Genomic DNA, 55855 nt, shown 5'->3' on the forward strand with positions numbered 1-55855 from the left:
GGCGGCACTTCGGCGAACAGCGGCGCGTAGTCGATCTGCACCCGGTGCTGTTCGGCCAACGGCTGCAGCTTGCTGCGAATCGCCGCGCGCAGGACCTCCGGGTCCATGCCCGGCAGCGGGCGCAGATCGAACTCCAGCGAGCACTGGCCACAAATGCGGTTGGGGTTGTCGCCGCCATGGATGCAACCGAGGTTGAGGGTCGGCTGCGGCACGCTGAACTGCGGATTGTTGTACTCGGCCTGCCACTGGCCGCGCAGGCTACGCAGCACGCCCATGGCATCGTGCATCGCCTCCAGCGCGCTACGCCCCAGGGTCGGGTCCGACGAATGGCCACTCTGGCCGAGGATGTCGATGCGATCCATCATCACGCCCTTGTGCAGGCGCACCGGCTTCAGGCCCGTAGGCTCGCCGATCACCGCCGCACGGCCGATGGGCCGGCCAGCGTCGGCCAGGGCGCGGGCGCCGGCCATCGAGCTTTCCTCGTCGCAGGTGGCGAGGATCAGCAGCGGCTGCTTGAACGGCTGGTCGATCAGCCCGCGCACCGCTTCGATCACCAGCGGGAAGAAACCCTTCATGTCGCACACGCCGAGGCCGACCCAGCGGTCGTCCTGTTCGCTCAGGCGCAGCGGGTCGCTCTGCCACAAGGCGGCGTCGAACGGCACGGTGTCGCTGTGGCCGGCCAGCACCAGGCCACCGGGGCCACTGCCGTAGGTCGCCAGCAGGTTGGCCTTGCCCGGCGATACCTCCTGGATCTCGCAGGTGAAACCAAGGTCGCCGAGCCAGGCGGCGAGCAGCTCGATCACCGCGCGGTTGGACTGGTCCCAGTGCGGCTGCGTACAACTGACCGACGGCGTGGCGATCAGCGCAGCGAACTGGTCCTTGATGGATGGCAAAGGCATCGGCGTTCTCCGTAGTGGCAGGCCATCATAGGGCCATCGACGACCGCGATGGAACGGCGGCGCGTCAAGCCTGTAGACTTGCCGGTCCCGACAGCCGTTCCGTGCTGCGCCCGATATGCGTCCGCCCCCCATGCCGAAAGAAACCGAAATCAAGCTGCGCGCCAGCCGTGAAACCCTCGCCGCCCTGCGCGACCACCCGCTGCTGAAGAAGCGCAACAAGTCCGGCTGGCAGCGCCACGAACTGTTCAACCAGTATTTCGACACGCCGAACCGCGACCTTGCCGCCGCCCGCGTGGCCCTGCGCCTGCGTCGTGATGGCGAACAGGTCATCCAGACCCTCAAGAGCCGGGGCCAGAGCGTGGCCGGGTTGTCCGAGCGCAACGAGTGGGACTGGTACCTGAGCAAGGCCAAGCTGGACCTGAAGAAACTCAGCGACGATTGCTGGCCGGCCAGCCTCGCCGACCTGGACAAGAAGCTGCTGGCGCCGATCTTCACCACCGATTTCGTCCGCGAGAAGGCCGATATCGCCTGGGGCCGTGGCAAGGCCAAGGTGGTCATCGAGGCGGCCCTGGACCTGGGCAAGGTAGTCGCCGGCGAAGGCGAGGAAGAAATCTGCGAGCTGGAACTGGAACTGCGCGAAGGCGAACCCGCCGCCCTGCTCGAACTGGCCGCCGAACTGGCCGCCGACCTGCCGCTGATGCCTTGCGACATCAGCAAGGCCGAGCGCGGCTATCGCCTGTACGACGCTGGCAGCTACAGCCTCAACCTGCCGGCGCCGCAGCTCGATCCCGAACAACCGCTGGATGAGGCTTTCGCCGCCGTCGCCTGGCACCTGCTTGGCGGTAGCCAGCGCCTTGCCGAACAATACCGCTGGAACGGCCACTGGCGCCTGCTGGTGGACTGGTTGCAGCAACTGATCGACCTGCGCGCCCTGCTCGCCAGCCTCGGCCAGGCCGCGCCGCGCGCCACCACCCATGACCTGCGCGAAGCCCTCGACGCCCTGCTCGCCGACTGGCGCCCACGGCTGCAGGCCGGCCAGGACAACGACGAACTACGCCGCAACGCGCCGGCGCTGTTCGCCGCCGAGCTGCAAGGCAACCGCTGGGGCCTGTTCTCGCTGAACCTGTCGCGCTGGCTGCTGGCTCGCGCCTGGACCGTCGAGCGCAATGCCCGTGGCAATCGCCAGGGAGCCGCAGTGATCGGCAACTGGCTGCCGCACCTTCTCGGCGAAGAAGCCAAGTCGCTGCAACTGGATCGCTACAAACGCCAGCCGGAAGACCTCGCCGAGCAATTGCCACGCATCGAACGCCTGCTGGTCTGGCTGCGCCTAGCGCGTCAGGTGCTGGTCGAGATCGAAGAAACCGACCGCTGCTACGGCGAACTGATCAAGCTCAGCGAACTGGCCCAACAGCCAATCAACGAAGAAGCGCTGGAGCAGCGTGTCGCCCAGGCGCATGTGGTTCTGACGCTGAAAAGCTGGAAGCAACTGCTCAAGTGATCCATCGGGCGGCGGTGCGCTTGCAATGCGCCGCCGCTGTGTTTAAAAACACAAACCCAATCTCCTGTAGGAGCGGAGGGGACGTCGAGTCCTTGCCCGCGATAGTGCACACGCACCACCTCCTGCCCGGATAGTTTTCTCTGCCCGACAACGGCCCCACACCTTCGAGTGAGTTCCCCATGGCATTCAAAGTTTTCGTAGATGGTCAGGAAGGCACCACCGGCCTGCGCCTGCTGGATTACCTCGGCGCCCGCAGCGACATCGAACTGCTGCGCATCGCCGACGACAAGCGCAAGGACTCCGCCGAGCGCGCGCGTTTCCTCAACGCCGCCGACGTCGCCTTCCTCTGCCTGCCGGACGTAGCCTCGCGTGAAGCGGTGTCGCTGGTGACCAACCCGAACACCTGCATCATCGACGCCAGTACCGCGTTCCGTACCAGCAACGACTGGGCTTACGGCCTGCCCGAGCTGGCCGCAGGCCAACGCGATAAGATCCGCGCCAGCAAGCGCATCGCCGTCCCCGGCTGCCACGCCAGCGCCTTCGTCCTCGCCGTGCGCCCGCTGGTCGATGCCGGCGTGCTGCCCGCCGACTACCCGATTTCCGCGTTCTCCCTGACCGGTTACAGCGGCGGCGGCAAAAGCATGATCGCCGAGTACGAAGCCGGTGGTAACGACAAGCTGCTCAGCCCGCGCCCATACGCCCTCGGCCTGGAACACAAACACCTGCCGGAAATGCGTGTGCAGACCGGTATCGCCCAGGCCCCGGTGTTCAACCCGGTGGTCGGCCCGTTCCTGAAAGGTCTGGCGGTCACCGTACCGCTGCACGTCGACCGTTTGGCGCGCAAGGTCGATGCCGCGCAGATCGTCGAAATCTACCGCAAGCACTACGCGGGCGAGCAATTCGTGCGCGTAATGCCAGCCGGTGACGACAGCAACCTCGACGGTGGCTTCTTCGACGTGCAGGCCAACAACGACACCAACCGCGTCGACCTGTTCGTGTTCGGCAACGGCGAACGCCTCAACCTCGTCGCCCGCCTCGACAACCTCGGCAAAGGCGCCGCCGGTGCCGCCGTGCAGTGCATGAACGTGCACATCGGCGCAGCGGAAAACAGCGGGTTGAATGCCTGATCCGCAGCGCAATGAAAGAAGCCGGCGAGAGCCGGCTTTCTTTTGAGCGAAACGTTGAGGTTGACCGTTCCCACGTCAATGCGTCGAACCGTCCGCAAGGGACGTATGTAAGGACACTCTGCGTCCGACAGCTGGTTAACACGCGGCGCAGAGCGCCACTGGCTGCATTCCCACGCAGAGCGTGGGAACGATCAGGATTTAAAACTTATATTTCAATGTAGTCATTACGTTGCGAGGAGCGCCATGGATACCAAGGTAACCATTGGTTGCGACATAATAGTCTTTATTAAATAAGTTATTGATATTTGCGGATACTGATATGTTTTGGCTGATATCATACCGCCCCATGAGATTGAACAAGGCATAGCTTTCTTGTGCGTAGACTTTTAGGTTGTCGCCGGACTTGCTTTCCCAATTGACACCACCGCCAACTGTAAATTTATTTAGCGCACCAGGTAGTCGATAGGTAGTAAACGTTTTAAAACTATGCCGCGGAGTACGAGTTACAATTCTCTCATCATCTGAGTTCTTGGTCACGCTATATACATATCCACTGCTAAGGTTCCAGCCCTCTGCCAGCTCGCCATTGAAATCAACCTCGAAACCTTCGGTATCGGTACCATCCTCTAGAGAATAGGTCCGTGTGACGGTATCCCATACAGCCAGACTGTCTTGCTTTGTTTTGAATAGTGCCAAACTAGAGTTAAAACGGCCTTCATTGAAGCTGGCCTTTACACCGGCTTCGTAGCTCGTACCCTCCTCTGGAGGTAGAGCTTGATCATTTGCATCTCTTATAGAGTAATCTTGAGGATTAAATATTTTTGTGAAACTTGCATACAGGGTCCACGTATCATCCAAGTCATGAGTCACCCCCAAATAGGGCACAACAACACCACTTTCCCTACTGCTATTTTTCGATACTGCACCTGTCGCCGTCGTATGAGCATCACGATTGCGTTTCCACTCGGTCACACGGCTACCAAAAATCAAACGCGTGTCATCGGACAAATTGAATCGTGAACTTAAATAAGCACTATGCTGGTATTCGTGAACTTCAGTATATCCTGTTCTAACAACACTTGGCTTGGGGCTGGTTGCTACCCAATCCCGAAAGTCTGAAAAATAGTAAATCGGAGTGCCAGAGCTCTGAGCCTCTACCGGATTACGCGTATCAAGCGTCGACAGGGTAAGACCTCCGATTAACTCATGCTCCCGTCCAAACAGTGAGAAAGGGCCAGTCGCGTAAGTATCGAGACTGCGCTGCTCCGATGTACCAATATATCGATTTACCAGAAGCCTTCCGCCAGCTCCTGTATCTAGGTTGACCGTTCCAAGAAACGCAGCATTCAGGGCTTCATGTTGATATTTAGCATATGTCATCTCGCTTTTTAGGCTCCAGCCTGAGTCGAACGTATGCTCAACAGAGGCAAACACACTGCTAAAGGAGTGATCGTAGTAAGCCCAGTCAGGAGAGTCGTTATCAGAAGGGCTACCCGAGATTTTCCTCAGATTAATATCAGTGATTGGATATACACGCGTTTGAGAGTCAGTCAATCGCTTTATATGGTTTAAACCTAGGGTAAGTAATGTACTTTCAGTCAGATCAATCTCCGTCACCCCATAGATAGCAGTGCTTTCCTGCTCATAATTATCTGTCCATGCGTGCTGAGTTTTATAGTCTGCCGCTAACCGAGCGCGCACATTACCCAATTCGGTCAAAGGACCTGACACATCAATACCACTACCATAGCGATCCCATGTACCTGCCTCCACACTGATCGATGCTTGTGGCTCGTAAGTAGGCCGTTTACGAATCATGTTAATGGTTGCAGATGGACTGCCCATTCCGCTCATCATCCCTGTCGCGCCTCTCACGACCTCAATACGATCATAGGCAATATTGCTTTGTAGATAGTTAGCCATAGATGTTGAAACAGGAACACCATCAATTTGAAAATTATTGATAGTTGAGCCACGAGCCCAAATTTGAGGGGCGTCAGCGCCCATGGAGAAAGGCTTTACAATTACCCCTGTAGTGGCATCCAGAGCATCGATCAAATTATCGAGCTTCTGGTCTTCTATACGTTGTTGAGTAATGACAGTAATAGATTGGGGAGTTTCTTTGGGTGCCAGGTTAAGGCGCATCGAACTACTGGTTGATCCACTCGTATAGGAACCTGTGCCTTCTGTAATAGATCCCGGTGCCTTACCTGAAATGCTAAGTGCCGACAGTTCAAGCCCAGTGCTCGGAGGAAGCAACCGTAGCTCATAGCGATTATCCCCAGTCTTCACTGCCTCCAGCCCACTGCCTTCCAGCAGAATCGCCAACGCCTGCTCCACGCTGTAATCACCGTTCAGTGCTCGACTCTGCTGACCATTGGTCAAGGTCGCGTCGGCCGAGAGGAAGATTCCGGTTTGAGCGGCAAACTGATTGAGCTGCTGGGCCAGAGGCCCGGCTTCCAATTGAAAGCGTTCAGCGGCGCCAGCTAGCGGTGCGGTAAAGGCCAGAGCGATGGCCAAGCTCAAGGGGCGTAGAGGTTGTAGCGACAATGCAGGGCGATACGACATGGATGTTCCTGTTGGCTGATGTTTATCGTTGTCATCAGCTAATTCGGATGAGCCGGCGGATCAGGAACACCCCAACGAAAATAATTTTCAGATAGCACTCAGGAGCGTGGTTCCAGGCTTATCCACCACGGCAAGGTCCGTTCCACGCGCACCGGCAACACGCTTTCCAGCATGTTCAAGGTCTGGTCGAGGTCGTTCAGTGGGAAGGTGCCCATCACGTGCAGGCTGGCGATTTCCGGGGCAACGCCGATATGGCCGCGATGATGGCGGGCCAGTTCGGCGATGACCTCGGCCAAGGGTGTGTCATCAGCCTGGAGAATGCCGCGACTCCAGCTCTGGCGACCCGCCGTTGCCGGCAGTTCCGCTTGCAGGTTGCTGCGGTCGAAGCTGCGCTGGCGACCAGCGGGCACGATGGCGGCGACCGCCTGCTGATCACCCAGACGCACCGCGACTTTGCCGTCGAAGACGTTGAGCCGCGTACGCCCTTCTTCTTCCTGCACGCTGAAGCGTGTGCCCAACGCTTGCAGGCTACCCTCGTTGGTTTCGACGAAGAATGGCCGGGCATCGGCGGCGGTTTCGATCAGCACTTCGCCCTGCAACAGGCGCAAGGTGCGACGTTGCGTCTGGTAATCGACATTCAAGGCACTGTCGCTGTTGAGCCACAGGCGAGTGCCGTCGTCGAGCGTCAGGGCGCGCACTTCACCGACGCCGGTGCGCTGATCGGCACGCCAGGCCAGCACGTTCTGCCGCAGCGGTTGCCAGCCCAGGCGGGCGAGCAGCAGGCCACTGCCGAGCACTGCCAGGCCGAGCAGCACATTGCGCCGCGAGTGACGCACACGTCGCGCACCGGTCAGCGCCGCCTGGGCGGTATCGACGTCACCCTGCAACGGCGAGAAACGCGCACCGATACGTTCGACGTACTGCCAGGCACGGCGGTGGCTGTCGTGCTGTTCGTGCCACTGCTGCCAGCGCGCCTGCACCTGTGGATCGGTGTCACTCTGCAATTGCGCGTACCAGTGCGCGGCCTGCTTCAGCACCTGATGGTCGATGGCGTCAGACGAGGGCTTCATCCAGTTCCATTTCCAACAGCAGGCAGTGGTACATAGCCTGGGCCAGGTACTTGGTCACGCTGCGTTCGGAGACGCCGAGGCGCGTGGCGATCTCGCGGTAGGTGAGGCCGTGCAACTGCGCCAGCAAGAACGCCTCGGCCACCCGCTGCGGCAGGCGCGCGAGCATGCCATGCACCTGCTGCAAGGCTTCGAAGATCATCGCCCGATATTCCTCGGACGGTGCGTAGGCCTCCGGTCGGCTGGCCAGCACATCGAGCCAGGCCTGCTCGATCTCGCGACGGCGCCAAAAGTCGACGCAGACGTTACGCGACACGGTGTGCAAGTAGGCACGCACATGCCCTTCGCTGTCGAACTGCCGAGGCTTGGCCAGCAGGCGCAGGAACACGTCGTGGGCCAGGTCCGCCGCGTCGGCGGCGTTGCCCAGGCGCTTGTTCAGCCAGGCCTGAATCCAGCCGTGATGAGCACTGTAGTAACCCTGCACTTGCAGCGGATAGGCGTCGTCCGAGGTTGACATGGCAGCCAGTCGCATATGAGAAGGAGTCGCATCTTATGCGTAGCCGGTGCGCTGGGCAAATGTTCTGATGCTAGAGCTCGTCAGCCTCTGCTCACTGCCGCCCCGATCCACCCTACGAGCGGATAGCGCCGCGTAGGAGCGCGCCATGCGCGCGAAGCGGTGTTTACCGATGCCGCAAGGATTCGGTCGAGCGCGAATCGCAGGCATGGCCAGCTCCTACGGACGGGGTGGCTTATACCTCTGCGTAGGAGTGCGCCACGCGCGCGAAGAAGAAGTGTTTACCGATGCCGCGAGGATTCGGTCGAGCGCGGATCGCAGGCATGGCCAGCTCCTACGGACGGGGTGGCTTATACCTCTGCGTAGGAGCGCGCCACGCGCGCGAAGCGGTGCCCGTGAACGCGACCATGGAACATGCATGAGTTCAATCGCCAGGCTTTGTAACCCCACCGATACCCACCGCCACCGAACGGTTCACAGAACAGCCATGGCGCCTGGCCACAATCCATGCCTTGCGCACGCTGCGACACATCGAAGCTTCGCCTGGCCGCCCTGATCGGGCATCCTTGTGGCTCTGCACGCAAGAGCATCAGCGACTACTCTTGCCGATCACCGAATGCGTCCAAAGGAGTGTGCATGTCCGCCTTCGCTTCATCTTCAGCCCCGGATCGTTGGCTGGATCTCAGTGACATCCTGCGTGAACTGGTGGCCCAGGGGCGCGTCTCCCAGGACTCTGCCGAGCAGTGCCTGATGCTGCGGCGCGGCGCGGGTAATGCGCAGCAGCATCCACTGGAGTTCCTTGCCGAACAGCAAGTCGAAGACCTGATGCGCCCCGGCAAGAAGCACGACCTCGAAGGCCTCACCGTGTGGCTGGCCAACTTCGCCAACCAGCCTTATCTGCGCATCGACCCCTTGAAGATCGACGTGGCCTCGGTCACCCCGCTGATGTCCTATGCCTTCGCCCAGCGCCACAAGATTCTCGCCGTCGCGGTGGACAGCGAAGCGGTGACCATCGCCAGCGCCCAGCCCTTCGTGCACCGCTGGGAGAACGACCTGATCCACGTGCTCAAACGGCCGATCAAGCGCGTGGTGGTCAACCCTGCCGAGCTGCAGCGCTACACCACCGAGTTCTACCGCCTGGCCCGTTCGGTCAGCGGCGCCACGGCCGTGGATCAGAAGATCAGCGGCGTCGGCAACTTCGAGCAACTGCTCAACCTCGGCGCCCAGGACCAGGAGCCGGATGCCAACGACGCGCACATCGTCAACATCGTCGACTGGCTGTTCCAGTACGCCTATCAACAGCGCGCCAGTGACATCCACATCGAGCCGCGTCGCGAAGTCGGTACCGTACGCTTTCGCATCGACGGCGTGCTGCACAACGTCTACCAATTCCCGGCCCAAGTGACGATGGCGGTGGTAAGCCGCCTGAAAAGTCTGGGGCGGATGAACGTCGCCGAGAAGCGCAAACCCCAGGACGGCCGGGTCAAGACTCGCACGCCGGACGGCGGTGAAGTGGAACTGCGCCTATCGACCCTGCCCACCGCCTTCGGCGAAAAGATGGTGATGCGGATCTTCGACCCTGAGGTGCTGCTCAAGAGCCCCGACCAGCTCGGTTTCTCCCCCGACGATCTGCGCCGCTGGGAGAGCATGACCTGTCAGCCCAACGGCATCATCCTGGTGACCGGGCCAACCGGTTCGGGCAAGACCACCACGCTGTACACCACGCTCAAGCAACTGGCGACCGAAGAGGTCAACGTCTGCACCATCGAAGACCCTATCGAAATGATCGAAGGCGCCTTCAACCAGATGCAGGTGCAGCACAACATCGACCTGACCTTCGCCAGCGGCGTGCGCGCCCTGATGCGTCAGGACCCGGACATCATCATGGTCGGCGAGATTCGCGACCTGGAAACCGCCGAGATGGCGATCCAGGCGGCGCTGACCGGTCACTTGGTGCTCTCGACGCTGCACACCAACGACGCGCCTTCGGCGATCACTCGTCTGCTCGAACTCGGCGTGCCTTACTACCTGCTGCGCGCCACCTTGCTCGGCGTCATGGCCCAGCGTCTGGTGCGCACACTCTGTCCACACTGCAAGGCGCCGGTGGAGCTGAACGAACCCGACTGGCAAGCGCTGACCAAGCCCTGGAGCGCCCCGCTGCCGGCTGGCGCACACCGTGCGGTGGGTTGCCTGGAATGCCGCGAAACGGGTTTCCGCGGCCGCGCCGGGGTCTACGAAATCATGCTGTTGAATGACAACGTGAAGAACCTGATCACCGCCGACACCGATATCGTCAGCCTGCGCCGCGCCTCGTTCAAGGAAGGCATGCGCAGCCTGCGCCTGTCTGGCGCGCAGAAGATCGCCGCCGGGCAGACGACGCTGGAAGAAGTCCTGCGTGTCACGCCACAGAGTGAACAGAGCTGATGAGCGAACTGCTGCCGCATCTGTCGCTCTGGCACTGGCTCATCCTGGGTGTCGCTCTGCTGGTTCTGGAAGTGTTCGGTGCTGCCGGCTATGCCCTGTGGTCCGGCCTGGCAGCCTCCCTGACCGGCGTACTCGGCGTTCTGATGCCGGATCTGGCAGGTGCCTGGCAGATCATTCTGTTCTCCGCGCTGACGTTGTGCGCCACGCTATGCTGGCACCTCATCCAACGTAAACGAGGCAACGCCTCCACTGAGCCACCCAAGCTGGTCGGCCAGGCATTCGTGCTCTCCAGCGCCATTGTCGGCGGGCACGGCAGCATTCGCAGCGGAGGGCAGACCTGGTCGGTGCGCGGTCAAGACCTGCCAGTTGGCACACCGGTGCAGGTGGTGGCACAGAGGGAGAATCAGTTGTACGTCGAGGCGCTGGATAACGAACCGTTGGCGGCGGATTGAAAGCCCTTCCAGTTCGTAGGATGGCGCCCCGCGAAGCGATACCCATCGATGGCCCGACGCAGAGTTTGATGGGTATCGCTTCGCTCAACGCCATCCTACGAACCCTCAATCACTCCACGCCGCGCGTAGCGCTTCGGTCGCCTCGACGATTCGCGCTTCCGGCACGGCGGCAAAGCCGAGAACCAAGCCGGCGCGCTGGTCATCCGCTAGCGGCGAGCCGGGCAACCAGTAGTCGCTCAACCCATTGAGTTCGACGCCGACTTGCGCCGCACGCGCGATCAACTCGGCCTCACGCGTCAGGCTGTCGACCCGCACGCACAGGTGCAGACCGGCCTCCACATCAGGCAGCGGCGCGCAGCCACGAATATCCTGCGGCCAATTGGCCAAAAGCGCGTCTCGACGACTGCGAGCCGCTGCGCGCATGCGCCGGATATGACGCTGGAAGTGACCATCGGCGATGAACGACGCCATCACCGCCTGGGTGCCGATCTCCAGGTGGCGAGTATCCAGCGCACGGCGACGAGAGAAGGCCTCGGCCAGGGCTTTCGGCAATACCAGGTAGCCGAGGCGCAAGGCAGGAAAAGCGATCTTGCAGAAGGTGCCGACGTACAGCACCCGGCCATTGCGATCCAGCGCAGCGAGGGGCGCCAGGGGCGTGCCGTTGTAGCGGTATTCGCCATCGTAATCGTCCTCGATGATCCAGCCTTCGCGGCGCTCGGCCCAATCGAGCAACGCCAGGCGCCGCGCCAATGACAAGGTCACGCCGGTCGGGTACTGGTGCGACGGGGTGACATAAGCCATCCGGCAATCGGCGGATTCCAGCTCATCGGTGTCGAGCCCCTGCCCGTCCACAGCGATGCCAACCAGCTGCGCGCCCGCCACGGCAAAGGCATGGCCGGCCGCGCGATAGCCAGGGTTTTCCACCGCCACCTTGTCGCCGACCTCGACCAGCAGTTGCGCGCACAGACTGATGGCCTGCTGGGCGCCGCAGGTGACGATGATCTGCGCAGGATCGCAGTGCAGACCTCGGCCATTGCGCAAATAGGCAGCGATCAATTCACGCAATTGCCAGTCGCCGGCCGGGTCACCGTAGCCCAACCGCGCAGGCGACGGCTTGCGCCAGAAGCGTGCCGACAAACGCGCCCAGGTCTCGAACGGGAACAGGTCGAACGCTGGAACGCCAACCCGGAACGCCCGTGGCGCACCTTCGCGGGGGAGCGGCAAGTGGTGTGCCTGCAAGCGTTGCAGCGGCTGGGTCAACGGCACGTCGAGCGGCGTTGTGGCAGGTACTGGAGCGCTGGCTGTGACCGCCGCGACATAGGTGCCGGCGCCAACCCGCCCTTCCACGTAACCCTCGGCGTAGAGCTGGTCGAAAGCTCGCACGACGGTGTTGCGCCCAACTCCCAGCAACGTTGCCAAGTCGCGACTGGCTGGCAAGCGCACGCCAGCCGGTAAGCGGCCATCGAGAATGCGCTCGCGCAGCGCTTGGTAAAGCTGCCCGGCAAGGCCCTTGCCGGGATCGAGGCGGATGCCTGAAAGGTCGACCGGCAACGGAGGAGAAACGGCCATACATTGGCTCCATGAAAGTCGCAGCGAATGGATCTTACACCAGACCAATTAGCCGCCTAGCATGGAACCATTCAACGGAGAACCTGCGCCATGTACCGCCCCGCCGCCTTTCGCCAGGATGACCTGTCCACCTTGCACCAGCAGATCCGCACCAGCCGTCTGGCCAGTGTGATCAGTCAGGGCCGTGACGATCTATTGGCCAGCCACTTGCCATTGCTGCTGGTCGAAAGCGAGGGCGAGAAGGGCACGCTTTACGGCCACTTCGCACGCGCCAATCCACACTGGCGTGAACTGCTTGGTCAGCCGCAAACCCTGGTGGTCTTCAACGGTGTGGACGCCTACGTCAGCCCGACCTGGTATCCGTCCAAGGCCGAACACGGCAAGGCGGTGCCGACCTGGAACTACATCGCCGTGCATGCCCACGGCCAGGCCGTGATATTCGATGACGCCGAGCGCCTGCGCTGGCTGGTCGGCACGCTCAGCGCTCAGCACGAGAGCGGTCGAGCGAGGCCTTGGTCGATCGACGATGCGCCGAAGGATTACCTCGACGCCATGCTGCGCGCCATCGTCGGTTTCGCCCTGCCCATCGAACGCCTCGAAGGCCAATGGAAGCTCAGCCAGAACCGCAGCGACGCCGACCGTGAAGGTGTGCGCCGAGGCCTGGCCGATAGCGACGATGCCCGCGACCGCGAGACCGCCACCTACTTGCCCACCGAAACGGAGACCATCCGATGAGCCTCGAAATTCGCCCTGTCAGCGCAGATGATCACGCCGCCTGGCTACCACTGTGGAAGGGCTACCAGCGCTTCTACAAGACCGACATCCCGGAGGCGACCAGCGCCGAAACCTGGCAGCGCTTCCTCGACCCGAGCGAGCCGATCAACGCTGCGCTGGCCTGGCAGGATGGCCGTGCAGTCGGCCTGGTGCATTTCATCTTCCATCGCTCGACCTGGACCGTTGGCAACTACTGCTACCTGCAAGACCTGTACGTCGATGAGACCCTGCGCGGCGGCGGTATCGGCCGGCAGTTGATCGAATACGTCTACGCCCAGGCCCGCGCCGAAGGTGCCAGCCGCGTGCACTGGCTGACCCACGAAACCAACATCGACGCCATGCAGCTCTACAACCGCATCGCCGACCGCTCCGGCTTCGTCCAATACAGGAAGGTGTTCTGAGATGACCGACTCGCACACGCTCGACTGGCAGCCCGTTACTGCACCCGCCCACACGATCCTCGAAGGTCGCTACGTGAACCTGGAGCCGCTGGATGCCAAGCGCCATGGCGACGATCTGTGGCTGGTCTTGCAAGGCCCGGATTCCGATCCGCTGCTCTGGGACTATCTGCCCTACGGTCCTTTTGCCGAGCGCCCACCGTTCGATGCCTGGCTGGCAGCCAACCAGGCCAGCAGCGATCCACAATTCTACGCAGTGATCGACCGCCAGAAGCGCCGCACCGTCGGCCTGCTCAGCTTTCTGCGCATCACGCCGAAGGACGGCGTGATCGAGATCGGTCACATCGCTTTCAGCCGCACCATGCAGCGCTCACCGGCCTCCACCGAAGCGGTGTTCCTGCTCGCCGACTACGCCATGAGCACGCTGGGCTACCGTCGCCTGGAATGGAAATGCAACGCGCGCAATGCCCGCTCAATGCGTGCCGCCGAACGCTTGGGCTTTCGCTTCGAAGGGACCTTCCGCCAGCACATGGTGATCAAGGGCGAGAACCGCGACACCGCCTGGTTCTCCATCCTCGACAGCGAATGGCCGCGTTGTCGGGCGGCATTCCAACGCTGGCTGGCAGCGGAGAACTTCGATAAGCAAGGGCAGCAGGTTGGGCGGTTGGAAGACATGCGAGGCGCATAAGGAAAGCACCGCGAGAACGTTCCCACGTCGAGGCGTCGGCGAAAAGCTTCGCGGCTGAAGCCGCTCCTTACCTTTGGATTTCGGAATGGGCGCAAGAGCCCCCTCACCCTACGCGGGCCGCCTATCCCTCTCCCCAGAAGGGAGAGGGGACTGTCCGCGCGGATAGAAGCTCATTAGCTCCCAGCGAGGCATCCATCTGCCATCAAACCGACAAGCAATGCGAACAGCTCCCTCTCCTCTTGGGGAGAGGGCTGGGGTGAGGGGGAAGCAGGCCACACTGAAGCTAACCAAACGCCTCACACCACCAACTCAAACCCCGCCGTCCCCATCCGCTCGCCATTCACCATCACATGCAAGCCATGGTGCCCCGGATGGTGCCGGCGCGTACTCATGTCACGAATATGCTGACGCTTGCTCAGTGTCACACTCGCTCCCGCGTCCAACTCCAAGGTCTTGAACTTGAACACCTTGCTCGCCGCATGCCCGGCCTGCTTGCGGTAGTCGATGGCGTAATCGACGATTAGCCGCTGACACTCGGTTGCCGTGGAGGTGAGGGTGAAGCTGAAGGTCATGCTCTCACCCAGGCGGATCTCGGCAGGCATGACCACCAGCCCGCTCAACTCGACCTGCGCCTTGGCGCTCGCTCCCATCAAGGCCAGGGCACGCAGGTCGCCCTGCTTGATCAACGTGCGCAAACCATGGCGCGCGATCCACTTGGTACGCGCGTCATCCAGCGACCAGCCTTCGATCCGCTCCAACACACAGTGCGGATTGTCCTTGGCGATATCGTTGAGGTGATTGGCCACCGACTTGCGCACGTACAGGCTGTCGTCAGCCTTGAGTCGTTCGAGGATCGGCAGCACCGGTCGCGGATCAGCCATCAGCGTCGGCAAGCGAAACGACCAGGGCAGGCGTGGCCGGCAACCTTCGCTGGCCAGGCGCCGCACGTGATGGTTGTCGTCTTCCGCCCAAGTCTTCATCACCGTCAGCGTGCGCTCGAAGTCGCGCAGCAGAAAATGCCGGATAGCGAACTCCGACGAGCCGAAGGTGGTGAAATAGCGCAGTGCCGACATTGAAGACTCGAAGCGCTGCAAACCATGGCACGCCACGTAATGCGGCAAGGCCATGCTCACGAAGCCGCTGTTCAATCGCGGCGCCAGCGCATACAGGCACTCCAGCGCCGGCTCGAAATCCAGCCCCAGCGTAGCGTGCAGACTGTCACTGACCCGCGCCAGGCGCTGCATGATTGACAGCTCATCCAGGCCTTTTGTGGCCAGGGAGAAGAAACGCTCGCTGTCGAAACCGGGCTCCACCGCAACCATTTCCCGTGCGATATGGGCCATGCGTTCGCGGTCGAAAATCTCCTTCATCGCCTCACTCATGCTCGAATCCCGAACGGTCATGCCAGTCGCGTACTTCCAGACTGGCGATTCGCTCGCCTTGCAAGGTAAAGGCATAGCGGCGCGCTTGTGGGCTGCCGATAAAGGCGCCAGAAACGCTGACCGAGGCCAATACGCGCCCGGCCATGGCAGTCAGACCAACCACTTCGACCCGGCGCTGCGATCCGGCGACCCAGGCCGCGACAGCGTCGGTGCCGACATGGCTGAATCCGTCTTCGTGGATCACGCCATCACTGGCGAACAGCGCGGCCGCCGACAGGCCTTCACTGGCATTGGCAGCCGCCAGATAAGCGGCGATGGGCTGGGGCAAGGGCAGTGACATGCGAACCTCCTGTCGCGATGGATGCGCTCACCTTAAACGGACGCACTGACAACCCTATGTCAGTGACCATGATGCCGCGCCAACTCGCCAGCCTGGCGCACCAGCTCGTCACGCAATGGCTGCGGCTCCAGCACCCGCACCATGTTGCCGAACGACAACAGCCAGGTCGCCAGCGGTGCCCACTCGGTGGTCGACAGCACGAGCACATGACCATCGGCCTGAACCTGCTCTTCGACCAATCCTAACCACCACTCACGCAACGCCCGGTCCGCTGCCTGGCGGGTGAAATGCAGACGGGCATGCAGGGTCGCCGCCGGCATACAACGCATGAAATCGCCGGACTTGAAATCGCCGCGTGGCGCGGTGGTTTCGTCGAGCATGCGCACGTCGCGCATACGGTCGGTGCGGAAGTCACGGTAGTCGCCGCGCAGGCGGCACCAGCCGATCAGGTGCCAGCGCTCCATGTAATAGATCAGCCCTTGAGGCTCGACCTCGCGCTCGGTGGCTTCGTCACGGTTAACCCCCTGGTAGCCGAAGCACAGCACGCGCCGATGGCTGAGCGCTTGCTGCAGCAGGTCGAGAGATACCTGGGCGGGTACGGGTTTGGCAGCGCTCGAGAGGCTGCTCTCCAGCACATCGAGTCGCGCCTGCTGGGTCGCCGGCAGCACCGCGCGCACCTTGGCCAGCGCCGAGCGCATGCGCCCGCGTAGCGACTCATCGGTGAGCTGGCCCACCAGCATGCCGCCGGTGGCCAGGGCGCTGGCCTCCTGCTCGGTGAAACTCACCGGCGGCAGGCTGTAGCCCTTCATCAGGCTGTAGCCGAGGCCGGCCTCCACGGCGATCGGCACGCCGGCCTCGCCGAGGGCCGCCAGATCGCGGTAGATGGTGCGCACACTGAGGCCGAAATGTTCGGCCAGTTGCTCGGCCGTGACATGGCGGCGGGTATGCAAGTGCAGGATCAGCGCCAACAGGCGATCCGTTCGATTCATGGCAAGGCGCCGCAGAGAGAAAGGCGCTAGTCGGCCAAGATCGACGGCGCAGGTCAAGCGCTCTGCAACTGAACCTCTTCGACGCCGACCAGCAGTTCCGGACGCACTGCGCCGCCAAGGGCCGTGATCAGCGCCCATTGCTGGTCCAGCTCCTTGTTGATCGTTTCCAGGCGCACGATCATGCGCGATCCCGAGGTCCTGACGGTCGGGTCGGAACTGCGGATCAATTCGAAGGCGAACGACGTGATCGCGGCGGTGAGATGGGTCTGCGTCATGGCGGAACGCGTGAGCAATTCGGCGAGCAACTGATCGTTCGAAGACATTGGAATCCTTTCCCCAAGAGCGCCAATGGGTGCCGGCGCGAGAGCGACAACGAGGCTATCACATCGCCATCGCCGGCAGCGATGAGATTTTGTCGCATCCGATACAATGTCTCCATCAGCACAGCCTGCACGCCCCACAAATAGACGAAACTCCCCGGCTGTCGCGCTCTCTACCGGTCACCGCCCCGCTTGCAACTGCGAGAGAACGCCATGGCCAGCGAAGAAAACGGCAAGACCCCCAACCTCTCCGCCGACGAACAGCGCGACGTCGACGATAGCCAGCCGCCACGCGCGGCCGTGTTGCACGAGATCATCCGCCAGCAAGGCGACCAGGAGCTGGAGCGCAGCGTTGCCGCACTCTGGTGGTCGGCATTGGCCGCCGGCCTGACCATGGGCCTGTCGATGATGGCCATGGGGCTGCTCAGCTCGCGCCTGGCCGGTATCGAAGCGAGCAAGGTGATCAGCAGCCTGGGCTACTCGGCGGGCTTTCTCGCGGTGATCATCGCGCGCCAGCAACTGTTCACCGAAAACACCCTGACCGCCGTGCTGCCGGTGATGAGCAAACCGACCCTGGACAATTTCGGGCGGCTGCTGCGGCTGTGGGCCGTGGTGCTGGCGGGCAACCTGCTCGGCACCCTGTTCGTCGCCTACGTGATGCTGAACCTGCCGATCTTCGACACCCAGACCGACCTGGCCTTTCTCGAGATCGGCCGCAAGGTAATGGAGAACGACCGAGGGCAAATGCTGGCCAAGGGCATCATCTCCGGCTGGATGATCGCCACCATGGTGTGGATGATCCCGTCGATGGAGAACGCCAGGATCGCCATCATCGTGCTCATCACCTACCTGATGGCCCTCGGCGACTTCACCCACATCGTGGTCGGCTCGGTGGAAGTGTCCTACCTGGTGTTCGCCGGCGAAGCCGGCTGGACGCAGTTCCTCGTCCATTTCGCCGGCCCGACGCTGCTGGGCAACATCATCGGCGGCAGCCTGATCTTCGGCCTGCTCAGCCATGCCCAGGTGCGCAGCGAAAGCCCCCGGAGCGAGGGAAGAAAACAGCCCTAGGGTCTGTTGCCGTTTCGGCGCAAGCCGCGTTGTCGCGAGAAATAACCCCCGATTAGGCGCAGGACGCAGGTAATGGTCATTCCCTTACCAAGTCCTGCAACGACAGCGGGGGTTATTTCTCGCACAACCCGCAGGGCCGGGCCAGTTTTTATACGATGCAGCGTTACTCGATGGCTCATTTAGCCCACTAAACTTCGCATCTCGCGCCTCGCCTCGTATAAAAACTGGCTCCGGCGCGGTCGCGACGAAACGGCAACAGACCCTAGGCCGTGGCGTTGAGGGTCTGGCCGGAGGCGGAGGAGCCGCTTTCCGTCAAGGCATCCAGCAACGCGCTATAGGCTTGCGTCAACGCGGCGTTGATGCTGGCAACCTGGGCCTGGGCAGACTGGACCCGAGACTGCGCCGCCTGGTCGTCCGCCGACTTCGCGGCGTCGCGGGTGGCCTTCTCGAGCTCTTGCTGGGCGCGCTTGAGCTGCTCCTCGAGCTCCTTGATCATTTCCTTGGCCGTCTCCACCGCGTCGCTCGAATCGGACGATTCGCTACTGCTGGCTCCCGCTCCCGCTCCCATGCCCAGGACCTGGCGCTGGCTGCCGGCACTGGCCTGCGTCTCGGTCGTGGTCGCATCGCTTTGCGTCGTCGCATCGCTGTCTTGCGTCTGAGTCTGCGTTGAATAGTTGCCGGTGATGGCCAGGTTTGCGCTGATGCTAGTCACTGCGCACCCTCCCGAAGGTGACTGTGCAGAAGTTTTCGGCACCCAGGCGGGAAACTTGAGCCCGTTGGTCGAGTACGAGATGCCTGATCCCTGCACCTGGCAACGCCTCGACGTGCCGCTCGGTCAGCGCTGAAGTGCCGCGCTTTGCCCTGGCCACCAAGCCAGAGGCATAATCGCGGGCCTTGCGATCTTCTTGTTCCCGGCGCGGCTGCGCCAACGACCCATAGGCAAACCAGACAATGCGCATCCTGATCACCGGCGGTGCCGGCTTCATCGGCTCGGCCCTGATTCGACACCTGATCGGCCATACCGAACACAGCGTGCTCAACGTCGACAAGCTCACCTACGCCGGCAACCTGGAATCACTGGCCAGCGTCGCCGACGATCCGCGCTACCGTTTCCTCCAGGCCGATATCGCCGACCAGGACGTGATCGGCAAGGCCCTCGCCGAATTCCAGCCCGACGCGGTGATGCACCTGGCCGCCGAGTCCCACGTCGACCGTTCCATCGACGGCCCGGCCGACTTCATCCAGACCAACATCGTCGGCACCTACGCCCTGCTGGAAAGCGTACGCGCCTACTGGTCGAAGCGACCCGAGCCGCAGCGCCAAGCGTTCCGCTTCCACCATATTTCCACCGACGAGGTGTACGGCGACCTGCATGGCGCGGACGACCTGTTCCGCGAGGACACCCCCTACGCCCCCAGCTCGCCCTATTCGGCGAGCAAGGCGGCCTCCGACCACCTGGTCCGCGCCTGGCACCGCACCTATGGGCTGCCGGTGCTGGTCAGCAATTGCTCGAACAACTACGGCCCCTATCACTTCCCCGAGAAGCTGATCCCGCTGGTGATCCTCAACGCCCTCGAAGGCAAGCCGCTGCCGGTCTATGGCGACGGCTCCCAGGTGCGCGACTGGCTGTTCGTCGAGGACCACGCCCGCGCCCTGCTCGAAGTGGTGACCCGTGGCGTGGTCGGCGAGACCTACAATATCGGCGGTCACAACGAGCAGAAGAACATCGACGTGGTGCGCGCCATCTGCGCCCTGCTCGACGAACTGGCACCGAACACGCCCAGCGGCCTCGGCCGCTATGACGAACTGATCACCTTCGTCAGCGACCGCCCCGGGCATGATCGCCGCTATGCCATCGACGCCGGCAAGATCGAGCGCGACCTCGGTTGGAAGCCCGCGGAAACCTTCGCCAGCGGCCTGCGCAAGACCGTACGCTGGTACCTCGACAACCTCGACTGGTGCCGCCACGTGCAGGACGGCAGCTACCAGCGCGAACGCCTCGGCGCGATCAAGGAGCAACACGCATGAAAGGCATCGTTCTCGCCGGCGGTTCCGGCACACGCCTGCACCCCATCACCCTGGGCATCTCCAAGCAGTTGCTGCCGATCTACGACAAGCCGATGGTGTATTACCCGATCTCGGTGCTGATGCTCGCCGGCATCCGCGAGATCCTGATCATCTCCACGCCCCACGATCTGCCGCACTTCCAGAAAATGCTCGGTGACGGCAGCCAGTTCGGCGTGCATTTCGAGTACGCCGAGCAGCCCTCGCCAGACGGCCTGGCCCAGGCCTTCCTGATCGGCGAAGCGTTCATTGGCAACGACCCGGTGTGCCTGATCCTCGGCGACAACATCTTCCACGGCCAGCACTTCACCGAACAGTTGCAGCGCGCCGCCTCGCACCCGCACGGCGCCACCGTGTTCGGCTACTGGGTCAAGGACCCGCAGCGCTTCGGCGTGGTCGAGTTCGACGAGCATGGCCGAGCCGTTTCCATCGAAGAGAAGCCAGCCCAGCCGAAATCGCCCTACGCGGTCACCGGCCTGTACTTCTACGACAACGCGGTGATCGAGGTCGCCCGCTCGATCAAGCCTTCGCCACGCGGCGAACTGGAGATCACCGACGTCAACAACGTCTACCTGCAACGCGGCGCGCTGCGGGTGGAGAAGCTCGGTCGTGGTTTCGCCTGGCTCGACACCGGCACCCATGACAGCCTGCTCGAAGCCTCGCAATACGTGCAGACCATCGAACATCGCCAGGGCCTGAAGGTCGCCTGCCTGGAAGAGATCGCCTTCCAGCAGGGCTGGATCGACCGCGAACGCCTGCTGGCCCAGGCCAAGGCCTTCGGCAAGACCGGCTACGGCCAGTACCTGGCGCAACTGGCGGGAGAATCGGCATGAAGCTGACCGAGACCGCCATCCCCGGCGTGCTGATCCTCGAACCCAAGGTGTTCGGCGACGAGCGCGGTTTCTTCTACGAGAGTTTCAACGCGCGGGCCTTCGCCGACGCCACCGGCATCGCCGCGACCTTCGTCCAGGACAACCACTCGCGCTCCCAGCGCGGCGTGCTGCGCGGGCTGCACTACCAGGTGCGACAGGCCCAGGGCAAGCTGGTGCGGGTGGTCGCCGGCGAAGTGCTGGATATCGCCGTGGACATCCGCCGTGCCTCGCCGACCTTCGGCAACTGGGTCGGCGTGCGCCTGTCGGCCGAGAACAAGCGTCAGTTCTGGGTGCCGGAAGGTTTCGCCCACGGTTTCGTGGTGCTCAGCGAATCCGCCGAGTTCCTCTACAAGACCACCGACTACTATGCGCCCGAGCACGAGCGCTGCATTCGCTGGGACGACCCGAGCCTGGCCATCGACTGGGAGTTGGAACAGGCGCCGACGCTATCGACCAAGGACCAGGCCGGCCTGAGCCTGGCCGACGCGGAGCTGTTCCCATGAGCATCCTGCTGATCGGCCGCAACGGCCAGGTGGCCCGCGAACTGCAACTGTGCCTTCGCGACCAGCCGCTGGTGGTACTCGGCCAGCAGCAACTGGACCTCGGCGACGCCGCCGCCATCCGCCGCCAGGTGCGCGAGCTGCGCCCGCAACTGATCATCAACGCCGCCGCCTACACCGCCGTCGACCAGGCCGAGCAGGACGCCGACAACGCCTTCGCGATCAATGCCAGCGCGCCTGGCGTACTCGCTGAGGAAGCCGCTGGACTCGGCGCGCCGCTGATCCATTACTCCACCGACTATGTGTTCGACGGCAGCAAGACCGCCCCCTACGTCGAGACGGACGAAACCGCGCCGCTCAACGTCTATGGCCGCAGCAAGCTGGCGGGCGAGCAGGCGATCCGCGCGGTCGGCGGCGAGCACCTGATCCTGCGCACCAGTTGGGTCTATGCCAGCCACGGGCGCAATTTCCTGCTGACCATGCAGCGCCTGCTGCAGGAGCGCGAGGAGTTGAAGGTGGTCGACGACCAGATCGGCGCGCCGACCTGGGCCGGCACCATCGCCGCGACCACCCTGCGCCTGGTCGAGCATTGGCAGAACGGCAATGCCGGGCCATGGGGCGTCTATCACTTGAGCGGCCTGGGCGAAACCTCGTGGTTCGGTTTCGCCAGTGCCATCGGCGAACGCCTGCGCGCCGCCGGCAAGCCCTGTGCCCGGTTGCTGCCGATCCCGGCCAGCGCCTACCCGACGCCGGCGCAGCGCCCCGCCAACTCGCGCCTCGATTGCAGCCATTTGCAACAGGCGTGGCAGGTAACGCTGCCTGACTGGCAGGCGGCGCTGGATGAGTGCCTGGTGAGCCAACGATAGGCTGGGGCACGCCAGCGACTCAGCGCGGCCCCAGCGCAGCGGCATGATGGTTGTTTCAGGTTCCCCGGCGCTTTCGACCAGCCGCTCCATCGCGTGGCAAAGGCTCGTGCATAATTACCCCTCGTCCCGAATCGAGCGCCGCATGCCCCAGACCCTCACTCCCCGTCGCCCGCGCTGGCGCCATCTGGTGCTCCTGGCCCTGGTCCTGGCGCCGCTGCTGTGGCCCTTGCAGCACCTGGCCGAGCGGTATTACCGCGATGAGTTGGTCAAGCAGAACCGCCAGACCCTCGACCTCTACGTCGCCAACCTGCTCGGCACCCTGCGCCGCTTCGAAGTGCTGCCGGCGATCCTCGGCGCCCTGCCGGAGCTGCGCGGCGTGCTGCAGGCACCGCTCGACCCGGTCGCCACCGACACGGCCAACAGCCAGCTCCTGCATATCCGCGAGCAGACCGGCGCCGACGTGATCTACATGATGGACGCCACCGGCACCACCCGCGCCTCGTCCAATTATCGACAGGCCGACAGCTTCATCGGCCGCGACTTCACCTACCGTCCCTACTACCAGAACGCCATCGAGGGCCACCTCGGGCGCTTCTTCGGCCTCGGCACGACCTCGGGCAAACGGGGCTATTACTTCGCCGCCGGCATTCGCGACGGCGCGCTCAAGCTCGGCGTGCTGGTGCTCAAGGTCGACCTCGACTTCACCGAAACCCTGTGGGGCCAGACCCCGGAGCAACTGCTGGTCACCGACCGCAACGGCGTGGTCATCCTTACCTCGAACCCGGCCTGGCGTTTTCGCGCGACGCGCCCGCTGAGCGAGGACGAGCTCAAGGAAATCGCCGCCGACCAGCCCTACCCGACCGCCGAGCCCCGCCTGTTGCAACTCGACACCCGGCGCTGGCTGGTGCAAAGCCGCGAACTCGACGAGATCGGCTGGACGGTCAGCATCCTCGCGCCGCGCAGCCAGGTGCAGCGCCAGGTACAGACCGTGCTGATCATCGGTGGCGCCAGCCTGCTCGCCCTGCTCCTGCTGCTCGGCCTGCTGCTGCAACGTCGCCGTCACTACATCGAGCGGATCATCCTCGATGCCCGCGCCAAGCATCAGCTGGAACTGCGCGTGGCCGAGCGCACCCGTGACCTGGAAACGCTCAACAACCGCCTCAAGGACGAAGTCCTCGAACGCGAGCAGGCCCAGCAGAAACTGGTGCGCACCCAGGACGAACTGGTCCAGGCCGGCAAGCTCTCGGCCCTCGGCACCATGTCGGCGAGCATCAGCCACGAACTCAACCAGCCGCTGGCGGCGATTCGCAGCTACGCCGACAACGCCGGCGTGCTGCTCGATCACCAGCGCACCGACGACGCACGCAACAACCTGCGCCAGATCAGCGACCTGACCGGGCGCATGGCCTCGATCATCGCCCACCTGCGCGCCTTCGCCCGGCGCGATCGCCATGCGCCGGAGAGCGTGGCCCTGCAACCGGCCCTGGAGGATGCCCTGGCCCTGGTCGCCAAGCGTCGCCGGGAAATGGACGTGGAACTGATCCGCGACCTGCCCGAGGCGCCGTTCTGGGTCCAGGCCGGCGAGACCCGCCTGCGCCAGGTACTCGGCAACCTGCTGGCCAACGCCCTCGACGCCCTCGCCGAAAAAGGCCCGCCACGCCGGCTGTGGATAAGCGCCGAGCAAAGTACCGACGGCGTGCGCCTGCACCTGCGCGACAATGGCCCGGGGTTTTCCGCCGAAGCCTTGCAGCACGCCCGCGAACCGTTCTTCACCACCAAGACCCGCACCCAGGGCCTCGGCCTCGGCCTGGCCATCTGCGAGACACTGATGCGTGCCCTCGGCGGCGAACTGCTGCTGGGCAACCACCCGCAAGGCGGCGCCTTGATCACCCTCTACCTGCGCAATGCCACGCCAGGCTCAAGCCCGCAATCCGCCGAGGATTATCTGCATGAGTAAGCCCATCGACAGCCGTACCCAGGTCCTGTTGATCGACGACGATCCACACCTGCGCGAAGCGCTGAGCCAGACCCTCGACCTGGCCGGCTTTCGCGTCGAAACCCAGGCCAGCGCCGAAGGCCTGGCCGAACGCATCGAGGCCGACTGGCCTGGCGTGGTGGTCAGCGACATCCGCATGCAGGGGCTCGACGGCCTGCAACTGCTGCGCCTGCTGCACGAGCGCGACAGTGAACTGCCGGTGCTGCTGATCACCGGCCACGGCGACGTGCCCCTGGCGGTGCAGGCCATGCGCGCCGGCGCCTATGACTTCCTGGAAAAGCCCTTCCCCAGCGACGACCTGCTCGACAGCGTGCGCCGCGCCCTCGACCTGCGCCGCCTGGTGCTGGACAACCGCAGCCTGCGCCTGGCCCTGACCGATCGCCAGCAACTCGGCTCGCGGCTGATCGGCCAGTCGGCACCGATGCAGCGCCTGCGCGAGCAGGTCGGCGCCCTCGCGGCGATCAACACCGACGTGCTGATCCTCGGCGAGACCGGCGCCGGCAAGGAAGTGGTGGCCCGTGCCCTGCACGACCTGTCGTCGCGGCGCAACGGCCCATTCGTGGCGATCAACGCCGGCGCGCTGGCCGAGTCGGTGGTCGAGAGCGAGCTGTTCGGCCACGAGTCAGGCGCCTTCACCGGCGCGCAGAAACGCCGCATCGGCAAGTTCGAATTCGCCAACGGCGGCACCCTGTTCCTCGATGAAATCGAAAGCATGAGCCTGGACGTGCAGGTCAAGCTGCTGCGCCTGTTGCAGGAACGCATGGTCGAGCGCCTCGGCGGCAACCAGTTGATCCCGCTGGACATCCGGGTGATCGCGGCGACCAAGGAAAACCTGCGCGTCGCCGCCGACCAGGGCCGCTTCCGCGCCGACCTGTACTATCGCCTCAACGTCGCCCCCTTGCGCATTCCGCCCTTGCGCGAGCGTGACGGCGACATCCTCCTGCTGTTCCAGCACCATGTCGATGCCGCCGCCCAGCGCCACGGCCTGGCGCCACGCGAGCTGCCCGCCGCGCTGCGCCCGCAACTGCTCAGCTACGCCTGGCCAGGCAACGTGCGCGAGCTGCAGAACACCGCCGAGCGCTTCGCCCTCGGCCTGGACACCGGCCTGGACAACGCCCCCGTGGGGGACAGTGTGGAGACCAGCCCCGGCATGGGCCTGAGCGAACAGGTCGAAGCCTATGAACGCGCCTTGATCAGCGCCGAGATGGCCAAGTCGCACAACTCCCTGCGCAGCCTCGCCGAAGCCCTCGGCATCGCGCGCAAGACCCTGCACGACAAACTGCGCAAGCACGGCCTGGATTTCGCCGGCAGCCAGAACGATGACAATGACTAAAGCTGCTCACGATCTCGCGAGCTCGTTCGAATGGCTGCTTCGGGGCAGGAGCGGACGTTCGTCCGATGATCGGTTTATATCCTCGTCATTCCCGCGAAGGCGGGAACCCAAAAAAGCGCTTCTGGATTCCCGCCTTCGCGGGAATGACGGTGAAATACACCGCGTAAGAACGGTCATCACATGAATGTCCGCTCCTGCCTCAACGCTGCCTGAGGAGCCGATCTTAGATCGTGAACAGCGTCCAAGGGGGTTCTCCTCTCTTATCTAAAACCACACAATGCAAGTGACTTGGCGGTCATGCACCGCGTCAACAGCCTTATCCCGATTCTGATGAGTCGCCACCCGGCACATGCCGTCTGGCCGCCGGGGCTTTTCGTCGCCAACGAAGCCCCGCCGCCTGGCCGCGACATGGCCGACTGAAGGAGTTCCGCGTGATGTCACGACTACCCGTCATCGTCGGTTTCGGCGGCTACAACGCCGCGGGCAGGAGTTCGTTCCACCACGGCTTTCGCCGCACCATCCTCGAATCGCTGAACAGCCAGGCCCGCCAGGAGACCCTCGCCGGCCTGGCGGTGATGATGAAACTGGTCGAAGTACGCGATGGTCGCCATTGCGATGCCGACGGCAACCCGCTGAGCCTGGCCGAGATCGAGAACCGCCACGCCACCGCCATCCTCGACGGTACCCTGGTGCGCCGTATCGAACTGCGCCACTTGGATGTCGACGCCGCCCACTGGCAGAAGAACCTCAGCATCAGCAACGCCCAGTTCACCACCCTGCGCAAACAATTGCCCGAGCCATTGCCGGCCAACTGGATCATTGAGGAACTGGAAGACGGCCAGGTGCTGGTCACCCTGCAGGACAGCTGCGACATCAAGGTCGACAGCTACCGCGCCCTGCCGGTGAAGTCCGCCGGCCAGTTGCCCAGCGGCTTCGAGCCGGGCGAGCTGTACAACTCGCGCTTCCATCCGCGTGGCCTGCAATTGTCCGTGGTCGCCGCCACCGATGCGCTGCGCTCCACCGGCATCCCGTGGACGCGCATCCTCGAAGAAGTGCAGCCCGACGAAGTCGCGGTGTTCGCCGGCAGCATCATGAGCCAGCTCGACGAGAACGGCTTCGGCGGCATGATGCAGTCGCGCCTCAAAGGCGGCCGCGTCACCGCCAAGCAGTGCCCGCTGGGCCTCAACACCATGCCGGCCGACTTCATCAACGCCTACGTGCTCGGCAGCGTCGGCACCACCGGCAGCGTCACCGGCGCCTGCGCTACCTTCCTCTACAACCTGCAGAAAGGCATCGACCTGATCGTCAGCGGCCAGGCCCGCGTGGTGCTGGTCGGCAATGCCGAGGCGCCGCTGACCCAGGAATGCATCGACGGCTACGGGGCCATGGGCGCCCTGGCCACCGAGGAAGGCCTGCGCAAGGTCGGCGGCAGCGACGAGGTCGATTTCCGCCGCGCCAGCCGCCCGTTCGGCGACAACTGCGGCTTCACCCTGTCCGAGTCCGCGCAGTTCGTGGTGCTGATGGACGACGAGCTGGCCCTGGCCCTCGGCGCCGATATCCATGGCGCCGCCACCGACGTGTTCATCAACGCCGACGGCTACAAGAAATCCATCTCCGCGCCAGGCCCGGGCAACTACCTGACCCTGGCCAAGGCCGCCGCCGCCGCCGCGCAACTGGTCGGCATCGACGGCGTGCGCCAGCACAGCTTCGTGCATGCCCACGGTTCCAGCACCCCGGCCAACCGCATCACCGAGTCCGAGTTGCTCGACCGCGTCGCGGCTGTGTTCGGCATCGAGAACTGGCCGATCACCGCGGTCAAGGCCTTCGTCGGCCACTCCCTGGCCAGCGCCAGCGCCGACCAGGTGATCGCCGCCCTGGGTTCGTTCCGCTACGGCGTGGTGCCCGGCATCAAGACCATCGACAAGGTCGCCGATGACGTGCACCAGCGCCACCTGAGCCTGAGCACCCGGGACCGCGAGATCGCCGGACTGGAAGTGTGCTTCATCAACTCCAAGGGCTTCGGCGGCAACAACGCCACTGGCGTGATCCTCGCCCCCTCGGTGGTCGAACGCATGCTGCGCAAGCGCCACGGCGAAGCCGCCTTCGCCGCCTGGCAGGCCCGCCGCGAAACCACTCGCGCCAACGCCCAGGCCTATGACGAACAGGCGCTGCATGGCCAGTTCGACATCCTCTACAACTTCGGCAACGACCTGATCGACGATCAGCAGTTGCAGATCAGTGAAGAGCAGATCCAGGTGCCAGGCTTCAACCAGCCGCTGGTGTTCAAGAAGGACGCGCGTTTCAGCGATATGGTCTGAAGGGACGTGCGTAGGATTGGGCGAACCGCGTAGTAGTTGTAGGGTGGACCGGGGCGCGTTGCCAACGCGAAGCTTGTCCACCGTTACACCGACGCTATGGAGAGCTCTCAGGTTCACGATGGCTCGCTCTGGTGGACAAGCTTCGCGTTGTCCACCCTACGAACTGCGCCTCTCGGCCCACCCTACGAACTCAACCCATCCTACGCGAGCGGTTACTTCGCGGCTTCGCGCAGCAACACCTCGCGCCAGCTCGCGTTGCGCGGCAGGCACAGGAACGATGGATTGAGGAAGGACTCGCGAGCCTCGTAGGTCAGCCCCTGGCCCTGCACGTCGAGCACTTCGCCACCGGCGCCTTCGAGCACGCCCTGGGCGGCGGCGGTGTCCCATTGCGAGGTCGGCGCCAGGCGTGGATAGCAGTCGGCCTCGCCTTCAGCCAGCAGGCAGAACTTCAGCGAGCTGCCGATATTGGCCAGGCGCAACTGGCCAAGATGTTCGCCCAGGCCTTGCAACAGGCGCTCCTGCTCAGGACTCGAATGGCGTTTGCTGGCAACCACGGTAAAGGGCTGCCCGGCGGCATGCGCGCGCACGGAGATGGCCTCGGGCTCGCCAGCCACCTCGCGGCGCCAGGCACCGAAATCCGCACCGCCGTAATAGCAACGGCCGCTGACCGGGATGCCGACCACGCCGAACACCACCCTGCCCGCCTCGACCAGCGCGACATTGACGGTGAACTCGTCGCTGCCGGCGATGAATTCCTTGGTGCCATCCAGTGGATCGACCACCCACCAGCGCCGCCATGTGCTCCGCTCGGCCAGCGGAATGTCGGCCGCTTCTTCGGAGAGCACCGGAATGTCGCCGGCCAACGCGACCAGCCCTTCAGCCAGTACCTTGTGGGCCGCCAGGTCGGCGGCGGTCACCGGCGAGGCGTCGGCCTTCTCGCTGACCGCCACGCCAGAACGCCAATACGGCAGGATCACCTGGCCAGCCTGCTGGACCAGGTCGATGACCGCCGGCAGATAGGAATGGCTCACGGCTTGAACTCGCCACGCTGGGTGAGCAGGTCGCGCACCAGGTACAGGGCGGCCAGAGCGCGGCCTTCGGAAAACTGCGGGTTCCGTACCAGGCCACTCAGCTCACGCAGGCTGACCTTGTCGACGCGCATCGGCTCGGGCTCGTCGCCGGCCAGGCGCTCCTCATGGAGGTCGCGGGCCAGCACCACCTGGATCATCTGGCTCATGTAGCCGGGCGACAGGCTCAGCTCGGCGATCCACTCCAGGCGCTGGGCGCCGAAGCCGGCCTCCTCCTTGAGTTCGCGGTTGGCGGCGAGCAGCGCGTCCTCATTCGCCTCGATCAGGCCCTTGGGCAGCGACAGTTGATAATCCTCGGTGCCGCCACAGTACTCCTCGACCAGCACGGCGTGCTCGTCGTCGAGCATCGCCACCACCATCACCGCACCATGGCCGTGGCCACGGCTGGCCAGGCGTTCGTAGGTGCGCTCGACCCCGTTGCTGAAACGCAGCTGCATTTGCTCGACACGGAACAGGCGACTGCTCGCCACGATCTCGCGGGCCAGCACGACAGGTTTCTCACGCATGGGCTCACTCCTGGAAACGAGCGCGTATCATACCCTGGCTCGCTGGATTGTCCCCGCCATCGGGCATATTTTGTCACCTTGAGCCGCGAGCCCTGCCCAATCATGCCAACACTGCCCTGGAGCGAGATCGACACCGTCCTGCTGGACATGGACGGCACCCTGCTCGACCTGCACTTCGACAACCACTTCTGGCTGCATCACCTGCCGCAGCGCTACGCCGAGACCCACGGCATCAGCCGCGCGGCGGCCGATGCCGAGATCCTGCCGCTGTTCCGCGGGCAGGCCGGCCAGTTGAACTGGTATTGCACGGACTTCTGGACCCGCGAGCTGAAGCTGTCGATCCATGACCTCAAGCGCGAAGTCGCCCACCTGATCGCCCTGCGCCCGGACGCCGACACCTTCCTCGCCGCGATCAAGGCCGCCGGCAAGCAGGTGGTGATGATCACCAACGCCCACCGCGACTCGCTGTCGCTGAAGATGGAACGGGTCGAACTGGCGCCCTATTTCGACCGCCTGATCAGCAGCCACGACTACGGCTTTCCCAAGGAGGACCAGCAGTTCTGGTTCGCCCTCAGGCAGGACGTGGACTTCGAACCGGCGCGCAGCCTGTTCATCGACGACAACCTGCCGATCCTGCGCAGTGCCCGCCAGTTCGGTGTCGCCCACCTGCTCGGCGTATGCCAGCCAGACAGCCAGGGACCGCTGAAGGACACCGAGGAATTCGAGGCGGTGGCGGATTATCGGGCGCTGTTGCGCGAGCTTTGAGCTGGAAGCGATTTGAGCATGGACGCGCCACATCGCTCGTCAAGCGCTCGCTTCCGGCTTCAAAGCCCTTCCCGGCGCAAGCTCGCCGCCGTGAAGTCGCCCTTGCTCAGCCTGACATTGAAGTCGTACATCGGCTCGTTGTTGTCCAGGCCATCGACGAAGTAGCGCTGGCCGGGGAAGTCGTAGATCGCTTCCAAGGTGCTGCTGAACATCGGCACGTCGTAGTAGCTGATCGGATGGCTTTCCTGCAGGCCGACCAGTTCGCCGGACTTGTCGTACAGGTCGACGCTGAGAATCTGCCAACTGTCCTCGTCGATGTAGAAGCGACGCTTGGCGTAGCGATGGCTGAAGCCCTTGCGCAGGTCGGCCTCGACCACCCAGACCCGGTGCAGCTCGTAGCGCAACAGCTGCGGGTTGACGCTCTGCGGCTTGACGATGTCGTCGTAGGGGATGCCCTTCTGGTGCACGGCATAGCTGTTGTACGGCACGAGCATTTCCTGCTTGCCGATCAACGTCCACTCGTAGCGATCCGGTGCGCCGTTGTAGGTATCGACCACGTCGGCGGTGGCCATGCCGCTGGTGTCCGGCTGCAGCGCATCGTAGGCCAGGGTCGGCAGGCGGCGCACCCGGCGTTCGCCACGGCTGTAGCGCCAGGCCTTGCGCAGGGCCAGCACCTGGTCGAGGGTTTCCTGCACCACCAGGGCCGAGCCGGCCAGCTTGCTCGGCGCGATGACCTGGTATTTGTAGAAGAACAGGGTGTTGTCCAGGTCGGTCGGCATCACCCCGGCGCGGCCGTAGACGAACATGATCTCCAGGTCACGCTTGAGCAGGGTGTAGGCGCCGCCCTTGAGCACCGCCGCCTGGTTGGTGAGCATCCGCGCCTGGTCGCCGCGATAGCGCATGATGTGATTCCAGATCACCTCCACGCCGCTCTGCGGAAAGGGAAACGGAATACCCGCCGCCGCGCCTTCCACACCGTTGCCACCGGCGATCAGCGACGCATGACTGGCGTTGTAGCGGGTGGCGTCGTAGATGCGTTGGGGCGCGGCGGCGCTGCGGTGGCTCGGCAGGACCCGCAGGAAATAGCCCGGCTGCTCGGTCAGCAGCTTCTGCTGGCCAGGACTGAGCAGGTTCTTGTACTGCGCCAGATTGCCGTGGCTGACGCGGTACAGCTCGGCATCGGCGGCATAGGGATCGGGATGGTGCATGCCCGCCTGGTAGCCGGGAGGCGGCGTGGCCAGGCCACCGTTCCAGGCCGGGATGGTGCCAACGGCATTGCCGGCGCGAATGGCGCCGAGAGGCGTCAGGTCCTCGCCCAGGCGCCGGGCCTGGTCGGCATCGACCTGGGCCTGGGCGGAAAAAGTGGCGGCAGCGAACAACAGGGTTGCGGCAAATCTCGACACAATGCGCTCCTTGCGGCACGGGCAGGCGTGCCACTGCGTTATTGCGGACGCCTGGGCAGGCGCCGCTGTTATCAGGTCGCTATTCGGTGAGCATGCGGCCATCCTGGCCATGCCGGCATTACCCCCTGGTCCGCCAGGGGGAAAAACGGATCAATCGACGCGTTCGAACTTGATGTCCCAGACGCCATGCCCGAGGCGCTCGCCGCGCCGTTCGAACTTGGTCACCGGGCGCTCGGCCGGGCGCTCCACGCAGCCACCCTCGGCTGCCTGGTTACGATAACCGGGGGCGGCGTTCATGACTTCCAACATATGTTCCGCGTATGGCTGCCAATCAGTGGCCATGTGCAGCACGCCGCCGATCTTCAGCTTGCCGCGCACCAGCTCGGCGAACGCCGGCTGGACGATGCGCCGCTTGTGATGGCGCGACTTGTGCCACGGATCGGGGAAGAACAGCAGCAGGCGGTCGAGGCTGGCGTCGGCGATACAGTCGCGCAGCACCTCGATGGCGTCGCAGCTGTAGACGCGGATGTTGCTCAGTTCCTGGGCCAGCACGCCGCTGAGCAACGCCCCGACACCGGGTGTGTGCACCTCGACGCCGATGAAGTCTTGCTCCGGCGCCGCTGCGGCCATTTCCAGGGTGGAATGGCCCATGCCGAAGCCGATCTCGAAGGTACGCGGCGCGCTGCGGCCGAACACCTGGTCGAAGTCGGGCGCGCCATCGGCCAGCTCCAGGCCGAACTTCGGCCAGCCGACATCGAGGCCACGCTGCTGGCCGACGGTGGTGCGCCCGGTGCGCATGACGAAGCTCTTGATGGTGCGCATTGGGCGAGCGTTGTCACCGCTCTCGATGTGTTCGCCGGTGTCGGCTGGTTCTTGCTCGGTCATTGCGGATATCCATGGAGAGTGCGCGGTGCACTCCATTATGTTGAGTTCTGTTGACGCGGCGCCGCCCCAACCGCGCCGTTGGGGCAGGGCCAAGGGCGGCCGGAAAGCTATTTTTACCGTCACTCCCGCGCAGGCGGGAATGACGGCCGCGCTCAGCGAATCAGCCCTTCCAGCGGCGACGAGGCGCTGGCATACAGCTTCTTCGGCATGCGCCCGGCCAGGTAGGCCATGCGCCCGGCGATGATCGCGTGCTTCATCGCCTCGCCCATCAGCACCGGGTTCTGCGCGTGGGCGATGGCGCTGTTCATCAGCACCGCCTCGCAGCCCAGCTCCATGGCGATGGTGGCGTCCGACGCGGTGCCGACACCGGCATCCACCAGCACCGGCACCTTGGCCTCTTCGAGGATGATGCGCAGGTTGTAGGGGTTGCAGATGCCAAGGCCGGTGCCGATCAGGCCGGCCAGCGGCATCACCGCGATGCAGCCCATCTCGGCCAGCTGGCGAGCGATGATCGGGTCGTCGCTGGTGTAGACCATCACGTCGAAGCCGTCCTTGACCAGCACTTCGGCGGCCTTGAGGGTTTCGATGACGTTGGGGAACAGGGTCTTCTGGTCGGCCAGCACTTCCAGCTTGACCAGCGTGTGGCCGTCGAGCAGTTCGCGGGCCAGGCGGCAGGTGCGCACCGCCTCGACCGCGTCGAAGCAGCCGGCGGTGTTCGGCAGGATGGTGTACTTCTCGGGGCTGATCACGTCCAGCAGGTTCGGCTCGCCTGGGTTCTGGCCGATGTTGGTGCGACGCACGGCGACGGTGACGATCTCGGCGCCCGAGGCTTCGATGGCCTGGCGGGTTTCCTCCAGGTCCTTGTACTTGCCGGTGCCGACCAGCAAACGCGATGCGTAGGTCTTGCCGGCGAGGGTGAACGGCTTGTCGATGATGGCGCTCATGGGCGGCTCCTCGAAAATGAACGATGACTGGGCGGACGAACCAGACCGCGCTAGCCGCCGCCGATGGCGTGGACGATTTCCAGCTGGTCGCCCTCGCGCAGGACGGTCTCGGCATGCTGGCTGCGCGGCACGATGTCGAGGTTCAGTTCGACGGCCACGCGGCGGCCGGTCAATTGCATGACGTCGATGAGATCGGCGACGGTCTGGCCGTCGGGCAATTCGCGAGGCTCGCCGTTCAACTGGATGCGCATGGGCAATCGTCGGGTCTTGAAAAGGGCCCGCATTCTAGCCCGAAGCCCCTTCGCGACCAAGGCACCGTTCATCACGGATATCGGATCGCTCCCACGTGACGCGTGGGCGCGATCATCTGGCCTCAAACCGAACGCCAGGCCAGCAGCCCCAGGCAGGCCCAACCGACGAGAAACGCGGCGCCGCCAATCGGCGTGATGATGCCGAGCTTGCCCAGGCCGCTCAGCGTCAGCACATAGAGGCTGCCGGAGAACAACAGGATACCGCTGGCGAACGACCAGCCGGCGACGTTCACCAGGCGCCCCGGGGCCTGGGCCGCCAGCAGCGCCACGCCGAACAGGGCCAGGGCATGGATCAACTGGTACAGCACGCCGGTATGGAAGATCGCCAGGTACTCCGGGCTCAGGCGATTCTTCAGCCCATGGGCGGCAAAGGCCCCCAGGCCGACACCGGTGAAACCGGCGAACGCAGCCAGCAACAAAAAGATTCGAGACATGATTAACCCCAGACAGACGAAACGCGGCCGCTATAATGGCGCGCTCCTCCACTCGGGCCAAGCCATTCATGCTGCGCAAACTCCTCCGCCGCCTGTTCAAGCTGCTGCTCTGGTTCATCGCCGGCTCGGCGCTGCTGGTACTCGCCCTGCGCTGGATCAACCCGCCGGGCACGGCGCTGATGGTCGAACGCAAGGTCGAATCCTGGATCGACGGCAAGCCCATCGACCTGCAGCGCACCTGGCGGCCGTACCGCGAAATCTCCGACAACCTGAAGATCGCCGTGATCGCCGGCGAGGACCAGAAGTTCGCCGAGCACTGGGGCTTCGACGTCGCGGCCATCCAGCAGGCCTTCAGCCATAACGAGCAAGGCGGCAGCGTGCGCGGCGCCAGCACCCTCAGCCAGCAAGTGTCGAAGAACCTGTTTCTCTGGCCGGGCCGCAGTTGGCTGCGCAAAGGCCTGGAAGCCTGGTTCACCCTGCTCATCGAACTGCTGTGGTCGAAGGAACGTATCCTCGAGGTGTACCTGAACAGCGTCGAATGGGGCGACGGCGTGTTCGGTGCGGAAGCGGCCGCCAAGCACCACTTCGGCGTCGGCGCGCCCTACCTGTCGCGCCAGCAGGCCAGCCAGCTCGCCGCCGTGCTGCCCAACCCGCGCGAGTGGAGCGCCAGCCGGCCGAGCACCTATGTGGCGGGGCGCGCCGGCTGGATTCGCCGGCAGATGAGCCAGCTTGGCGGCAGCCATTATCTGGATTTGCTCAAGATACCGAGGTGGTGACGGCCGAGCGACGAGCAGGCCGCTCCGCCACCCAGATGCACGCGGCCATCAGGCCGACCCCGGCCATCTGCAACAGCCCCAGGCGTTCGCCATAGGCCAGCCAGTCGACGACGATGGCCACAGCCGGGTAGATGAATTGCAGCACGGCGATGCGGTCGGTGCTCAGGCGAGTGATGCCGGCGTACATCAGGGTGTAGGCCACGCCGGTGTGGATCAGCCCGAGGCCGGACAGCCACAGCCAACTCGCCCCCCACTCCGGCCAACCGTGCATCAGCGGCCAGGCGAGCAGGACCAGGCCACCGATCAGGCACTGCCACCAGGCCAGTACGCCGGGGCCGATGTCGCGCAAGCCTTTGGCCAGGATCGTCACCCAGGCCGTACACAGCGCGCCGAGCATGCACAGCAACACGCCCCACCAGTAGCCCGCGCGGGCCGGCTGCGCATCGAACAGCCGCTCCAGCGTGCCGGTGGCCAGCACCAGGCCGAACATGGCGATCAGCACGCAGACCACGCGTCGCCCGGCCACCGCCTCCTTCAACCAGAAGGCGCCCAGCAGCAACAGCCACAACGGCTGGACATGGAACAGCACCACCGCCACGCCCGCCGCCAGGTACTGCATGGCGCTGAAGAACAGCACCCAGCTCATCACCATCAGGCTGCCAGCCAGCAATGCGCGTGGCGCGTTGGCGCGGGTCAGGCGGATATCGCTGAGCCGACCACGCCATAGCAACCACAGGCTCAGGCCGAGCAGGCCGAAGGCACAGCGGAACCAGGTAGTGGTCAGCGGATCGACACCCGCCTCGTGGACGAACAGGCCGATGCTGCCGAGTAGCAGATTACCCGTGACGAAGGGCACGATGCCGCCGATGTGAGTGCGTTGTGTATTCATGACGGCGAGTCTGGCGCTGCATCGATTCGACGTTAAGCGCATAATTCACCACGCAAGCATTCGCTTATCGAATGGATGGACGCCATGTCTCAACAAGATCTGCAGCTCGACTGGCTCAAGTGTTTCGTCGCCGTGGTGGATGCCGGTTCGCTGTCCAGCGCGGCCAACGAAGTGCACCGCTCGCAATCGGCGGTGAGCATGCAATTGAAGAAACTGGAGTCGGCCCTGGGCTGCCAGGTGCTGCTGCGCAGCTCGCGCCAATTGCAACTGACCCAGGAGGGCCAGACCCTGCTCGGCTACGCCCGGCGCATGCTCGACCTGCACGGAGAGGCGCAATCGGCGTTCCACGGCCAGGCGCTGACCGGGCAGATCCGCCTCGGCGTGCCGGACGACTACGCACGCAAGTACCTCACCCCGGTGCTCAAGCGCTTCGCGCCACGGCATGGCGGCGTCGAGATCGAGCTGAGCTGCGAGCAATCCACCGCGCTGATCCCCAAGGTCGCGCGTGGCGAGCTGGACCTTGCCTTGGTGTCGCGCGATCACGCCCGGCGCGGCACCTTGTTGTTCCACGAGCCGATGGTCTGGGTCGGTGCCCCGGAGATCGAAATGTGGCGTCGCGACCCGCTGCCCATCGCGGTCTACGAAGACGCCAGCCTGGCCTGCCAGGCAGCGCTCAAATCCCTGGCTTTGCAGGGGCGGCGCTACAAGGTCGTCTACCACAGCTCCAGCCTGGCCGGGCAGATCGCCGCCGTCGAGAGCGGCCTGGCGGTGGCGGTGCTGACCCAGTGCAGCGCGCCCGAGCACTTGCAGATACTTGGCGGCGAACACGGCCTTGGGCCGCTGGAGCCGATGCAGGTGGCGGTGTATCGCAGCCGCGCGTCGCGTGGATCGAAGGCGGTGCACAGCCTGTACGACCTGCTGCTCAAGACGCTCAGATCGGCACAGGGAGCCTGATTTTCCTCGCCGCCTTTTCGTTCAGCCTTCCAAGCCCGGGCCTTTAGAACCTGTTCACGATCTCGCGAGCTAGCGCCATACAAGGCAAAAACAAGCGAGGAAGCGGAGTCTACGCGCTGTAAATGAGCATTCCGAGCTTGTTTTTAACGCAGTAGGGCCGACGCGCAGCAGATCGTGAACAGGTTCTTAGCGTTTTCCCCCACGTGACCCAACCCACGCAGCCCTCATCACAGCACTCATGCGCCCGCCTTCCGTTTCGGAGTTTTCCATGTCGTCCCGTTCGCCGTTCCGCCCCCGTCATGCCCTGTGCCTGCTGGCCTGTGTGATCGCCCAGCACGCGCTGGCCGAAGACCGTGCCGTGCAACTGAAAGCCGTGCAGGTCAGCGACGAGCAACTGGACGAAAAGGAACAGGCCAAGGAGACCCTCAAGCGCGTCCCCGGCGGCACCAACCTGGTGGACCTGGACAAGGTCGAACAGGGCCGCGTATCCGGCAACGCCGACGTACTGGCCTATCAACCAGGCGTGTACGCCCAGTCGCCGGGCAACGAAGGCATCAAGATCGCCATCCGTGGTTCCGGCATCAACCGGGGTACGGGTTCCCATGCCTCCGGCAACCACATCATGCTCGACGGCCTGCCGCTGACCGGCTCCGGCGGTACGCCTTACGAATTGCTCGAACCGCTGTGGCTGAGCCGTGTGGAAGTGCTGCGCGGCGCCAACGGCTTCGACAAGGGCGCGCTGGCCCTGGGCGGCGCGGTCGACTACATCACCCACACCGGCCATGACGCGCCCAAGCTGCAACTGCGCTACGAAGCAGGCAGCCACGGTTACCAGAAACGCAGCGTCAGCTCGGGCCAGGCCATCGGTGATTTCGACTACTACATCAACCTCACCGACAGTCACTACGACGGCTATCAGGACCACGCCTCCGGCAAGGGCAAAGGCGTCGCGGCCAACGTCGGCTACCGCATCAACGACAGCCTGGAAACGCGTTTCTACCTGCGTTACCGCGAGACCGAGCATGATATCCCCGGCCGCCTGACCAAGGCGCAGATCGAGTACGATCCGCGTGCCGCGGCAGCCACCAGCATGCGTATCGATGCCCAGCGCGATCAACCCGGCAGTACCTGGCTGGCGAACAAGACCACCTGGCAGATCGACGATGACTCGAAGCTGGTGGTCGGCCTCGCCTATCATCACTACCCGATGGACTTCGTCGAAAACGCCTACCGCGACAGCGCCTACCGTATCCGCGTGGATTACAGCGACGTCAGCGGCACCCTCGACTACACCCGCCGCCATACGCTGTTCGGCCTCGACAGCACCACCACCGTCGGCTTGCGCAGCACCACCAACCTGCCGAGCAGCACGTCCAAGGAAAACGCCACCCTGCCACTGACCGTGGATGGCACTACCTATCCGGCCGGCACCCTGATGCGGGACTACGAGCACCTGGGCTCGGACAACGTGCTGCATATCGGTAGCGAGCTGGAACTGAGCCCCGACCTCTGGCTGACCAGCGGCCTGGCGCTGATCTACACGCGCCGCGAAGTCGAAGTGACCTGGCCGGTCAACGACTACAAACTCAGCGAGCACACCTGGGACTACGCGCCGCGCCTTGGCCTGCGCTACCAGCTCAATCCCGAGGTGCAACTCTACGGCAACCTCAGTCGCTCGGTGGAAGCGCCGCATCCGTGGTCGATGATCTGGGGCTCGAATGACTACTTCCCGGCAGGCAGCGGCCCGGCGACCGGTCGTTATCGCGCACCGGTATCGCTCGACAACCAGACCGCCACCACCTTCGAGGTGGGTGGCCGTGGCGACTCGGCGTTCGGTCAATGGGATCTGGCCTACTACTACTCACTGGTTCGCCATGAACTGCTCAGCGCTGAAATCGCGCCATCCGTACCGCGCGAAACCAACGCCAGCCCCACCGTCCACCAGGGCATCGAAGCCGGCCTGAGCAGCCCGCTCTGGGACGGCGGCGCAGCCGGTGCCCTGTCGTTGCGCCAGGCCTACACCTTCAGCGACTTCCACTACCGCGACGACGACACCTACGGCGACAACCGCCTGCCCGGCCTGCCGCGTCACTACTACCAGGCCGAGCTGCGCTACGACCACCCGAGCGGTTTCTACGCCGGCCTGAACACCCAGTACGCCTCGAAAATGGCCGTCGACTACGCCAACTCCTACTACGCCGACGCCTATGCAATCTTCGGCGCCACCCTCGGCTACGCCTCGCCGAAACAGGACTGGCAGACCTGGCTCGACCTGCGCAACCTGACCGACAAGCGTTATGCCGCCACGGTCTCGCCGGGCTACAACGACAATGGCGCCGACGTGGCCCGCTCCACGCCGGGCGAGGGTTTCGGCGTGTATGCCGGCGTGTCCTACAGCCTGCGTTGAAACGCGCTGGCCCGATCAGCCTGCGTGATCGGGCCCGTCGCCGAACAGCTGCGCCCGCACCCAGCGCTGCGCCGCCTGATGATGAGTCCTCTCATGCCAGGCGGCCACCTTGGTGAAACCGGTAATCGGCAAAGGCGGCTCCACCATCGCCATGTCCGGTACCTGGGCAACCAGGCGTTGGGGCACCACGGCGATCAGGTCGCTGGTGCGCAGGATTTCCACCAGTACCAGGAAGCTGGTCACCGACAGGCACACCTGCCGTACACGCCCAAGCGTCGCCAGGGCAGCATCGGTGACACCGCGAAAAGCCTCGCCCGAATAGGACACGATGGCATGCTCCGCGGCGCAGAAACGCTCCAGGGTCATGGTCGTGGCCAGCGGATGATCCTTGCGCATCGTGCAGACATAACGCTCATCGAACAGGCGCCGCGCATGCAGGCCTTCGTGAGTGGTTTCCGGCGTGAGCAGGGCCAGATCGAGTTCTCCCGCCTCCAACTGGCGCTGTACCTGATCGTCCTGCACCGGCTTGACCGCGATACGAATACCTGGCGCCAGCAGGCGCAACCGGGCCAGGAATGGCACCAGGATCGTCTGCTGGGCATAGTCGGTGGCCGCGATGGCCATGCCCAGGCGCGCCGTGGCCGGTTCGAAGCGCTCCGGCTGCAACAGGCCCTCGATATCCTCCAGAACCCGCTTGACCGGTGACGCCAGCGCCAGCGCACGAGGCGTCGGCACCAGGCCACGCGGGGCACGGATGAACAGCGGGTCGTCGAAGCTCTCGCGCAGGCGCACCAGCATGCCGCTCACGGCGGGTTGAGTGAGTGCAAGCCGGCTGGCCGCGCGGGTCACGCTGCATTCATCGAGCAACGCATCCAGGGCCTTGAGCAGATTGAGGTCCAGCGTTCTGATATCACGCATGCTTATCGCTGATCTAAAGGAATGTGATTGGTCTTATGGATTCTCGGCGCGCACCCTTTCCTCCGTCAACGCACAACCGTTTCCGAGGAATCCATGCATACCATCCACTGGCCCGCCGACTATCTACCAGGCACTACTGAAAACTTCGTCTCCAACGAGGTCATCGTCGCCGATCTCAGCGTGGCTGAAGTCTGGCCGCTGCTGAACGACACCCGCGCCTGGCCGACTTATTATGCCAACGCATCGAACATCCACTTCCACGATGGTAGCGGCCCTGAGCTGTCCAGCGGCGCGCGCTTTCGCTTCACCACCTTCGGCTTCCCGGTGGAAGGCCAGGTCAACGAGCACGTCGCGCCCGTCGAGGGGCAGCCGGCCCGCCTGGCCTGGCACGGCTGGGTCGAAGGCGACGAAACCTCTCGCCTCGACGTGCATCACGCCTGGTTACTGGAAGACTTGCCAGGTGGACGGCTGCGTATCCTCACCCAGGAAACCCAAAAGGGCCGCCCGGCCGCCGAACTGGCCCGAACCCGGCCGAACCCGATGCTCAATGGCCATCAAGCGTGGCTCGATGGCCTGATCGACGCCGCCCGGGCCAGGCGTCGCTGATGACGCCGGGACAGCTGTAACGCCCTCGACCAGGCCTTGCAGTACCTGCCATGGCCGCGCTAGTTTGGGCGCCCCGCTCGGGGCGCTCATCGACTAATGGCGAATCACTCATGCGCATCCACGTCACCTTCGTCGACCGCGTCGGCATCACCCAGGAAGTGCTGGCCCTGCTCGGCGGGCGCAACCTGAACCTGGATGCCGTGGAGATGGTGCCGCCGAACGTCTACATCGACGCACCGACCCTGCTGCCCGAGGTACTGGAAGAACTGCGCGACTCGCTGCTGCGCGTGCATGGCGTGCAGACGGTCACGGTGATCGACATGCTGCCGAGCCAGCGCAAGCGCCTGCAACTCAATGCCCTGCTCGAAGCCATGAGCGACCCGGTGCTGCTGGTCGATGACAAGGCGCGCATCGTCCTCGCCAACCCGGCGTTCCAGCGTATGGCCGAACCGAGCATGACGCTGGCCGAGCTGTTCAACGACCAGGCCCTGACCGGCGAATTGCTGGAACAGGGCTTTCGCCTGCCGATGCGTGAAGTGATCGTCCAGGGCCAGGCCTTTCTTCTCGACGTGGTGCCGCTGACCGGCGACGAGCAGCAGGCCGGCGCGCTGCTCACCCTGTATCAGCCGAGCCGCATCGGCGGGCGCCTGTCGGCGCTGCAAGAGCAGTCCGATGGCTTCGCCTCGCTGCTCGGCAACTCGGAAGCGATGCGCACCCTGGTCGCCCGCGCCCAGCGCGTCGCGCGCCTGGATGCGCCGCTGCTGATCCAGGGCGAGACCGGCACCGGCAAGGAACTGGTGGCCCGCGCCTGTCACGCCTCTGGCACACGCTGCAACGAACCGTTCCTCGCCCTCAACTGCGCGGCGCTGCCGGAAAGCCTGGCCGAGAGCGAGCTGTTCGGCTACGCCTCCGGCGCCTTCACCGGCGCCCAGCGCGGCGGCAAGCCCGGCCTGCTGGAACTGGCCGAGCGCGGTACGGTGTTCCTCGACGAAATCGGCGAGATGTCGCCCTACCTGCAAGCCAAGCTGTTGCGTTTCCTCAACGACGGGCGCTTTCGCCGGGTCGGCGGCGAGCGCGAGATCCAGGCCAACGTGCGCATCGTCAGCGCCACCCACCGCGACCTGAAGCAGATGGTCGCCAACGGCACCTTCCGCGAAGACCTCTACTACCGGCTCAACGTGCTGAACCTGGAAGTACCGCCGCTGCGCGAGCGCGGCCAGGACATCCTCGACCTGGCGGATTTCTTCCTCGAACAGGCGTGCAAGCAAATCCGCCGCCCGGTCTGCCGCCTCGCCCCCGCCACCCACCAGACCCTGCTCGGCCATCGCTGGCCGGGCAACGTGCGCCAGTTGCAGAACGTGATCTTCCGCGCAGCGGCGATCAGCGACAAAACCCTGATCGAGAACAACGACCTCGATATCTTCGACCGCCTCAAGCAACTCGAAGACAAACCGCCAGCCATCGAGGAAAACCTGGACACCAGCATCGCCCGCTTCGAGCGCGATTTGCTCACCCGGCTTTACCGCCAGTATCCCTCCAGCCGGCGCCTGGCCGAGCGCCTGGGCACCTCGCACACCGCCATCGCCAAGCGCCTGCGCAAATATGGGATTCCCGATGCGTAACGCTTCCATTACACCGGAACGATAACGCTACACCTGGTCATTGATGGGCTGAAGCCCACCCCACGCGCGCACCTCGCTGCGGGGTGCCGGGCTGCATTCCGTTTCAGCCCACCCAGTACGGGCGCAGCACCTGTAACGATTTCATTCCAAACCCATGCTAACTCCCTGTGAAACCCTTGATTTTCAAGGCTCCCAGCCTGGCACCATCCTTGCTCTGGAGCGGCATCGGCGCGCTAACGCGCCATTGGCACTTCAAGGGGGTTGCATGAGCGAGCTGCGCTTTACGGTCGAACACGAATGGCTGCGCCTGGATGAGGACGGCCAAGTCACCGTCGGCGTGACCGACTACGCTCAAGAGGCGCTGGGCGACGTGGTGTTCGTTCAGTTGCCCGAGCCCGGCCCGTATAGCCAAGGCGCGGAAGTCGCGGTGCTGGAATCGGTGAAGGCCGCCAGTAACATCACCATGCCGCTGGATGGCGAAGTGACCGAGGTCAACGACGAGTTGAACAACCGCCCCGAGCTGGTCAACGAGGCGCCGGTCGACGAAGGCTGGTTCTTCCGCATCCGCCTGGCCGACAACGCCGCCCTGGAAACCCTGATGACTGCGCAAGCCTATGCGCGCCTTATCGACGCCAAGGCCTGAGGAGCGATCATGACCGACTACGCCGTACGCAACGAATTCCAGCAGCGCCACATCGGCCCGCGCGACGCCGATATCGCCGCCATGCTCAAGCTGCTTGGCTATGACTCGCTGGAGGCGATGATCAAGCATGTGATTCCGCCCAGCATCGACGGCAGTAATGTGCTGCCGCTGGACGACGGTATCAGCGAGGCCGCCGCCCTGGCCGAACTCAAGGCCATAGCCGGGCGCAACCAGCCCCTGCGCTCGCATATCGGCCAGGGTTACTACGCCACCCACACACCCTCGCCGATCCTGCGCAACCTCCTGGAAAACCCGGCCTGGTACACCGCCTACACGCCCTACCAGCCGGAGATTTCCCAGGGTCGCCTGGAGGCGTTGCTGAACTTCCAGACGCTGATCAGCGACCTCACCGGCCTGCCCATCGCCAACGCCTCCCTGCTCGACGAAGGCACCGCCGCCGCCGAGGCCATGACCTTCTGCCAGCGCCTGTCGAAGAACAAGGCCGCCAAGGCCTTCTTCGCCTCCCGGCATTGCCACCCGCAGACCCTCGACATCCTGCGCACCCGCGCCGAGCCGCTGGGCATCGAAGTGGTGGTCGGCGACGAATTCCAGGTCGAGGACGCCAGCCCCTACTTCGGCGCCCTGCTGCAATACCCGGCGAGCAACGGCGACGTGTTCGACTACCGCGCTAACATCGAGCGCTTCCACCAGGCCAATGCGCTGGTTGCCGTCGCCGCCGACCTGCTGGCCCTGACCCTGCTCGCGGCGCCGGGCGAACTCGGCGCCGACGTGGCCATCGGCAGCGCCCAGCGCTTCGGTGTGCCGCTCGGTTTCGGTGGCCCGCACGCGGCCTATTTCGCCACCCGCGACGCCTACAAGCGCGACATGCCGGGGCGCCTGGTCGGCGTCTCGGTCGACCGTTTCGGCAAGCCGGCCCTGCGCCTGGCCATGCAGACCCGCGAGCAACACATCCGCCGCGAGAAAGCCACCAGCAACATCTGCACCGCCCAGGTGCTGCTGGCCAACATCGCCGGCATGTACGCGGTCTACCACGGCCCGGCCGGCCTGAGCGCCATCGCCAGGCGCGTACACGGCCTCACCGCGATCCTCGCCCGTGGCCTGGCCACGCTGGGCGTGAGCGTCGAGCAGAAACACTTCTTCGACACCCTGACCCTGGCGGTCAGCGATGCACAAGCCCTGCACTCGCTGGCACGTACCACCGGCATCAATCTGCGCGAAATCGATGCCAGCCACGTCGGTATTTCCCTGGACGAAACCACCACACCGGAGCATGTCGAACAACTCTGGTCGCTGTTCGCCGGAGCCGGTACGCAACCTAGCTTCGCCGCGCTGGCCGATACCCGCGACGCCCTGCCCAGCGAGCTGCTGCGCCAGTCGCCGATCCTCGCCCACCCGGTGTTCAACCGTTACCACTCGGAAACCGAGCTGATGCGCTACCTGCGCAAGCTCGCCGACAAGGACCTGGCACTGGACCGCAGCATGATCCCACTGGGCTCCTGCACCATGAAACTCAACGCCGCCAGCGAAATGATCCCGGTGACCTGGGCCGAGTTCGGCAACCTGCATCCGTTCGCCCTGGCCGAGCAGAGCCAGGGTTACCTGGCGCTGACCGAGCAACTGCAAGCCATGCTCTGTGCCGCCACCGGCTACGACGCGGTGTCGCTGCAACCCAACGCCGGTTCCCAGGGCGAGTACGCCGGCCTGCTGGCGATCCGCGCCTACCACCGCAGCCGTGGCGAAGCGCAGCGCGACATCTGCCTGATCCCGCAATCGGCCCACGGCACCAACCCGGCCACCGCCAGCATGGCCGGCATGCGTGTGGTGGTGACCGCCTGCGACGAGCGCGGCAACGTCGATATCGACGACCTGCGCGCCAAGGCCGAACAGCACCGCGACCACCTCGCCGCGCTCATGATCACCTACCCGTCGACCCATGGCGTGTTCGAGGAAGGCATCCGCGAAATCTGCACCATCGTCCATGACAACGGCGGCCAGGTGTACATCGACGGCGCCAACATGAACGCCATGGTCGGCCTCTGCGCACCCGGCCAGTTCGGTGGCGACGTTTCCCACCTGAACCTGCACAAGACCTTCTGCATCCCCCACGGCGGCGGCGGCCCGGGCGTCGGCCCGATCGGCGTGAAGTCGCACCTGGCGCCGTTCCTGCCCGGCCACGCACAGCTGGAGCGCAAGGAAGGCGCGGTCAGCGCCGCGCCGTTCGGCAGCGCCAGCATCCTGCCGATCACCTGGATGTACATCCGCATGATGGGCGGCGCCGGCCTCAAGCGTGCCTCGCAACTGGCGATCCTCAACGCCAACTACATCGCCCGGCGCCTGGAAGAGCACTACCCGGTGCTCTACACCGGCGCCAACGGCCTGGTCGCCCACGAATGCATCATCGACGTACGGCAGTTCAAGGACAGCAGCGGCATCAGCGTCGACGACATCGCCAAGCGCCTGATCGACTTCGGCTTCCACGCGCCGACCATGTCCTTCCCGGTGGCCGGCACGCTGATGATCGAACCGACCGAGAGCGAGTCGCGCGAGGAACTGGATCGCTTCTGCAATGCCATGATCACCATCCGCGAAGAAATCCGCGCAGTCGAGCGGGGCGAATCGAGCCGCGACGACAATCCGCTGAAAAACGCCCCGCACACCGCTGCCGAACTGGTCGGCGAGTGGGCCCACGGCTACAGCCGCGAACAGGCGGTTTATCCAGTGGCGACGCTGATCGACGGCAAGTACTGGCCACCAGTCGGCCGCGTCGACAACGTCTATGGCGACCGCAACCTGGTCTGCGCCTGCCCATCCATCGAGGCTTATCAGGAATAAGCCCCCGGCGACGCGCAGGCCTATGCCTGCGCGCCGCTCAGCGAAGGAGATGTTCATGTCCCTGCTGCAAACCCCGCTGCACGCGCTGCACCTCGAACTCGGCGCGAAGATGGTGCCGTTCGCCGGTTATGACATGCCGGTGCAATACCCGCTCGGCGTGATGAAGGAACACCTGCACACCCGCGACCAGGCTGGTCTGTTCGACGTCTCGCACATGGGCCAGATCATCCTGCGTGGCGCCGACGCGGCCGCCGCGCTGGAAACCCTGGTACCGGTGGATATCCTCGACCTGCCGGTCGGCCTGCAACGCTATGCCATGTTCACCGATGCCAACGGCGGCATCCTCGACGACCTGATGGTCGCGCGCCTGGCCGACGACGTGCTGTTCGTGGTGGTCAACGCCGCCTGCAAGGAACAGGACCTGGCGCACTTGCGCGCGCACATCGGCAACCGCTGCGAGATCGAAAGCCTGTTCGACAGCCGCGCCCTGCTCGCCCTGCAAGGGCCGAAGGCGGTGGACGTGCTGATGCGCCTGGCGCCCGAGGTCAGGCAGATGACCTTCATGCAGTTCGCCAGCGTGCGCCTGCTCGGCGTCGACTGCTACGTCAGCCGCTCGGGCTACACCGGAGAAGACGGCTTCGAGATATCCATACCGGTCGAGCACGCCGAAACGCTGGCACGCAGCCTGCTGGCGGAAACCGAAGTGCAGCCCATCGGCCTCGGCGCCCGCGACTCGCTGCGCCTGGAAGCCGGCCTGTGCCTGTACGGCCATGACATGAGCGCCGCCACTACGCCTATCGAGGCCAGCCTGTTGTGGGCGATATCCAAGGTGCGCCGCGCCGATGGTGCCCGCGCGGGCGGCTTCCCTGGCGCCGAACGCATCTTCGAGCAGCAGCGCTCAGGGGTTGCCAGCAAGCGCATCGGCCTGCTGCCGCAGGAGCGCGTGCCGGTTCGTGAAGGCGCGGAGATCGTCGATGCCGATGGCACGCTGATCGGCCAGGTGAGCAGCGGCGGTTTCGGCCCATCCCTCGGCGCGCCGCTGGCAATGGGCTATGTGCAGAGCGCCTTCGTTGCGCTCGACAGCGAGCTCTGGGCGGTGGTGCGCGGCAAGCGGGTGCCGGTGAAGGTGGCGAAAACGCCGTTCGTGGCCCAACGCTATTACAGGGGGTAAACACGCTTCACCCGCGCAACGCGCACGAAACCCTGAACCGCCCCACGTCCCGATGGTCGATTGAATACCCCCAATCGACCTCAAGGACACCGTTCATGGACCTGATCCGCATTCTGTTTGCCATCCTGCTGCCGCCACTGGGCGTCTTTCTCCAGGTCGGTTTCGGTGGGGCCTTCTGGCTCAACATCCTGCTGACCCTCTGCGGCTATATCCCGGGCATCGTGCACGCGGTCTACATCATCGCCAAACGCTAGAAAGGCGTTCATTAGGGTGAGCGATTCGAGGCAGGGGCGGACGCTCTACGAGCGCTCGCGCCACTCTCAATCGTCATTCCCGCGAAGGCGGGACAGCGGCTCCATCGCTGAACAGCGCTTGCGCTGGCCCGAAGGGGAATCATCCAAATGCGTCAAGTCTTCTGGGTTCCCGCCTTCGCGGAAACGACGGAATAACCAACATCCGCTCCTGCCTCGATCTGACGCTCAGAATCAGCCCTTGACCTGATCCACCGCGCTCAACACCCGCGCCGAGTACACCAGCGCCGCGCCGGCATTCATCGCCACGGCGACGCCCAGGGCTTCGGCGATTTCTTCCTTGCTCGCGCCTTCCTTCACCGCTTCGGCGGCATGCACCGAGATACAGCCATCGCAGCGCGTGGTAACCGCCACCGCCAGGGAAATCAGTTGCCGCGTCTTGGCATCCAGATGGTTGGTCTGCTTACCGGCGCCACTGGCCGTCAAATAGCCCTGAACCGTGCCGGGCGAAAGCTTTTGCAGATCACCGATGCCGGCCATCAACTGATCACGATAGGCGTTCCAGTCCATCATTTCGTCATGCTCCGCGTCGTGGAAAAGTCCATTGACCATAGCGGGCTGGCATCCGGCGTGCCTTGCGCCTTTACGGTCGGGCGCCCGGCACTTTGGAAGGAGTGGTTCAATCGTCGCGGGTCAGCACTTCGAGCAACTCGATTTCGAAGGAAAGATTGGAGTTCGGCGGAATATCGCCAACTTTGCGCTCGCCATAGGCCAGGTGCGCCGGGACCGACAACGTGCGCTTGCCACCCACGCGCATGCCCATCAGGCCGATATCCCAGCCCTTGATCACCCGTCCGGTGCCGATCACGCACTGGAAGGGCTTGCCACGGGCGAAGGACGAGTCGAACTCGCTGCCGTCCTCCAGCGTGCCCCGGTATTGAGTGGTGATCAGGGCGCCCTTGACCACCGCCTTGCCGTCGCCCAGTTGCAGGTCGGTGATGTGCAGTTCGTCGCTCATTGAATGATCTCCTCGAAGGGATAGACGCCAGCGCAACGCTCGTCGAAATCCTGCGCCAGGCTGGCCAGGGTGATCTCGCCGAAACGGCCCAGCAACAGGGTACGGGCTTCGTCCATGACATCGCCGACAGCAGAATTCACCGCCTGCTCGACCAGGCACTTCGGCTGTTCTTCGGCCGGGCCGATGGCGAACAGCGGCGGCTCGCCGACGGCACGGTAGACGTCGAGCAAGGTGATTGCCGCCAGCGGCTGCGCCAGCGTCCAACCTCCGCCGTGGCCTTTCTCCGAACGCACGTAGCCATGCTCGCGCAGGCCAGCCATGGTCCGGCGCACCACCACCGGGTTGGTACGCAGCATCAGGGCGATGGTGTCGGAGGTGGTGCTGCCTTCATGGCGATCCATGTGGATCAGCACGTGCAGCATGCGCGATAGGCGACTGTCGGCTCGCATGATCGGGTTCCTGTGGCGGATCAGGGTTGCGGTATAGCAAATGGCGCTCCATGTAACAACCGAGGTTACGTCATTGACGCCTGCATATTACGTAACTTATAAAGTTTCATGAAATCACCCAAGCAGGAGTTTTCCCATGAAACATGACGTGATCATCGTCGGCGGCGGCTTCGCCGGCCTTTCCGCCGCCTTGCCGCTGGCCCGCGCACGCCGCCACGTATTGCTCATCGACACCGCTCGCCCGCGCAATCGCTTCGCCGCCTCGTCGCACAATTTCCTCGGCCAGGAGGGCGTGGCGCCATTGGAAATCCAGCGCATCGCCGCCGAACAACTGGCCCCTTACGCCACGTTCCGCCGCATGCAGGGCGAAGCAGTCGCCGCGCGCCAGGAAGATGGCGGGTTCCTGGTCAGCCTGGCGGATGGACAGGCGTTCTGGGCGGCGCGGCTGATCCTCGCCAGCGGTGTACGCGACGAACTGCCAGCCATCGACGGTCTCGAAGCCCGTTGGGGCCATACGGTGGTGCACTGCCCGTACTGCCATGGCTATGAGTTGCGCGACCGCCCGCTGGGCGTGCTGGCCGACCAGCCGATGGCCGCCGCCAAGGCGGCGATGCTGCCGGACTGGGGCGAGGCCACGCTGTTCACTCAAGGACTGTTCGAACCGGATGCCGAACAACGGGCACTGCTCGACGCCCGTGGCGTACGCATCGAGCGCACGCCCATCGAGGCCTTGCTAGGCGAAGCGCCGGAGCTGGATGGCGTGCGCCTCAAGGATGGCCGCAGCCTGGCGCTGGGAGGCCTGTTCGTCGCCAGCCGCGTGCACATGACCCATCCACTGGCCGAGCAGTTGGGCTGTGCGATGGAGGAAGGAGCGAATGGCTTCTACCTGAAGGTCGACGACTGGAAACAGACCAGCGTGCCGGGTGTTTTCGCCGCCGGAGATATCGCCACGCCGATGCACAGCGCCATCCTCGCGGCCGCCGCCGGCAACCTGGCAGCGGTCGGCGCACACGTGTCGCTGGTGCGCGCCGTGCTGGAATGACGCCATCCTACAAGAGCAAAGGCCTCAGCCCTGGCTGGCTTCGTATGCAGCGGCGTCGAGCAACGTGTCCAGTTCGGCCGGATTGCTTGGCTTGAGCTTGAAGAACCAGGCCTCGTAAGGTTTTTCGTTGACCCGTTCGGGGCTGTCGACCAACTCGCTGTTCGCCGCGATCACCTCGCCGGAGACCGGGGCGTAGATGTCCGAGGCAGCCTTGACCGACTCGACCACACCGGCTTCCTGGCCGGCAGCCAGCACCTTGCCGATTTCCGGCAGTTCGACGAAGACCACGTCGCCCAGGGCTTCCTGGGCGTGGTCGCTGATGCCCACCGTCACGGTGCCATCGGCTTCCAGACGGGCCCACTCATGGCTCGCAGCGTAACGCAGGTCGGTAGGAGTATTGCTCATCGGGTTGTCCTCTACGGTCTTGGGCAGGGCTGCCCGAAAAATTTAGCAGTCAGATTACGGCCTTGCCGTGCCGAACGAAACTGGGGCGCACCACGCGCACCGGGTACCACTTGCCACGAATCTCCACCTCGGCGCGATCGCCGGTCGCCGCCGGCACGCGAGCCAGGGCGATGGACTTGTTCAGCGTGGGCGAGAAACTGCCGCTGGTGATCTCGCCCTCACCTACGCCATCGACGCGCACCACCTGATGGGCACGCAGCACGCCACGCTCCTCCAGCACCAGGCCGACCAGCTTCGGCAGGTCGTCGGCCGCACGCTGAGCCTCCAGCGCCTGGCGGCCGACGAAGTGCCGCTCGGCCGGTTCCCAGGCGATGGTCGAGCCCAGGTTCGAGGCCAGGGGCGACACGTCCTCGTCCATGTCCTGGCCATATAGATTCAGGCCAGCCTCCAGGCGCAACGTGTCGCGGGCACCGAGACCACTGGGGGCGATGCCGGCACCGACCAGGTCATTGAAGAACGACACCGCCTGGTAATCCGGCAGCATTATTTCCAGGCCGTCCTCGCCGGTATAACCGGTGCGGGCGATGAACCAGTCGCCTTCGGCCAGGCCCTGGAACGGCTTGAGCTCATTGATCAGCGAAGCGCGGGCAGCGGTCACCAGATCAGCCGTGCGAGCCCGCGCCTGCGGTCCCTGGATGGCCAGCAATGCCAAGTCGGAACGACCGTACAGGCGCACATCGAAGTCCTGTGCCTGCAGGTGCATCCAGGCCAGGTCCTTGGCCCGCGTGGCGGCATTCACCACCAGGCGATAACCGTTGGCGGTGAGGTAGACGACAAGATCGTCCACCACCCCGCCATGCTCGTTGAGCATGGCGCTGTAGAGCGCTTTGCCGGGGGTCTGCAATTGCTCGACATCATTGGCCAGCAGGTGCCGCAGATAAGGCTTGGCCTCGGCACCGGACACATCGATCACGGCCATGTGAGAAACGTCGAAGACACCGCATTCACGGCGCACCTGGTGGTGCTCCTCGACCTGGGAACCGTAATGCAACGGCATGTCCCAACCACCGAAATCGACCATCTTGGCCCCGAGGGCCAGATGCAACTCGTGCAGGGGAGTACGCTGTCCCATGAAAAACTCCTTGCGCTAGACGCGTCGCCGCGTCATCGAAGACCTGCCATCAAAGACGATGGCAGGTTGGGCTGCTTCAGCAGCCGCGCATTGTAGCCTTCGGCAGGGGTTGGGGACACAGGATTAGGGACGCCTGGCATGTAAGCCATGGACGGCAGTTGGGTGAATATGCGCAAGGCCGAGTCGCCCTTGCAGAATGCCCTTACCCCTTACCAGCGCAGTGATAGGGTCCCCAGCACGGTGCGTTCTTCACCCCAGTAGCAACGGCCGGCATTGTTGCATCCCGACACGTATTCCTGGTCGAAGAGGTTCTTCACATTCACATCGACGGACCAGTGGTCGTCGATTGCATAACCGATTGCCGCATCGACCAGCGTCACATCACCGCTATCGAGCTTGCCGTAAAGAGTCAAAGGACTGGTGTAGGCAAAGGTGCTATCGAAATGCCGCACACCGCCGCCCAGGCGCAGACCACGCAAGACCCCATCGAGGAATCGATAGTTGGCCCAGAGCGAAGCCTGGTTGCGCGGCACACCGGTCATCTGATGCCCTTCGAGCAATGACGTCTGGTTGTCACGGGTGATACGTGCGTCGGTATAGGTATAGGCAGCCACCAGGTTGAGGTTTTCATTGAGGTCGCTGGAGGCTTCCAACTCGAAGCCTTTGGAGCGGCTTTCACCAACTTGCCGATTGTCATTGAGGACGGTGTCGAAAATCACATCGTCCTGTTTGCGCAGATCATAAACCGAGGCAGTGAAGCTGCTGTTCCAGCCCTTAGGCTCAACCTTGACACCAACCTCGTACTGCTCACTTTTGATTGGCGTGAGCGGCCCGGTCGTGGATGTCGTCTGCTGCACCGGAACGAAGGCTGTCGAGTAACTGATGTAAGGCGTCACACCGTTGTCGAACTGATACATCAGCCCGGTCTGCCAGGTGAAGTCGTTATCCCACTCGTCCATGTCGGCCAGACCATTGAGGGTGCCGGCGCGATTACGGTACTGGCTGTTCACGTAATCCTGCCGGCCGCCAAGCAAGAAGATCCAGCGGTCGAACTTGGTCTGCAATTGACCGTAAAGCCCGTACATCTGCTGGTCGAGTTGAGCGTTCTGGATACGGACACTCATCGTCGGCTTCGTTGCCGAATAGACCGGGTCGAAGACATTGACCGAGCCGCCGAAGCCGGCGTCCCAGTCCTGGTTGAACGAGGTCCTGTCAGTGCCCGCACCGAGCAGGACCGTGTGTTCGAATGCGCCATTGCTGAAGCGCCCCTCGAACTGGTTGTCCAGCGAATAGGTAATGGACTTGTTGAAGCGGTCATAAGCCGTATTGGTGACTGTCGTACCGAAGCCGTTATTGTTCAGAGCACTCGGCCAACTCTCCTGGCGATCTATCCGCGATTGCAAATAACGCGAGTTCTGGCGAAACGCCCAGGTTTCGTTGAGCTGGTGGCTGAATTCGTAGCCAAGACTCCAGGTTTCGCGCTTGAAATCATCCCAGTTGGGGTTGCCGATGAAGTCATCACGGTCGAACTTTCCATTGGCATTGTTCAACAGCGTTCCGGCTGCGGGGTAGCCCAGGCTCATCATGGTCCTGTCGCGCTGGTAGCTCGACAACAGCGTCAACGCAGTCGCATCGCTGAAGTTGAAGGTCAGCGACGGTGCAACATAGATGCGGTCATCCGGGATCTTCTCGACCTGGCTGTCAGCGTTGCGCCCAAGCATGACCAGACGGCCGAGCACATTACCGTCGTCGCTGAGCGGACCCGATACATCAAGCGCCAACTGCCTGCGGTTATGGCTGCCGTAGCTGAGCTGCACCTCGCCACGCGACTCCGCGGTAGGACGCTTGCTGACCAGATTCACCAGGCCACCCGGTGCATTTTCACCGTAGAGAATCGAGGTCGGCCCACGAAATATCTCGGTTCGCTCCAGGCCATAAGGTTCGCTGGTGGTGTCATAGCGGTTGCCCTGCACACGCAGGCCATCACGCAGCAGCCCGTAACCGAAATCGGTGGCGAGAAAACCGCGGATGTAGAACAGGTCGCCTGCCAGTCCATCACCCGCCGCGAACGGCGGGGCGAAAACACCGGGAACGTAGCCAAGAACATCGGTCAGGGTTTGCGAATGCTGGTCCTCCATACGCTGGCGGGTCACCACGGAAATCGAGCGCGGGGTTTCGGCCAATGACGCACCGGTCTTGCTACCCGTATTTGCGGCCTTCGCCCGATAACCCGTGTCGCCGCCCAATGCATTGGCTGACTCGGCAAACTGGCTGGAGATATTCAACGGCGATAGCTCGACTGACTCACCCGTCGCCACCAACACATAGCTGCCATTACCTTGGCGCTGCCCCTGCAAACCGCTACCTCTCAGTAAACGTGCCAACCCTTCGTCCACTGAATACACGCCTTGCAACCCGGGGGATTGCAGCCCTTTAGTCTGCGATGCGGCAAACGACAAGGTCACTCCAGCCTCGGTGGCGAACTGGCTCAGCACGCTGCCCAGCGCTCCTGCCGAAATCCGGTAACTGTGCATTTCGCTCTGCGCAATAGAGTCAAACGACACCAAGGCAATAGGCGCAGCGGACATCCCGATCAAAGCAAAATGAATGGCACGGGCAAGCGGTTTGGTCGCTCGCAGAGAGAGACGAAGCATCCGGGGGTTCCTCTGGTTGTTCTTGGCAATGGGCGCGGCAGTTTTCGCCGCTTCATTGCATGGCCGGATGAGAACTAAAATCGGCAACCCCCTAGGCAGGAATTTTTCCGGTCTTTACCTGGAGACAGCCGCAGGTTGGCGCCTGCATCACACCTGCGGTTCTACGTACACCCAATAGCGGCTGACGTAACGCACCTTGATCGGCAGCGACGTTGCCAGGTTGTCGAGGATGATGTCGGTGTCGTCTAGGCGAAAGGCACCGGACAGGCGCAGGTCGGCGATGGTATCGGCGCAACCGAGGTAGCCGGGGCGATAGCGGCTGAGTTCGCTGAGAAAGTCGGCCAGGCGCCATTCGATCACGGTGAGCATGCCCTGGCTCCAGGCGCCGGTGCTGCTTGCCGCAGGGGTGGCGCTGCTCGCCTGCTTGCGGTCGAAGCTGAGTTGCTGGCCGGCATTCAAACGCTGGCTTTGTCCTGGTGCATTCAGCGGACGGACCTCCACCGCATGCTCCAGCACGCGGACACGGGTGGTGCCGCGTTCGCTGTGCACATCGAAGCGCGTACCGAGGGCACGGATGCTGCCTTCCGGCGTGTGCACGACGAAGGGGCGGCCTGCCGGGTCGGGAGCGGTCTGTACGAGGATTTCGCCCCGGTGCAGGCGAATCAGGCGCAGGTTGCCGTCATAAACGATGTCGACAGCGGAGTCGGTGTTCAGGTCGAGGCGACCGCCATCGGCCAAACGGATTTCTCGGCGCTGGCCTTTGCCCGTGCGGTACTCGGCCATCCAGCGTTCGGTCGGCGCCAATTGCCAGGTACCGGCACCCATGGCGATGAGGATGGCCAGGGTCTTGAGCACGGCACGGCGCTTGGCACGAGCATCGTGCAAGGCAGGCAAGGCCACGTCGGCGGGCAGGTGCCCGAGCTGGCTTTGCAGTTTTTCCACCCGCGCCCAGGCTTGTGCGTGGGACGGGTTTTCACCGAGCCAGCGCTGCCAGGCCTGGCGCTCGGCCTCGCTGGGCGGCGCGGCATTGAGCTGCACGTACCAGGTGGCTGCCGCTTCCAGCACCTTGAAGTCCGGAGCGCTGGCCATTCAGTCCTCGGTGAGTAGCAGGCAGTGGGTCATGGCACGGATCATGTGTTTTTTCACCGTGGTCACCGACACGCCCAGGCGCTCGCCAGCGGCCACGTAGGTCAGGCCTTCCAGTTGGATGGCCAGGAAGATCCGCCGGGTGCGCTCGCCAAGGCCATCGAGCATGCGGTCGACGGCGGTGAGGGTTTCCAGGATCAGCAGGCGGGTTTCCGGGGAAATGTCCAAAGGCTCCGGACGTTGCGCCAGCGCGTCCAGATAGGCGCGTTCGATGCTCTGCCGGCGGAAACGGTCGATCACCAGGCCGCGGGCGATGGCACTGAGATAGGTGCGCGGCTCACGGATCGCTTCGGCGCTGCGGGCGCTAAGTACGCGTAGAAAGGTGTCCTGGGCCAGGTCGGCGGCATCGGCTGCGTTACCCAGGCGGGTACGCAGCCAGTGTTTCAGCCAGCCGCTGTGCTCGACGTACAGCGCGTGGATTGCGACAGGATCATGGGCGGACATGCGCAACAGCCTAAATGATAACTCGTATCATTATCGACACACTGGCAGGCGAGCCGCAAGAGCAGTTAGAGGCCGGTACAAATCTTGGAATAGGATGGAGCAGGACGAGCAGT

General features: G+C 64.1%; 53 protein-coding genes and 1 pseudogene (1 of these 54 running past the window's edge). 27 read left to right on the forward strand and 27 right to left on the reverse strand.

The window, feature by feature from the left end; genetic code table 11:
• Positions 1–899, reverse strand: partial view of an acetylornithine deacetylase gene (gene argE, locus ACSZPK_RS00260; protein ID WP_437879400.1) — the 5' portion only. It extends 256 nt beyond the left edge of the window; only the first 899 of its 1155 coding nucleotides appear in the window; its start codon is at positions 897–899; its stop codon lies beyond the left edge, outside the window.
• A 130-nt stretch (positions 900–1029) separates the two neighbouring features.
• On the opposite strand from argE, the gene ACSZPK_RS00265 reads away from it, so the two are divergent.
• Both ACSZPK_RS00265 and argC read left to right on the forward strand, forming a co-directional pair.
• Positions 1030–2397, forward strand: a complete 1368-nt coding sequence (locus ACSZPK_RS00265) for a CYTH domain-containing protein (RefSeq protein ID WP_437879401.1) — start codon at positions 1030–1032, stop codon at positions 2395–2397.
• A 179-nt stretch (positions 2398–2576) separates the two neighbouring features.
• Positions 2577–3524 carry an N-acetyl-gamma-glutamyl-phosphate reductase gene (gene argC / locus ACSZPK_RS00270; protein WP_437879402.1) on the forward strand — a complete coding sequence of 316 codons (948 nt, stop codon included), beginning with the start codon at positions 2577–2579 and terminating at the stop codon, positions 3522–3524.
• 198 nt (positions 3525–3722) lie between these two features.
• On the opposite strand, the gene ACSZPK_RS00275 is transcribed toward argC, so the two are convergent.
• From ACSZPK_RS00275 to ACSZPK_RS00285, 3 genes are all read right to left on the reverse strand, one after another.
• Complete coding sequence (locus tag ACSZPK_RS00275; protein ID WP_437879403.1) at positions 3723–6092, reverse strand: TonB-dependent siderophore receptor; 2370 nt, start codon at positions 6090–6092, stop codon at positions 3723–3725.
• 98 nt (positions 6093–6190) lie between these two features.
• Entirely contained in the window at positions 6191–7162 is a 972-nt protein-coding gene (locus ACSZPK_RS00280) for a FecR domain-containing protein (RefSeq protein WP_437879404.1), read from the reverse strand.
• A complete protein-coding gene (locus tag ACSZPK_RS00285) occupies positions 7146–7676 on the reverse strand; it encodes a sigma-70 family RNA polymerase sigma factor (protein WP_437879405.1) in 531 nt (176 codons plus the stop codon). The genes ACSZPK_RS00280 and ACSZPK_RS00285 overlap by 17 nt, the downstream gene beginning before the upstream one ends.
• A 633-nt stretch (positions 7677–8309) precedes the next feature.
• Between ACSZPK_RS00285 and ACSZPK_RS00290 the strand changes: the two genes are divergently transcribed.
• Together ACSZPK_RS00290 and ACSZPK_RS00295 are read left to right on the forward strand one after the other, a co-directional pair.
• Positions 8310–10097 (forward strand): GspE/PulE family protein, encoded by a 1788-nt coding sequence (locus tag ACSZPK_RS00290; RefSeq protein ID WP_437879406.1) that lies wholly within the window; start codon positions 8310–8312, stop codon positions 10095–10097.
• Positions 10097–10549: an NfeD family protein gene (locus ACSZPK_RS00295; protein WP_437879407.1), complete on the forward strand. Its 453-nt coding sequence runs from the start codon at positions 10097–10099 to the stop codon at positions 10547–10549. Before ACSZPK_RS00290 ends, ACSZPK_RS00295 begins: the two co-directional genes overlap by 1 nt.
• A gap of 105 nt (positions 10550–10654) precedes the next feature.
• Here the strand turns inward: ACSZPK_RS00295 and ACSZPK_RS00300 are convergent, their stop codons facing one another.
• Positions 10655–12118, reverse strand: a complete 1464-nt coding sequence (locus tag ACSZPK_RS00300) for a PLP-dependent aminotransferase family protein (RefSeq protein WP_437879408.1) — start codon at positions 12116–12118, stop codon at positions 10655–10657.
• Between the two features lie 90 nt (positions 12119–12208).
• Here ACSZPK_RS00300 and ACSZPK_RS00305 point away from each other — a divergent pair, with 90 nt between their 5' ends.
• From ACSZPK_RS00305 to ACSZPK_RS00315, 3 genes are read left to right on the forward strand one after another with little or no spacing between them, the layout of a single operon-like run.
• Positions 12209–12853: an FMN-binding negative transcriptional regulator gene (locus ACSZPK_RS00305; protein WP_437879409.1), complete on the forward strand. Its 645-nt coding sequence runs from the start codon at positions 12209–12211 to the stop codon at positions 12851–12853.
• Positions 12850–13293, forward strand: a complete 444-nt coding sequence (locus ACSZPK_RS00310) for an N-acetyltransferase family protein (protein ID WP_437879410.1) — start codon at positions 12850–12852, stop codon at positions 13291–13293. Before ACSZPK_RS00305 ends, ACSZPK_RS00310 begins: the two co-directional genes overlap by 4 nt.
• A gap of 1 nt (position 13294) precedes the next feature.
• On the forward strand, positions 13295–13978 hold the full coding sequence (locus ACSZPK_RS00315) for a GNAT family N-acetyltransferase (RefSeq protein ID WP_437879411.1): 684 nt from the start codon (positions 13295–13297) through the stop codon (positions 13976–13978).
• A gap of 296 nt (positions 13979–14274) precedes the next feature.
• Here ACSZPK_RS00315 and ACSZPK_RS00320 read toward each other — a convergent pair whose 3' ends face one another.
• From ACSZPK_RS00320 to ACSZPK_RS00335, 4 genes are read right to left on the reverse strand one after another with little or no spacing between them, the layout of a single operon-like run.
• Entirely contained in the window at positions 14275–15360 is a 1086-nt protein-coding gene (locus ACSZPK_RS00320; RefSeq protein ID WP_437879412.1) for a DNA alkylation repair protein, read from the reverse strand.
• Positions 15353–15700, reverse strand: coding sequence for a nuclear transport factor 2 family protein (locus ACSZPK_RS00325; RefSeq protein ID WP_437879413.1), 348 nt, complete (start codon positions 15698–15700; stop codon positions 15353–15355). Before ACSZPK_RS00325 ends, ACSZPK_RS00320 begins: the two co-directional genes overlap by 8 nt.
• Before the next feature lie 59 nt (positions 15701–15759).
• On the reverse strand, positions 15760–16689 hold the full coding sequence (locus ACSZPK_RS00330) for a helix-turn-helix transcriptional regulator (protein ID WP_437879414.1): 930 nt from the start codon (positions 16687–16689) through the stop codon (positions 15760–15762).
• 53 nt (positions 16690–16742) lie between these two features.
• Entirely contained in the window at positions 16743–17012 is a 270-nt protein-coding gene (locus tag ACSZPK_RS00335) for a hypothetical protein (RefSeq protein ID WP_437879415.1), read from the reverse strand.
• 210 nt (positions 17013–17222) lie between these two features.
• Here ACSZPK_RS00335 and ACSZPK_RS00340 point away from each other — a divergent pair, with 210 nt between their 5' ends.
• On the forward strand, positions 17223–18077 hold the full coding sequence (locus tag ACSZPK_RS00340; protein WP_437879416.1) for a formate/nitrite transporter family protein: 855 nt from the start codon (positions 17223–17225) through the stop codon (positions 18075–18077).
• A gap of 262 nt (positions 18078–18339) precedes the next feature.
• Here ACSZPK_RS00340 and ACSZPK_RS00345 read toward each other — a convergent pair whose 3' ends face one another.
• Positions 18340–18789, reverse strand: a complete 450-nt coding sequence (locus tag ACSZPK_RS00345) for a hypothetical protein (protein WP_437879417.1) — start codon at positions 18787–18789, stop codon at positions 18340–18342.
• A gap of 239 nt (positions 18790–19028) precedes the next feature.
• On the opposite strand from ACSZPK_RS00345, the gene rfbB reads away from it, so the two are divergent.
• The 7 genes from rfbB to ACSZPK_RS00380 all read left to right on the forward strand — a co-directional run bounded on the left by rfbB (position 19029) and on the right by ACSZPK_RS00380 (position 28026).
• Complete coding sequence (gene rfbB / locus ACSZPK_RS00350) at positions 19029–20105, forward strand: dTDP-glucose 4,6-dehydratase (protein WP_437879418.1); 1077 nt, start codon at positions 19029–19031, stop codon at positions 20103–20105.
• Positions 20102–20974 (forward strand): glucose-1-phosphate thymidylyltransferase RfbA, encoded by an 873-nt coding sequence (gene rfbA, locus ACSZPK_RS00355; RefSeq protein ID WP_437879419.1) that lies wholly within the window; start codon positions 20102–20104, stop codon positions 20972–20974. The genes rfbB and rfbA overlap by 4 nt, the downstream gene beginning before the upstream one ends.
• The gene (gene rfbC / locus ACSZPK_RS00360; RefSeq protein WP_437879420.1) at positions 20971–21516 is read left to right on the forward strand and encodes a dTDP-4-dehydrorhamnose 3,5-epimerase; all 546 of its coding nucleotides are present in this window, start codon (positions 20971–20973) and stop codon (positions 21514–21516) included. The genes rfbA and rfbC overlap by 4 nt, the downstream gene beginning before the upstream one ends.
• Positions 21513–22379, forward strand: a complete 867-nt coding sequence (gene rfbD / locus ACSZPK_RS00365; RefSeq protein ID WP_437879421.1) for a dTDP-4-dehydrorhamnose reductase — start codon at positions 21513–21515, stop codon at positions 22377–22379. Before rfbC ends, rfbD begins: the two co-directional genes overlap by 4 nt.
• Before the next feature lie 142 nt (positions 22380–22521).
• Complete coding sequence (locus tag ACSZPK_RS00370; RefSeq protein ID WP_437879422.1) at positions 22522–24336, forward strand: sensor histidine kinase; 1815 nt, start codon at positions 22522–22524, stop codon at positions 24334–24336.
• Positions 24329–25708 carry a sigma-54-dependent transcriptional regulator gene (locus ACSZPK_RS00375; RefSeq protein WP_437879423.1) on the forward strand — a complete coding sequence of 460 codons (1380 nt, stop codon included), beginning with the start codon at positions 24329–24331 and terminating at the stop codon, positions 25706–25708. The genes ACSZPK_RS00370 and ACSZPK_RS00375 overlap by 8 nt, the downstream gene beginning before the upstream one ends.
• Before the next feature lie 434 nt (positions 25709–26142).
• Positions 26143–28026, forward strand: coding sequence for a beta-ketoacyl synthase (locus ACSZPK_RS00380; RefSeq protein ID WP_437879424.1), 1884 nt, complete (start codon positions 26143–26145; stop codon positions 28024–28026).
• Between the two features lie 212 nt (positions 28027–28238).
• Here ACSZPK_RS00380 and cysQ read toward each other — a convergent pair whose 3' ends face one another.
• Both cysQ and nudE read right to left on the reverse strand, forming a co-directional pair.
• Complete coding sequence (gene cysQ / locus ACSZPK_RS00385) at positions 28239–29057, reverse strand: 3'(2'),5'-bisphosphate nucleotidase CysQ (RefSeq protein WP_437879425.1); 819 nt, start codon at positions 29055–29057, stop codon at positions 28239–28241.
• Complete coding sequence (gene nudE / locus ACSZPK_RS00390) at positions 29054–29620, reverse strand: ADP compounds hydrolase NudE (RefSeq protein ID WP_437879426.1); 567 nt, start codon at positions 29618–29620, stop codon at positions 29054–29056. The genes cysQ and nudE overlap by 4 nt, the downstream gene beginning before the upstream one ends.
• 102 nt (positions 29621–29722) lie before the next feature.
• Here nudE and yrfG point away from each other — a divergent pair, with 102 nt between their 5' ends.
• Positions 29723–30385, forward strand: coding sequence for a GMP/IMP nucleotidase (yrfG, locus tag ACSZPK_RS00395; RefSeq protein ID WP_437879427.1), 663 nt, complete (start codon positions 29723–29725; stop codon positions 30383–30385).
• Between the two features lie 59 nt (positions 30386–30444).
• On the opposite strand, the gene ACSZPK_RS00400 is transcribed toward yrfG, so the two are convergent.
• The 5 genes from ACSZPK_RS00400 to ACSZPK_RS00420 form a co-directional block, all read right to left on the reverse strand.
• Entirely contained in the window at positions 30445–31791 is a 1347-nt protein-coding gene (locus ACSZPK_RS00400; RefSeq protein WP_437880248.1) for a DUF1329 domain-containing protein, read from the reverse strand.
• A 147-nt stretch (positions 31792–31938) separates the two neighbouring features.
• On the reverse strand, positions 31939–32610 hold the full coding sequence (gene trmB, locus ACSZPK_RS00405) for a tRNA (guanosine(46)-N7)-methyltransferase TrmB (protein WP_437880249.1): 672 nt from the start codon (positions 32608–32610) through the stop codon (positions 31939–31941).
• A 215-nt stretch (positions 32611–32825) separates the two neighbouring features.
• Entirely contained in the window at positions 32826–33617 is a 792-nt protein-coding gene (locus tag ACSZPK_RS00410; protein ID WP_437879428.1) for a thiazole synthase, read from the reverse strand.
• Positions 33618–33667: 50 nt separating this feature from the next.
• The gene (gene thiS / locus ACSZPK_RS00415) at positions 33668–33868 is read right to left on the reverse strand and encodes a sulfur carrier protein ThiS (protein WP_437879429.1); all 201 of its coding nucleotides are present in this window, start codon (positions 33866–33868) and stop codon (positions 33668–33670) included.
• Positions 33869–33990: 122 nt separating this feature from the next.
• Complete coding sequence (locus tag ACSZPK_RS00420; protein ID WP_437879430.1) at positions 33991–34362, reverse strand: DUF423 domain-containing protein; 372 nt, start codon at positions 34360–34362, stop codon at positions 33991–33993.
• Positions 34363–34397: 35 nt separating this feature from the next.
• On the opposite strand from ACSZPK_RS00420, the gene mtgA reads away from it, so the two are divergent.
• Positions 34398–35138 (forward strand): monofunctional biosynthetic peptidoglycan transglycosylase, encoded by a 741-nt coding sequence (gene mtgA, locus ACSZPK_RS00425; RefSeq protein WP_437879431.1) that lies wholly within the window; start codon positions 34398–34400, stop codon positions 35136–35138.
• Here mtgA and ACSZPK_RS00430 read toward each other — a convergent pair.
• Positions 35119–36027, reverse strand: a complete 909-nt coding sequence (locus tag ACSZPK_RS00430; RefSeq protein ID WP_437879432.1) for a DMT family transporter — start codon at positions 36025–36027, stop codon at positions 35119–35121. The genes mtgA and ACSZPK_RS00430 overlap by 20 nt on opposite strands.
• An 84-nt stretch (positions 36028–36111) precedes the next feature.
• Here ACSZPK_RS00430 and ACSZPK_RS00435 point away from each other — a divergent pair, with 84 nt between their 5' ends.
• Positions 36112–36981, forward strand: coding sequence for a LysR family transcriptional regulator (locus ACSZPK_RS00435; RefSeq protein ID WP_437879433.1), 870 nt, complete (start codon positions 36112–36114; stop codon positions 36979–36981).
• A 268-nt stretch (positions 36982–37249) separates the two neighbouring features.
• Positions 37250–39388 carry a TonB-dependent receptor family protein gene (locus ACSZPK_RS00440; RefSeq protein WP_437879434.1) on the forward strand — a complete coding sequence of 713 codons (2139 nt, stop codon included), beginning with the start codon at positions 37250–37252 and terminating at the stop codon, positions 39386–39388.
• Positions 39389–39403: 15 nt separating this feature from the next.
• Here the strand turns inward: ACSZPK_RS00440 and ACSZPK_RS00445 are convergent, their stop codons facing one another.
• Positions 39404–40306 (reverse strand): LysR family transcriptional regulator, encoded by a 903-nt coding sequence (locus ACSZPK_RS00445; RefSeq protein WP_437879435.1) that lies wholly within the window; start codon positions 40304–40306, stop codon positions 39404–39406.
• Positions 40307–40399: 93 nt separating this feature from the next.
• Between ACSZPK_RS00445 and ACSZPK_RS00450 the strand changes: the two genes are divergently transcribed.
• The 7 genes and pseudogenes from ACSZPK_RS00450 to ACSZPK_RS00480 all read left to right on the forward strand — a co-directional run bounded on the left by ACSZPK_RS00450 (position 40400) and on the right by ACSZPK_RS00480 (position 47455).
• Positions 40400–40912: an SRPBCC domain-containing protein gene (locus ACSZPK_RS00450; protein WP_437879436.1), complete on the forward strand. Its 513-nt coding sequence runs from the start codon at positions 40400–40402 to the stop codon at positions 40910–40912.
• A gap of 110 nt (positions 40913–41022) precedes the next feature.
• Positions 41023–42337 (forward strand): annotated as a pseudogene (locus ACSZPK_RS00455) (sigma 54-interacting transcriptional regulator); the annotation flags it as partial.
• A gap of 59 nt (positions 42338–42396) precedes the next feature.
• On the forward strand, positions 42397–42534 hold the full coding sequence (locus ACSZPK_RS00460) for a TyrR/PhhR family helix-turn-helix DNA-binding protein (RefSeq protein ID WP_437880250.1): 138 nt from the start codon (positions 42397–42399) through the stop codon (positions 42532–42534).
• 265 nt (positions 42535–42799) lie between these two features.
• A complete protein-coding gene (gcvH, locus tag ACSZPK_RS00465; protein WP_437879437.1) occupies positions 42800–43177 on the forward strand; it encodes a glycine cleavage system protein GcvH in 378 nt (125 codons plus the stop codon).
• A 9-nt stretch (positions 43178–43186) separates the two neighbouring features.
• Entirely contained in the window at positions 43187–46030 is a 2844-nt protein-coding gene (gene gcvP, locus ACSZPK_RS00470) for an aminomethyl-transferring glycine dehydrogenase (RefSeq protein ID WP_437879438.1), read from the forward strand.
• Positions 46031–46079: 49 nt separating this feature from the next.
• Complete coding sequence (gene gcvT / locus ACSZPK_RS00475; protein WP_437879439.1) at positions 46080–47201, forward strand: glycine cleavage system aminomethyltransferase GcvT; 1122 nt, start codon at positions 46080–46082, stop codon at positions 47199–47201.
• A gap of 95 nt (positions 47202–47296) precedes the next feature.
• Positions 47297–47455 carry a YqaE/Pmp3 family membrane protein gene (locus ACSZPK_RS00480; RefSeq protein ID WP_437879440.1) on the forward strand — a complete coding sequence of 53 codons (159 nt, stop codon included), beginning with the start codon at positions 47297–47299 and terminating at the stop codon, positions 47453–47455.
• A gap of 231 nt (positions 47456–47686) precedes the next feature.
• Here the strand turns inward: ACSZPK_RS00480 and ACSZPK_RS00485 are convergent, their stop codons facing one another.
• From ACSZPK_RS00485 to ACSZPK_RS00495, 3 genes are all read right to left on the reverse strand, one after another.
• A complete protein-coding gene (locus ACSZPK_RS00485; protein ID WP_437879441.1) occupies positions 47687–48025 on the reverse strand; it encodes a carboxymuconolactone decarboxylase family protein in 339 nt (112 codons plus the stop codon).
• Positions 48026–48131: 106 nt separating this feature from the next.
• On the reverse strand, positions 48132–48470 hold the full coding sequence (locus ACSZPK_RS00490) for an FKBP-type peptidyl-prolyl cis-trans isomerase (RefSeq protein WP_437879442.1): 339 nt from the start codon (positions 48468–48470) through the stop codon (positions 48132–48134).
• A complete protein-coding gene (locus tag ACSZPK_RS00495) occupies positions 48467–48919 on the reverse strand; it encodes an Rrf2 family transcriptional regulator (protein WP_437879443.1) in 453 nt (150 codons plus the stop codon). The genes ACSZPK_RS00490 and ACSZPK_RS00495 overlap by 4 nt, the downstream gene beginning before the upstream one ends.
• Positions 48920–49055: 136 nt before the next feature.
• On the opposite strand from ACSZPK_RS00495, the gene ACSZPK_RS00500 reads away from it, so the two are divergent.
• Positions 49056–49961, forward strand: a complete 906-nt coding sequence (locus tag ACSZPK_RS00500; RefSeq protein WP_437879444.1) for an NAD(P)/FAD-dependent oxidoreductase — start codon at positions 49056–49058, stop codon at positions 49959–49961.
• Between the two features lie 24 nt (positions 49962–49985).
• Here the strand turns inward: ACSZPK_RS00500 and gcvH (ACSZPK_RS00505) are convergent, their stop codons facing one another.
• The 5 genes from gcvH (ACSZPK_RS00505) to ACSZPK_RS00525 form a co-directional block, all read right to left on the reverse strand.
• Positions 49986–50366, reverse strand: a complete 381-nt coding sequence (gcvH, locus tag ACSZPK_RS00505; RefSeq protein ID WP_437879445.1) for a glycine cleavage system protein GcvH — start codon at positions 50364–50366, stop codon at positions 49986–49988.
• Positions 50367–50415: 49 nt separating this feature from the next.
• A complete protein-coding gene (gene gcvT, locus ACSZPK_RS00510) occupies positions 50416–51498 on the reverse strand; it encodes a glycine cleavage system aminomethyltransferase GcvT (RefSeq protein WP_437879446.1) in 1083 nt (360 codons plus the stop codon).
• Between the two features lie 209 nt (positions 51499–51707).
• Positions 51708–54152, reverse strand: a complete 2445-nt coding sequence (locus ACSZPK_RS00515; RefSeq protein WP_437880251.1) for a TonB-dependent siderophore receptor — start codon at positions 54150–54152, stop codon at positions 51708–51710.
• 147 nt (positions 54153–54299) lie between these two features.
• Positions 54300–55241: a FecR domain-containing protein gene (locus tag ACSZPK_RS00520; RefSeq protein ID WP_437879447.1), complete on the reverse strand. Its 942-nt coding sequence runs from the start codon at positions 55239–55241 to the stop codon at positions 54300–54302.
• A complete protein-coding gene (locus ACSZPK_RS00525; RefSeq protein ID WP_437879448.1) occupies positions 55242–55742 on the reverse strand; it encodes a sigma-70 family RNA polymerase sigma factor in 501 nt (166 codons plus the stop codon). It abuts the gene before it with no gap.
• Between the last annotated feature and the right edge of the window lie 113 nt (positions 55743–55855).

The sequence above is a fragment of the Pseudomonas sp. LRF_L74 genome, from assembly GCF_965644255.1.
GTDB lineage: Bacteria > Pseudomonadota > Gammaproteobacteria > Pseudomonadales > Pseudomonadaceae > Aquipseudomonas.

Coding starts and splice junctions, on each gene's coding strand:
- ACSZPK_RS00265 (WP_437879401.1), top strand. CDS start 1,030: ATGCCGAAAGAAACCGAAATCAAGCTGCGCGCCAGCCGTGAAACCCTC.
- argC (WP_437879402.1), top strand. CDS start 2,577: ATGGCATTCAAAGTTTTCGTAGATGGTCAGGAAGGCACCACCGGCCTG.
- ACSZPK_RS00275 (WP_437879403.1), bottom strand. CDS start 6,092: ATGTCGTATCGCCCTGCATTGTCGCTACAACCTCTACGCCCCTTGAGC.
- ACSZPK_RS00280 (WP_437879404.1), bottom strand. CDS start 7,162: ATGAAGCCCTCGTCTGACGCCATCGACCATCAGGTGCTGAAGCAGGCC.
- ACSZPK_RS00285 (WP_437879405.1), bottom strand. CDS start 7,676: ATGTCAACCTCGGACGACGCCTATCCGCTGCAAGTGCAGGGTTACTAC.
- ACSZPK_RS00290 (WP_437879406.1), top strand. CDS start 8,310: ATGTCCGCCTTCGCTTCATCTTCAGCCCCGGATCGTTGGCTGGATCTC.
- ACSZPK_RS00295 (WP_437879407.1), top strand. CDS start 10,097: ATGAGCGAACTGCTGCCGCATCTGTCGCTCTGGCACTGGCTCATCCTG.
- ACSZPK_RS00300 (WP_437879408.1), bottom strand. CDS start 12,118: ATGGCCGTTTCTCCTCCGTTGCCGGTCGACCTTTCAGGCATCCGCCTC.
- ACSZPK_RS00305 (WP_437879409.1), top strand. CDS start 12,209: ATGTACCGCCCCGCCGCCTTTCGCCAGGATGACCTGTCCACCTTGCAC.
- ACSZPK_RS00310 (WP_437879410.1), top strand. CDS start 12,850: ATGAGCCTCGAAATTCGCCCTGTCAGCGCAGATGATCACGCCGCCTGG.
- ACSZPK_RS00315 (WP_437879411.1), top strand. CDS start 13,295: ATGACCGACTCGCACACGCTCGACTGGCAGCCCGTTACTGCACCCGCC.
- ACSZPK_RS00320 (WP_437879412.1), bottom strand. CDS start 15,360: ATGAGTGAGGCGATGAAGGAGATTTTCGACCGCGAACGCATGGCCCAT.
- ACSZPK_RS00325 (WP_437879413.1), bottom strand. CDS start 15,700: ATGTCACTGCCCTTGCCCCAGCCCATCGCCGCTTATCTGGCGGCTGCC.
- ACSZPK_RS00330 (WP_437879414.1), bottom strand. CDS start 16,689: ATGAATCGAACGGATCGCCTGTTGGCGCTGATCCTGCACTTGCATACC.
- ACSZPK_RS00335 (WP_437879415.1), bottom strand. CDS start 17,012: ATGTCTTCGAACGATCAGTTGCTCGCCGAATTGCTCACGCGTTCCGCC.
- ACSZPK_RS00340 (WP_437879416.1), top strand. CDS start 17,223: ATGGCCAGCGAAGAAAACGGCAAGACCCCCAACCTCTCCGCCGACGAA.
- rfbB (WP_437879418.1), top strand. CDS start 19,029: ATGCGCATCCTGATCACCGGCGGTGCCGGCTTCATCGGCTCGGCCCTG.
- rfbA (WP_437879419.1), top strand. CDS start 20,102: ATGAAAGGCATCGTTCTCGCCGGCGGTTCCGGCACACGCCTGCACCCC.
- rfbC (WP_437879420.1), top strand. CDS start 20,971: ATGAAGCTGACCGAGACCGCCATCCCCGGCGTGCTGATCCTCGAACCC.
- rfbD (WP_437879421.1), top strand. CDS start 21,513: ATGAGCATCCTGCTGATCGGCCGCAACGGCCAGGTGGCCCGCGAACTG.
- ACSZPK_RS00370 (WP_437879422.1), top strand. CDS start 22,522: ATGCCCCAGACCCTCACTCCCCGTCGCCCGCGCTGGCGCCATCTGGTG.
- ACSZPK_RS00375 (WP_437879423.1), top strand. CDS start 24,329: ATGAGTAAGCCCATCGACAGCCGTACCCAGGTCCTGTTGATCGACGAC.
- ACSZPK_RS00380 (WP_437879424.1), top strand. CDS start 26,143: ATGTCACGACTACCCGTCATCGTCGGTTTCGGCGGCTACAACGCCGCG.
- nudE (WP_437879426.1), bottom strand. CDS start 29,620: ATGCGTGAGAAACCTGTCGTGCTGGCCCGCGAGATCGTGGCGAGCAGT.
- yrfG (WP_437879427.1), top strand. CDS start 29,723: ATGCCAACACTGCCCTGGAGCGAGATCGACACCGTCCTGCTGGACATG.
- trmB (WP_437880249.1), bottom strand. CDS start 32,610: ATGCGCACCATCAAGAGCTTCGTCATGCGCACCGGGCGCACCACCGTC.
- ACSZPK_RS00410 (WP_437879428.1), bottom strand. CDS start 33,617: ATGAGCGCCATCATCGACAAGCCGTTCACCCTCGCCGGCAAGACCTAC.
- thiS (WP_437879429.1), bottom strand. CDS start 33,868: ATGCGCATCCAGTTGAACGGCGAGCCTCGCGAATTGCCCGACGGCCAG.
- ACSZPK_RS00420 (WP_437879430.1), bottom strand. CDS start 34,362: ATGTCTCGAATCTTTTTGTTGCTGGCTGCGTTCGCCGGTTTCACCGGT.
- mtgA (WP_437879431.1), top strand. CDS start 34,398: ATGGCGCGCTCCTCCACTCGGGCCAAGCCATTCATGCTGCGCAAACTC.
- ACSZPK_RS00430 (WP_437879432.1), bottom strand. CDS start 36,027: ATGAATACACAACGCACTCACATCGGCGGCATCGTGCCCTTCGTCACG.
- ACSZPK_RS00435 (WP_437879433.1), top strand. CDS start 36,112: ATGTCTCAACAAGATCTGCAGCTCGACTGGCTCAAGTGTTTCGTCGCC.
- ACSZPK_RS00440 (WP_437879434.1), top strand. CDS start 37,250: ATGTCGTCCCGTTCGCCGTTCCGCCCCCGTCATGCCCTGTGCCTGCTG.
- ACSZPK_RS00445 (WP_437879435.1), bottom strand. CDS start 40,306: ATGCGTGATATCAGAACGCTGGACCTCAATCTGCTCAAGGCCCTGGAT.
- ACSZPK_RS00450 (WP_437879436.1), top strand. CDS start 40,400: ATGCATACCATCCACTGGCCCGCCGACTATCTACCAGGCACTACTGAA.
- gcvH (WP_437879437.1), top strand. CDS start 42,800: ATGAGCGAGCTGCGCTTTACGGTCGAACACGAATGGCTGCGCCTGGAT.
- gcvP (WP_437879438.1), top strand. CDS start 43,187: ATGACCGACTACGCCGTACGCAACGAATTCCAGCAGCGCCACATCGGC.
- gcvT (WP_437879439.1), top strand. CDS start 46,080: ATGTTCATGTCCCTGCTGCAAACCCCGCTGCACGCGCTGCACCTCGAA.
- ACSZPK_RS00480 (WP_437879440.1), top strand. CDS start 47,297: ATGGACCTGATCCGCATTCTGTTTGCCATCCTGCTGCCGCCACTGGGC.
- ACSZPK_RS00485 (WP_437879441.1), bottom strand. CDS start 48,025: ATGATGGACTGGAACGCCTATCGTGATCAGTTGATGGCCGGCATCGGT.
- ACSZPK_RS00490 (WP_437879442.1), bottom strand. CDS start 48,470: ATGAGCGACGAACTGCACATCACCGACCTGCAACTGGGCGACGGCAAG.
- ACSZPK_RS00495 (WP_437879443.1), bottom strand. CDS start 48,919: ATGCGAGCCGACAGTCGCCTATCGCGCATGCTGCACGTGCTGATCCAC.
- ACSZPK_RS00500 (WP_437879444.1), top strand. CDS start 49,056: ATGAAACATGACGTGATCATCGTCGGCGGCGGCTTCGCCGGCCTTTCC.
- gcvH (WP_437879445.1), bottom strand. CDS start 50,366: ATGAGCAATACTCCTACCGACCTGCGTTACGCTGCGAGCCATGAGTGG.
- gcvT (WP_437879446.1), bottom strand. CDS start 51,498: ATGGGACAGCGTACTCCCCTGCACGAGTTGCATCTGGCCCTCGGGGCC.
- ACSZPK_RS00515 (WP_437880251.1), bottom strand. CDS start 54,152: ATGCTTCGTCTCTCTCTGCGAGCGACCAAACCGCTTGCCCGTGCCATT.
- ACSZPK_RS00520 (WP_437879447.1), bottom strand. CDS start 55,241: ATGGCCAGCGCTCCGGACTTCAAGGTGCTGGAAGCGGCAGCCACCTGG.
- ACSZPK_RS00525 (WP_437879448.1), bottom strand. CDS start 55,742: ATGTCCGCCCATGATCCTGTCGCAATCCACGCGCTGTACGTCGAGCAC.